This window comes from Neobacillus niacini, from assembly GCF_019749295.1.
Taxonomy (GTDB): Bacteria; Bacillota; Bacilli; order Bacillales; family Cytobacillaceae; genus Neobacillus; species Neobacillus niacini_D.
Genome location: NZ_JACWFG010000011.1, coordinates 576,047 through 633,372, shown reverse-complemented (window position 1 = coordinate 633,372; position 57,326 = coordinate 576,047). Strand labels below are relative to the sequence as shown.

48 protein-coding genes, 1 pseudogene and 1 riboswitch (1 of these 50 cut by a window edge) are annotated in these 57,326 nt (G+C 37.9%); of the genes and pseudogenes, 5 read left to right on the top strand and 44 right to left on the bottom strand.

The window, feature by feature from the left end; all coding sequences use genetic code 11:
• Positions 1–167: 167 nt before the first annotated feature.
• From H0184_RS16925 to H0184_RS16800, 26 genes are all read right to left on the bottom strand, one after another.
• Complete coding sequence (locus H0184_RS16925; protein ID WP_221827161.1) at positions 168–686, bottom strand: RNA polymerase subunit sigma; 519 nt, start codon at positions 684–686, stop codon at positions 168–170.
• Between the two features lie 68 nt (positions 687–754).
• Complete coding sequence (locus H0184_RS16920; protein ID WP_221827160.1) at positions 755–976, bottom strand: hypothetical protein; 222 nt, start codon at positions 974–976, stop codon at positions 755–757.
• A gap of 21 nt (positions 977–997) precedes the next feature.
• On the bottom strand, positions 998–1,159 hold the full coding sequence (locus H0184_RS16915) for a hypothetical protein (protein WP_221827159.1): 162 nt from the start codon (positions 1,157–1,159) through the stop codon (positions 998–1,000).
• A gap of 210 nt (positions 1,160–1,369) precedes the next feature.
• Positions 1,370–5,527, bottom strand: coding sequence for a 5'-nucleotidase C-terminal domain-containing protein (locus H0184_RS16910; RefSeq protein ID WP_260631613.1), 4,158 nt, complete (start codon positions 5,525–5,527; stop codon positions 1,370–1,372).
• A gap of 428 nt (positions 5,528–5,955) precedes the next feature.
• Positions 5,956–7,398 (bottom strand): DHA2 family efflux MFS transporter permease subunit, encoded by a 1,443-nt coding sequence (locus H0184_RS16905; RefSeq protein WP_221827158.1) that lies wholly within the window; start codon positions 7,396–7,398, stop codon positions 5,956–5,958.
• A 402-nt stretch (positions 7,399–7,800) separates the two neighbouring features.
• Complete coding sequence (locus tag H0184_RS16900; protein ID WP_221827157.1) at positions 7,801–10,380, bottom strand: lipocalin-like domain-containing protein; 2,580 nt, start codon at positions 10,378–10,380, stop codon at positions 7,801–7,803.
• A gap of 511 nt (positions 10,381–10,891) precedes the next feature.
• Positions 10,892–11,833 carry a sugar ABC transporter substrate-binding protein gene (locus H0184_RS16895; RefSeq protein ID WP_221827156.1) on the bottom strand — a complete coding sequence of 314 codons (942 nt, stop codon included), beginning with the start codon at positions 11,831–11,833 and terminating at the stop codon, positions 10,892–10,894.
• 36 nt (positions 11,834–11,869) lie between these two features.
• The gene (locus H0184_RS16890; protein WP_221827155.1) at positions 11,870–13,909 is read right to left on the bottom strand and encodes a PAS domain S-box protein; all 2,040 of its coding nucleotides are present in this window, start codon (positions 13,907–13,909) and stop codon (positions 11,870–11,872) included.
• Positions 13,875–14,702 carry a CheR family methyltransferase gene (locus tag H0184_RS16885; RefSeq protein ID WP_221827154.1) on the bottom strand — a complete coding sequence of 276 codons (828 nt, stop codon included), beginning with the start codon at positions 14,700–14,702 and terminating at the stop codon, positions 13,875–13,877. The genes H0184_RS16890 and H0184_RS16885 overlap by 35 nt, the downstream gene beginning before the upstream one ends.
• Before the next feature lie 36 nt (positions 14,703–14,738).
• The gene (locus tag H0184_RS16880; RefSeq protein ID WP_221827153.1) at positions 14,739–17,495 is read right to left on the bottom strand and encodes a response regulator; all 2,757 of its coding nucleotides are present in this window, start codon (positions 17,493–17,495) and stop codon (positions 14,739–14,741) included.
• A gap of 255 nt (positions 17,496–17,750) precedes the next feature.
• The gene (locus H0184_RS16875) at positions 17,751–19,013 is read right to left on the bottom strand and encodes a cation:dicarboxylate symporter family transporter (protein ID WP_221827152.1); all 1,263 of its coding nucleotides are present in this window, start codon (positions 19,011–19,013) and stop codon (positions 17,751–17,753) included.
• A 121-nt stretch (positions 19,014–19,134) separates the two neighbouring features.
• Positions 19,135–19,288: riboswitch (cyclic di-AMP (ydaO/yuaA leader) on the bottom strand.
• Positions 19,289–19,470: 182 nt separating this feature from the next.
• Positions 19,471–20,061 carry a hypothetical protein gene (locus tag H0184_RS16870; protein WP_221827151.1) on the bottom strand — a complete coding sequence of 197 codons (591 nt, stop codon included), beginning with the start codon at positions 20,059–20,061 and terminating at the stop codon, positions 19,471–19,473.
• 225 nt (positions 20,062–20,286) lie between these two features.
• Positions 20,287–21,132 carry an alpha/beta fold hydrolase gene (locus tag H0184_RS16865; RefSeq protein WP_260631612.1) on the bottom strand — a complete coding sequence of 282 codons (846 nt, stop codon included), beginning with the start codon at positions 21,130–21,132 and terminating at the stop codon, positions 20,287–20,289.
• Positions 21,133–21,187: 55 nt separating this feature from the next.
• Positions 21,188–21,907 carry an ABC transporter ATP-binding protein gene (locus tag H0184_RS16860; RefSeq protein ID WP_221827150.1) on the bottom strand — a complete coding sequence of 240 codons (720 nt, stop codon included), beginning with the start codon at positions 21,905–21,907 and terminating at the stop codon, positions 21,188–21,190.
• On the bottom strand, positions 21,900–23,690 hold the full coding sequence (locus H0184_RS16855; protein WP_221827149.1) for a branched-chain amino acid ABC transporter ATP-binding protein/permease: 1,791 nt from the start codon (positions 23,688–23,690) through the stop codon (positions 21,900–21,902). Before H0184_RS16855 ends, H0184_RS16860 begins: the two co-directional genes overlap by 8 nt.
• Positions 23,687–24,562 carry a branched-chain amino acid ABC transporter permease gene (locus tag H0184_RS16850; RefSeq protein WP_313771784.1) on the bottom strand — a complete coding sequence of 292 codons (876 nt, stop codon included), beginning with the start codon at positions 24,560–24,562 and terminating at the stop codon, positions 23,687–23,689. Before H0184_RS16850 ends, H0184_RS16855 begins: the two co-directional genes overlap by 4 nt.
• Before the next feature lie 11 nt (positions 24,563–24,573).
• A complete protein-coding gene (locus H0184_RS16845) occupies positions 24,574–25,731 on the bottom strand; it encodes an ABC transporter substrate-binding protein (protein ID WP_221827147.1) in 1,158 nt (385 codons plus the stop codon).
• A 114-nt stretch (positions 25,732–25,845) separates the two neighbouring features.
• Positions 25,846–27,057, bottom strand: coding sequence for an FAD-dependent monooxygenase (locus H0184_RS16840; RefSeq protein WP_313771783.1), 1,212 nt, complete (start codon positions 27,055–27,057; stop codon positions 25,846–25,848).
• A 94-nt stretch (positions 27,058–27,151) separates the two neighbouring features.
• Positions 27,152–27,913 (bottom strand): maleate cis-trans isomerase family protein, encoded by a 762-nt coding sequence (locus H0184_RS16835; protein WP_313771782.1) that lies wholly within the window; start codon positions 27,911–27,913, stop codon positions 27,152–27,154.
• Between the two features lie 50 nt (positions 27,914–27,963).
• Positions 27,964–29,004, bottom strand: coding sequence for a M29 family metallopeptidase (locus H0184_RS16830; protein ID WP_221827145.1), 1,041 nt, complete (start codon positions 29,002–29,004; stop codon positions 27,964–27,966).
• Between the two features lie 84 nt (positions 29,005–29,088).
• On the bottom strand, positions 29,089–29,748 hold the full coding sequence (locus H0184_RS16825) for an isochorismatase family protein (RefSeq protein WP_313771781.1): 660 nt from the start codon (positions 29,746–29,748) through the stop codon (positions 29,089–29,091).
• A gap of 275 nt (positions 29,749–30,023) precedes the next feature.
• Complete coding sequence (locus tag H0184_RS16820; RefSeq protein ID WP_221827144.1) at positions 30,024–30,791, bottom strand: isochorismatase family protein; 768 nt, start codon at positions 30,789–30,791, stop codon at positions 30,024–30,026.
• 306 nt (positions 30,792–31,097) lie between these two features.
• Complete coding sequence (locus H0184_RS16815; protein WP_221827143.1) at positions 31,098–31,892, bottom strand: XdhC family protein; 795 nt, start codon at positions 31,890–31,892, stop codon at positions 31,098–31,100.
• A 24-nt stretch (positions 31,893–31,916) separates the two neighbouring features.
• Complete coding sequence (locus H0184_RS16810) at positions 31,917–32,852, bottom strand: FAD binding domain-containing protein (RefSeq protein ID WP_221827142.1); 936 nt, start codon at positions 32,850–32,852, stop codon at positions 31,917–31,919.
• Positions 32,774–33,250, bottom strand: a complete 477-nt coding sequence (locus H0184_RS16805; RefSeq protein WP_221827141.1) for a (2Fe-2S)-binding protein — start codon at positions 33,248–33,250, stop codon at positions 32,774–32,776. The genes H0184_RS16810 and H0184_RS16805 overlap by 79 nt, the downstream gene beginning before the upstream one ends.
• Positions 33,247–35,409 (bottom strand): xanthine dehydrogenase family protein molybdopterin-binding subunit, encoded by a 2,163-nt coding sequence (locus H0184_RS16800; RefSeq protein ID WP_221827140.1) that lies wholly within the window; start codon positions 35,407–35,409, stop codon positions 33,247–33,249. The genes H0184_RS16805 and H0184_RS16800 overlap by 4 nt, the downstream gene beginning before the upstream one ends.
• A 242-nt stretch (positions 35,410–35,651) precedes the next feature.
• On the opposite strand from H0184_RS16800, the gene H0184_RS16795 reads away from it, so the two are divergent.
• Positions 35,652–36,158: a DUF1648 domain-containing protein gene (locus H0184_RS16795; protein WP_221827139.1), complete on the top strand. Its 507-nt coding sequence runs from the start codon at positions 35,652–35,654 to the stop codon at positions 36,156–36,158.
• 22 nt (positions 36,159–36,180) lie between these two features.
• On the opposite strand, the gene H0184_RS16790 is transcribed toward H0184_RS16795, so the two are convergent.
• Both H0184_RS16790 and H0184_RS16785 read right to left on the bottom strand, forming a co-directional pair.
• Positions 36,181–36,783 (bottom strand): nucleotidyltransferase family protein, encoded by a 603-nt coding sequence (locus H0184_RS16790; protein WP_221827138.1) that lies wholly within the window; start codon positions 36,781–36,783, stop codon positions 36,181–36,183.
• Between the two features lie 178 nt (positions 36,784–36,961).
• Positions 36,962–37,903: a hypothetical protein gene (locus H0184_RS16785; RefSeq protein ID WP_221827137.1), complete on the bottom strand. Its 942-nt coding sequence runs from the start codon at positions 37,901–37,903 to the stop codon at positions 36,962–36,964.
• A 282-nt stretch (positions 37,904–38,185) separates the two neighbouring features.
• On the opposite strand from H0184_RS16785, the gene H0184_RS16780 reads away from it, so the two are divergent.
• Positions 38,186–38,962: an arylamine N-acetyltransferase family protein gene (locus H0184_RS16780; RefSeq protein ID WP_221827136.1), complete on the top strand. Its 777-nt coding sequence runs from the start codon at positions 38,186–38,188 to the stop codon at positions 38,960–38,962.
• A gap of 101 nt (positions 38,963–39,063) precedes the next feature.
• Here the strand turns inward: H0184_RS16780 and H0184_RS16775 are convergent, their stop codons facing one another.
• From H0184_RS16775 to H0184_RS16720, 12 genes are all read right to left on the bottom strand, one after another.
• Entirely contained in the window at positions 39,064–40,191 is a 1,128-nt protein-coding gene (locus H0184_RS16775) for a sensor histidine kinase (protein WP_221827135.1), read from the bottom strand.
• Entirely contained in the window at positions 40,181–40,867 is a 687-nt protein-coding gene (locus H0184_RS16770) for a response regulator transcription factor (protein ID WP_221827134.1), read from the bottom strand. The genes H0184_RS16775 and H0184_RS16770 overlap by 11 nt, the downstream gene beginning before the upstream one ends.
• Positions 40,868–40,923: 56 nt before the next feature.
• Entirely contained in the window at positions 40,924–41,490 is a 567-nt protein-coding gene (locus tag H0184_RS16765) for a VanZ family protein (protein WP_221827133.1), read from the bottom strand.
• A gap of 327 nt (positions 41,491–41,817) precedes the next feature.
• A complete protein-coding gene (locus H0184_RS16760) occupies positions 41,818–43,005 on the bottom strand; it encodes an MFS transporter (protein WP_221827132.1) in 1,188 nt (395 codons plus the stop codon).
• Positions 43,006–43,108: 103 nt separating this feature from the next.
• Positions 43,109–43,687 carry a TetR/AcrR family transcriptional regulator gene (locus tag H0184_RS16755; RefSeq protein ID WP_221827131.1) on the bottom strand — a complete coding sequence of 193 codons (579 nt, stop codon included), beginning with the start codon at positions 43,685–43,687 and terminating at the stop codon, positions 43,109–43,111.
• A gap of 119 nt (positions 43,688–43,806) precedes the next feature.
• Positions 43,807–44,925, bottom strand: coding sequence for a GerAB/ArcD/ProY family transporter (locus H0184_RS16750; RefSeq protein WP_221827130.1), 1,119 nt, complete (start codon positions 44,923–44,925; stop codon positions 43,807–43,809).
• A gap of 17 nt (positions 44,926–44,942) precedes the next feature.
• On the bottom strand, positions 44,943–46,019 hold the full coding sequence (locus H0184_RS16745; RefSeq protein ID WP_221827129.1) for a Ger(x)C family spore germination protein: 1,077 nt from the start codon (positions 46,017–46,019) through the stop codon (positions 44,943–44,945).
• Positions 46,006–47,517, bottom strand: a complete 1,512-nt coding sequence (locus tag H0184_RS16740; RefSeq protein WP_221827128.1) for a spore germination protein — start codon at positions 47,515–47,517, stop codon at positions 46,006–46,008. Before H0184_RS16740 ends, H0184_RS16745 begins: the two co-directional genes overlap by 14 nt.
• Positions 47,518–47,736: 219 nt before the next feature.
• The gene (locus H0184_RS16735) at positions 47,737–47,967 is read right to left on the bottom strand and encodes a hypothetical protein (protein WP_396953599.1); all 231 of its coding nucleotides are present in this window, start codon (positions 47,965–47,967) and stop codon (positions 47,737–47,739) included.
• A gap of 340 nt (positions 47,968–48,307) precedes the next feature.
• The gene (gene fabF / locus H0184_RS16730; protein ID WP_221827206.1) at positions 48,308–49,546 is read right to left on the bottom strand and encodes a beta-ketoacyl-ACP synthase II; all 1,239 of its coding nucleotides are present in this window, start codon (positions 49,544–49,546) and stop codon (positions 48,308–48,310) included.
• 273 nt (positions 49,547–49,819) lie between these two features.
• Entirely contained in the window at positions 49,820–50,287 is a 468-nt protein-coding gene (locus tag H0184_RS16725; protein ID WP_221827127.1) for a DinB family protein, read from the bottom strand.
• A 59-nt stretch (positions 50,288–50,346) separates the two neighbouring features.
• The gene (locus tag H0184_RS16720) at positions 50,347–50,784 is read right to left on the bottom strand and encodes a carboxymuconolactone decarboxylase family protein (protein ID WP_221827126.1); all 438 of its coding nucleotides are present in this window, start codon (positions 50,782–50,784) and stop codon (positions 50,347–50,349) included.
• Positions 50,785–51,016: 232 nt separating this feature from the next.
• Here H0184_RS16720 and H0184_RS16715 point away from each other — a divergent pair, with 232 nt between their 5' ends.
• The 3 genes from H0184_RS16715 to H0184_RS16705 all read left to right on the top strand — a co-directional run bounded on the left by H0184_RS16715 (position 51,017) and on the right by H0184_RS16705 (position 53,597).
• Complete coding sequence (locus H0184_RS16715; protein WP_221827125.1) at positions 51,017–51,508, top strand: Rrf2 family transcriptional regulator; 492 nt, start codon at positions 51,017–51,019, stop codon at positions 51,506–51,508.
• A 141-nt stretch (positions 51,509–51,649) separates the two neighbouring features.
• Positions 51,650–51,835 carry a hypothetical protein gene (locus H0184_RS16710; protein WP_221827124.1) on the top strand — a complete coding sequence of 62 codons (186 nt, stop codon included), beginning with the start codon at positions 51,650–51,652 and terminating at the stop codon, positions 51,833–51,835.
• 739 nt (positions 51,836–52,574) lie between these two features.
• Positions 52,575–53,597 (top strand): phosphotransferase, encoded by a 1,023-nt coding sequence (locus H0184_RS16705; RefSeq protein ID WP_221827123.1) that lies wholly within the window; start codon positions 52,575–52,577, stop codon positions 53,595–53,597.
• Positions 53,598–53,671: 74 nt separating this feature from the next.
• On the opposite strand, the gene H0184_RS16700 is transcribed toward H0184_RS16705, so the two are convergent.
• From H0184_RS16700 to H0184_RS16685, 4 genes and pseudogenes are all read right to left on the bottom strand, one after another.
• Positions 53,672–53,830 (bottom strand): hypothetical protein, encoded by a 159-nt coding sequence (locus tag H0184_RS16700; RefSeq protein WP_221827122.1) that lies wholly within the window; start codon positions 53,828–53,830, stop codon positions 53,672–53,674.
• Positions 53,831–54,032: 202 nt separating this feature from the next.
• Positions 54,033–54,989: an SGNH/GDSL hydrolase family protein gene (locus H0184_RS16695; RefSeq protein ID WP_260631611.1), complete on the bottom strand. Its 957-nt coding sequence runs from the start codon at positions 54,987–54,989 to the stop codon at positions 54,033–54,035.
• Positions 54,990–55,162: 173 nt separating this feature from the next.
• Positions 55,163–56,464 (bottom strand): alpha-glucosidase/alpha-galactosidase, encoded by a 1,302-nt coding sequence (gene melA, locus H0184_RS16690; protein WP_221827121.1) that lies wholly within the window; start codon positions 56,462–56,464, stop codon positions 55,163–55,165.
• 101 nt (positions 56,465–56,565) lie between these two features.
• Positions 56,566–57,326, bottom strand: a pseudogene (locus tag H0184_RS16685) (MBL fold metallo-hydrolase); it runs 62 nt beyond the window's last position.

Below are 57,326 nucleotides of genomic sequence, written 5' to 3'. Positions count from 1 at the left end.
GAAAAATATTGACAAACTATTAGCTGGTTTAGCTCAATAAAAAAAGGGTCGCCGCAGCGATCCCTTTACTTTAGGTACAAATATTCACAAACTCTGCATATAACGTTTATTAAACACTTAATAGATATAAACAATTGCAACCTCTATTGAATAGGTAAAAATGACACTTACCAAACCCCTTCTTCGTTTTTAATCATCTGAAAACCATTTGTTCCTTCACCTGAATCATATTCAATAAATCCTTCATAATCACTAGTTTGTACAATTGCTCCTTTGTCGATATTTTTAAATCGTTTTATGTTCTGTTCATCAGAGCCTCTATCAGCTTCAGGGATATTTTTATCTTCTTCATTTGACCATTGAACATATCCTTCTCTGTCTGTATATAGAGCATATTGAACTTCATATTTTTTATCAAACCCTGCTTTAAGATATAACTTCGCAATACTTATTGATTCTAATCCGACTAGATGTTTTAAATTTACATCATTTTGAAAATTTCTATAACCTACTTCTTCTTTAGCAGACAGTTCAAAAAGGTTTAATTCGGTAGTAGAACTATCGACAATTACCTTATCCTCAACAGTGTTATTTTCTTTAACTTTTTGTTCAGTTTTTTCTACGCTACAAGCTGATATTAGGATTGTTCCAAGTACAACTACTATACCAAAATATTTATGAATCACCTCCCATTTTCCCTCCCGAATCATTTACTACACAAACCATTAAACCCCCCCAATTGTTTTTATTAATTTTAACATTTAACAAATACAGAACACGCTATTAAAAAGGAAAATGCTTGATCAACCTCGTCTTTTAATTCTGCCAAGCGAGCTTCTTCTTTGACCTTTTGATTTCTGTTAAACTCTTCTTTTACAATTGCTATTCTATCTAGGAGCTTTCGTCTTTCTGTTCTTTCAGGCAATAAATAGACTGCTAATTCAGCTGCCTCTATATTCTCTAGAATCGGATTCATCTCCGCACTAATTACCTTCGTTTACGCAATGTCAGTCCCCTCTTGGGAAGCTTGTTTTTCTGCCTTTTGTTGCGTTTTGATCCCAGCTTCAAGTTTTTCTTTTTGGTAACCTATCATTCCTCCACCAGCTAACACTAAACCTGAATGAACAATGATGGCAAACTTTTGCTTATGTATACCCATGATGCCCGCCTCGTTATCCATTGAAATAATAATTCCCAAATACTAAATAATCTCTTCTACTCAACTGCTTCTCACATATATGATACCATTTTGCACACTCTTTACTTGCTTATTAACCTTTTCTTTATCGCCTCCCTTGGACCCTTCACTCACTGGTAAAGCTGCTCATTAAAAAAGGCAGATTGCCGTAATAGCAACCTGCCGTCTTTCTTACTTCCCGTTTTTCTTTAATACGTCAACAATTGAAGTCTTACTAACATTTCCAGCAGCATCTGTTGCCGTAACGGTTAATAGATTCTTATGTTTTTGCTTTGGCACAGATACATTAAACTTTCCGTTGGCATCTGCTACAGCTGAGCCTAGCTCTACCTTACCCAACATGACCTTAACACTTGCACCTGCTTCTGATGTTCCCGAAACAACCGTATCATTGTGAATGACAGGATTGACTTGTGGTTGAGCTGGTGGTGTTACGTCCACTACCGTCACTACCGTCACTTCACTGACATTGCCAGCAGCATCTGTTGCCGTAATGGCAAGCTGTGTTCCAGCTGCTTGCTTAGCGATTTCGACTACAAAACTACCATCTTCTAATGCCGTACTTAATCCAATAACGGTGCCATTATTCGATACTTCAACGATTGCACCTGGTTCTGCTGTTCCAGTCACTTGTGTCGATTGGTCAGTTACCTGGTTTACAGCAGGAGCCTCTGGAGCTGCGCTGTCTGCAACTTCTTGGACAATTCTACCTTCAACTACTGGTGAAACAGGATTGACCTTTTCTAAATAGGAAGTAAACACTTCAAAGTCTACAATGTATAACTCTGCGATACGACCTTCGTCCTTCGCTGTCTTAAACATGCCGTACCCATCGCCGCCATCGGCAGTGAAGGCATTTGTCGCTACACGATAAATTTTATCCTGTTGTAGTTCTTCATATCCTTCAGCTGTTAATGCCTCAACATGCCAGACGCGTTCACCTACTGGTTTCGCTTGATCGTACTTGAACTTCAACCCTGATACCTGCATGAATGAACCTGCACCTGGTGCACTCACACTGTGCTCTAAGGCTGCAAGAATTTCTTCACCTGTTAGGTCAAGAGTCACTAAGTTGTTACCGAAAGGAAGTACTGTTAATACTTCTCCTAACGTGATATCCCCTTGGTCGATGGAGGCACGAATTCCACCGCCATTTTGCATCGCAATATATGTTGGGACAAATTCATTTGCTTTTGCTGCCATACCGTCTGCAATTAAGTTTCCTAGATTGGTTTCCTTGCTGCGAACATCAGCACGTTCACCATTTAATGCAACAGAAGTGCTGCCTACAACTTGTTTTTGTAGTTCTGTTAATGGAGCTTTATACTCCGCAACCTTTGCTTTTGCTGCTTCATCTTCAGTATAAGCACTTAAATCCTTAAGTTCGCCAGAGTAATCTGTTATTACACCATTTTCGTCAAATGTTACATCTAGAACACCAAGGTATTTTAAATACTCATTGGCTTGGACGATTAATGTCGGCTCCTCTTTTTCTACCACCACTGGGGCATCTAATTTTGTATGGGAGTGACCGCCCACAATCACGTCAATGCCGTCTACCGCTTCTGCTAAATACAAATCCGGCTGATAGCCTAAGTGAGATAAAGCAATAATTTTATCTACACCTTGTGCTTCAAGTCTATCAATTGTTTCATTGGCTTTTTCAATTGCATTTTCAAACACAATGTTATCGCCAGGATTCGCAAGGAATGCTGTATCTTCGGTTGTTAATCCAAAGATTCCTACCTCTTCTCCATCCACTTCTTTAATAATGGCTGGGAAAATTTCTCCTTGTTCATTGCTTCCACCGATTGAGCTATTAAATAGCGGCCCTAAGTCAGCGTCGTTTGTCATGTTTACGTTCGAAGATACAATCGGGAATTTAGCTTGCTTGATGAAGTTTGCCAGTGTTGCCGAATCCTTATCAAACTCATGATTTCCAAGTGTCATTGCATCAAAGCCCAATTGATTCATAAAATACAAGTCTGCTAGACCTGAATATTGTCTGAAATATAGTGTTCCTGAGAACACATCTCCTGCATTTAACAACAGGCTATTTTCCTTCTGGGAACGTAAATCGTTCACAGCTGTAATTAATTTAGGAAATTGCTCAACATATGCATGTGTATCATTTGTATGAAGAAGTGACAGCGTAAATGGTCCTTCTTCCACTGCTAAATCTAACTGAGCCACAAGTGCATCGTGGTCACTAGAGCGTCCATGCTCTTCCATATATGGAGAGTTAAAGTTCACGATATCAAGTTTTGCTGCCTCAGCTAAGTTATTAGATACTAAAATATGATCTAATACTTGCGCATTTCCTTGATAGTTATAGGTGTATCGTTCAGAAGCAGGCAGTGTTTCAACTAAGTTTGTTAGGTCATCACCTTTTAATGCTGCTAGTGGTGCAGAAAACTCAAAATCGTTTAAGTCTCCTAAAACAACTACATTTGCATCTTCGTTCTCTTCTTTGATATCAGAAACAAAGTTATTGACGATGTTAGCAATTTCTAAACGCTGTGCTTCACTTTCAAGATAAGGCGGTTGATTTTTCCCAAATAAAGGCTCATCTCCGCCTTTTGAGTTGAAGTGATTGTTAATCACAATGACTTCTTCACCTTGGAAGGTAAATTCAGCTGCAAGTGGCTTTCGGCTGCTGTTGAATGCAGCGTTTGTTGGGTCAATGCGCCCAGGGTTTAGGGTTAAAGAACCATTTTCATAAGCAACTGCACTTGTGGCATCACCCTTTGGTGCCTCGTTTAGTGTTACACGCTCAGGATTGTAAAGGTACCCAACGCGGATATTCCCACCAGGTACTCCACCGTCTTTTCCGTCAACGGGAGCGATTTCTGTCCAGGCATAAGTGGGTCCGCCAAAGCCTTGAATCGCATCACTTAGTGCCTTATAGTTCGCATCCGCTTTTACTACACCATTATTCGTTTCGCCACTATCATCCAGTACCTCAACTAGACCAATGATATCAGGAGTTCCTAAGTTATCAACCATTGATTTAGCCAGCTTGTCGCGCTTAACGGTATCTGAAGCTGTGAAGTTTTCAATATTGTAGCCTGCGATGGTTAATTTATCTTCTTCCTTTTGAATCGTCGTTACTTCATTTGTTCTCTCACGTTCTACTAGATCTGGTAAATCTGCTGCTTTGGTGAGAATCTTAAAGTTACTAAACGTGTAGCTGACTACTCCTGTGACAGTTCCATTAAAAGAGTCACCGGCTTTCGTTACATAGTTTCGATCATCAAGCTGAAGAAGCATTTTCTCAGGATTTTGATTTTCTTTTGTTAAAAGAGGCATTCCTTCTTTTGTATATGCTTTTCCATCTACTTGACCCGTGATGACAGGTACTTCCCCATATTTCTGCGGTCCTGTAACGGTAGGATTTTCAATGGAAACACGCATGCCTTCCAAGCTTTCATAAAAATCAATGCCATCTTCTGCAGGGTCAAATGTTCCGAAGTTATCATTATCGATGACAGAGGTTGGAGGAACCACGTCACTACCAATGACAAGTGGTGCCGGAAGCTGATTTCCACTAGAAACCTTTGTGATTTTTCCAGATTGGGCATTAATTTCTGTCATGGCTAAATCGGTTTGAAGCTTCTCAGCATAACCGTCGAGTACCCACTCTTTTACAAGTCCTGAAACAGTTACACTATCACCGACAGCAACATTGTGAGTTGGCTTGTAAACGAGAATGGCTTCTGATGTAGCAGCATCGTCATCTGACGTAGTGTCTTGTATATAGAAATTGCTGCTGTCTGCTACATAGGTTACTACCCCAGGTACATCTAGTACATTTTTATCCTTATATGGTGATGTATGAGATGCACCTTGTATGTCACCAATTTTTAGTCCTGTTACGCCATCTACAGGGTCTTCACCTGGAGGTGGTGTTGTGCCATCAAATGAAATGGCCGATGGAGATTTTAGGCCAGGAACTGTAAAATAAGTTTCAAGTGATCCTGTAATATAAACCTTTTTACCTACTATCGATGGATTCGTTTGTAATCCAAAGGTTGGGCGAAAACTAGAGGTTATTTGAACAGGTAATATTTTCGTTGCATCTCTTTCTGTAGGGCTGTCTGCGATGGCAAAGTTTGTATCTGCAGCAAACGGAGCCTCAAAATCATATTTATTCGTCCCAGTTGTATAGGCGACTATGTAACCCTCAACTGTTGCTGTTCCTGTATTGTTGGCAATCGCCTGTGCTACCGTAATCGTTTCAGCCGCTTGGGCCCGATATGGCAGGACCATACCTAGCAACATGACCACCATTGTGGTGATAGCAAAAAACTGTTTTTGTAGTTTCTTCAAGAGTATGCCTCCTCTAAATCTATTATTGTTTCATTCTATAAAAGCAGTACATCCCAAGAATCTACCAATTCTATAAAAATCCAATCCTCCTTTCTTATGCAGGGAAGTACTGCGGATATACACCTAACCTACCATTTTTCTTTGTTATTTCGTTCTGTTTAACGAAAACTTTACCCACAAAATACAAATCATTAATAATTTTTACAATGTAAACAAGAAATTCCAATTCTACACTACTATAATACTACTTATTAACTATTCTTAAACGAGAACAAATTCCCACAACCTTCTTCCTATGTTTAAGATATTACTAGAAACGAAACGCCTTCTCCTACTGTACAAATTGACCGATAAAAAAAAAACGCTCCCTACAAAGTGTAAGGAACGTTTCGTTCTATTAAAAGTTTTTTCATTGGAATACTCAGCGATTACTCCTGAAGGTTCACTTGTACATTTCTTTGTCTTTTTCCATCCGCTTCTCCCTGAGAATGTCGGTTGTGTTTGATAAAAAAGGTCAGTATTAGTCCTAGTAAGGAAAGAATGGAAACGACCATAAAGGCGATGTTCGCTCCGTGTATATCCGGATAGGCAATGTCCGGGCTCTTTTTTGCTGTTTCCGCTGTTGTAGTCATAACTGTAACAAGGATGGCGGTTCCTACGGAAGCAGCAATCATCTTCATCGTATTATCCATGGCCGCCCCATGGGAAATTAAGCGTTTTGGCAACTGATTCAATGCAGCAGTTGCGACCGGCATCATCACCATCGAAAGACCAAACATTCGAATCCCATATAGGACCGTAATATAGGTCATCGTGGTCGACGGACTTAAAGTCGTAAACGCAAATGAAGAAGCCATCATAATGGTTAATCCTATCATCACAAGCCATCTAGCCCCGACTTTATCGAATATTCTTCCAACAATCGGTGACATTATCCCGCTAATCAGTGCTCCTGGTAATAAAGCGAGCCCCGCCTCAAAGGCAGAAAACTCCCTCATGTTCTGCATAAAGAGCGGGATGATGGTTTCTGCACCAATTAAGCCCATAAAGCTGATCATCCCAATGGCTATGGCAAAAGGGAACATCGAAAACGTGAATACACGAAATTCAAGCATTGGATGTTTCAATCTTAATTGGCGGAAAATAAATACAATCAGTGATAAACCGCCAATTATGAGTGATAGTAGTGTTACAGCATGAGACCACCCGTAATTCCCCGCACTTGTAAATCCATATAGTAAGCCGCCAAAACCGAATGACGACAATAGAATCGAAATGATATCTACTTTTGGCTTCGAAATCTCTGTGACATTTTTCAAGAAAAGGAATGCGACAACAATATCGATAAGAGCTATAGGCAAAATAATAAAAAATAACACTCTCCATGAAAAATTCGATGTCACCCATCCAGATAAAGCAGGTCCGATGGCTGGTGCAAAGGATATTACAAGGCCGACAAGACCCATAGCTGAACCGCGCTTATTGACCGGGAAGATGAGTAAAAATACGGTGGTCATTAATGGCAGCATGACTCCCGCACCTACAGACTGAATGACTCTTCCTAAAAGAAGAATCTCAAAATTAGGAGCAATCCCACAGACAATAGTTCCTAGTGTAAAAACACTCATGGCTGAAATAAATAACTGCCTTGTAGTAAATTTTTCTAATAAAAAGGCACTGATGGGAATCATGATTCCATTTACCAACATAAAGACTGTGGTCAGCCACTGTGCACTATTTGCGGTAACGTTCATTTCTTCCATAATTGGAGGAATTGCTGTTATCATCAACGTTTGATTTAAAATCGCGATAAAAGCCCCTGCTAACAAAAGGCCGACAATCAACGATGGTTTATTTTCTGTATTCCCCATTCATCCAACTCCCTTTTAAAAAAGATACTGTTACAGATTACCTTTTTTCCCTTCTTAATTCCACTGAAATGTTTTGGGAAGACACATGCTAGATTATTTGTATAAGCTGTATGCTTTTTTGTATAAACTGTTTAGTTTTTTGTAGAAGCTGTATGCTTTTTCGTATAAACTGTTTAGTTTTTTGTAGAAGCTGTATGCTTTTTCGTATAAACTGTTTAGTTTTTTGTAGAAGCTGTATGCTTTTTCGTATAACCTGTACACTTTTTTGTATAACCTGTACACTTTTTTGTAGAAACTGTACGCTTTATGGTAAAAATGGAACAAACTTTTCCATAATCAATCAAAATCATACAACCCAAAAAGGTGATACAGAAAGAGTATCACCTTTAATGGGTTATAATTCTATTGAACTGGTTGAGCAGGATTTTCGTAAAGAGATTGTACTTGTTCTGCCGGAAGGGCTAATCCGTCATACACACGTACTTCATCCATTAATCCTTTAAAAGGAATATCCCAGTAGTTCACCCCTAACCCAAATTCGGCATCAATGGAGGTAAATACATTCGGGAAGTTGGTCCCTGTATACTTAGCTGCACCATTGACATAAAACACTACTTCGCCTTCTTTTACCGTTAAAGTAAGATGCGACCACTCACCTGCAGGTATAGTCCTATCTGTTACGGCGTCATACCATTGGTCGCCGTTATGGGACCATACCATCGTATTTCCCCATCCAGTTTTTGGTACAACACTAATCCAATTATTCGCTGTTTCTGCCCCAAAGAAAGAGGTTGTAAATTCAGTAATCTGCTCTGGCTTTAGCCACAATGACACCGTGTAAGTATCACCCGTAATTAAGCCGTTATCTAAACGCAATCCAGAATTCCCATCAAATTTAGCAGCTTGCCCCACTTTACCTTCAGCAAATGTAATTTGTCCGCCTGTATTATTTAATCGGTCTCCTGTCATGGTTGCGTCCGCTTTTTTACCAGAAGCGTCTTTAAGACCCGCGTTAAAGTCGTAGAAAGCTGCTAAGCCGCCTTGTTCCTTTTTGAGCACGGTTACGCTAACTGTTAATGTTTCTGTTGCTTCCCCGAATGTAATCGTCGCGGTTAAGTCAACCACTGCATCTTCAGTTTCTGCATTTGGACGTGTTACCTCTCCATCAACAGACACTGCCTCAGGATTTGAAGATTCCCAAGTAATTTCTGCTCCTCTTGTCGCTACAGTTGGCAACGTTACATCACTAATAACAGTAGTTGGGAAAGTAGTACTTAATTCCTGTTTGATCGCTTCTACTAATTCTTCATCTGAAGAAGCATCCACATGACTTCCCCAAATCACGATTCCTTCATCGGACATCGCACTAAACGTCATCACCCATTGCTCCGAAGTAGGGTCGTATTGGCGGATAAACACACCATCATACGTACCTTCACCATCAATGGTTAGCGCTGCTCTGTAATTTCCGTAAAGCTTCCATGTTCCTGTAACCGCACCAGAAATCGTGTAATCACTGTTTAATTTCACCCAAGTAGACTCAGTTAAGCTGCCAGTGATTTCTTTTCCATGGTTAATGAATTTATAGTCACCCGTCACAACACCTTCATAAACCTTTTTAATGGTTTCACCAGCATAACGGTATGGTGTCGGAACCGGCCATTGTTTACTGTTCTTAAAGGTTTGGTGTACTCGGACTTCGTGCATTTCCCCTTGCTGCGGGAAACGAGCATGAGTAACAATAAATTCCTTACCTAGTTCTTCATCAATTAGATAGGAGTTATGACCTGGAGAAAGGTAGCCTGTACCAATTCCTGTGCCCGCTTCGCCAAGGTCTCTTTTAAATAGGAAGTTTCCAATCATTTTATTCCCTATATCTTTATGATCCTTATTACTCGGGAAGTTACCTACACCGAGATCAAATGATTCTGGGAACACAGCAGGGTTTCCTTTTGCGTCGACGTATGGACCGTCAGGATTCTTAGATCTAAATTGTCTCATCTGATAACCGCCATCAGATGCAAGGCCGCCATAAGTAATGTAAAGGTAATAATAGCCGGCTTCCTTATCATATACAGCGTACGTTCCTTCAGCAGAACGTCCGTAGCCAGAAGCAATTTTAGTACCGAAATATCTGTCAATCATTCGGCCATCTTCTGTTTTTCCATCTTTACCTGGATATTTCGGAAGCCCTGTTTTCTTATCTAATTCTAAAATAAACGTACCACCGGACCAAGAGCCGTATGTCATATATAACTTATTATTTTTAGCTTGAAGAATGTTGGCGTCAATCGCGTTGGTGTAAAGTTTATTATTGTATTCTCCATTTGCTGTAAACCAATCTGGATTTACCTCATCGATCACACCATCTTCAATAAGATCTGCGAGATTGGTATTTTCCCAGTGCTTGTTTACAGTGCTGTTTCGGTCAGAAACATTTTTGTTGGTAAATCCTGAATACATAATCGTGTCAACATATTTGAACGGTCCTTCAATATTTTTTGACACTGCTATCCCGATAGCAGAACGGATATAAGTGGAAGACACACAATAGTAAATCATATAGGCACCCTTTGTACCATCTTCATTTACGTAATGTTTATTCCAAAAAACATCCGGAGCCCAAACGGCATATCCGCCTCTTGAGTCTGAATCATTTTCTCCAGCCCATTTAAAGGACTCAGCCAAGTTTGCTGACAAATCGCCATACACTTTATTATTCGGGGTGGTATAGCCATTGGTAAATCGATCCCAATTTATTAAGTCTGTTGATTTTGCACCGTCAATGTGCGAACCATATACATAATAGGTTCCCGTTTTGGGATCTTTAATGATGGAAGGGTCATGAACCGAAGCATTTCGAAACTCAAGTGGTTCAGCATTACTTGTATTACTTGGTTTCTCGTTGCCCAAAACACCGCTTGGAATTAACAACAGCAATACTAGAGAAATAAATAGCAATCTTTTAAAATGAATTTTCATTTTTTTCTTTCCTCCTATGTTAGCGCAATCATTTTTGACCTCGCTGACTACCAAACTATTACAAGAGAGAATAGACATTAGCCTATAGTTAAATTTACCCAAAATTCAGAATACACAAGGTAATCCTATCCTTGTTTTTAAGGATAATAGAGTAGAAAAAACATCTTTTATGTAGTTTCACAGATGCAAATATACGGACCAGTTATCCACCAAACAAATAACTTATACTTATATTCCCCCAATCTCAATAAAGTTGTACATACAATCAGTAAACCGCTTACATACATTATTATGTAAGCTATTCACTTATTAAACAATACTATAAATTCATAAATTTCACAATAGCAGAAATAAACTTGTCGAACAACTTCTAGGAGTTCACCAACAAACATGAACGTACAAGTTAAACAAGACCAGAGGCACAAAACCAGAGGGACGGTTCTCTTGGTCCACTTTAGGCAATAAGTGGGCCAAGAGAACCGTCCCTCTGGGCTTCCTCTAGGTTTTAGACTTACTTCACTAGTTTTTCATAAAAATTTAGTCTATTTTGTGCGTTCTCTTTTATGATTATATCTACACCGCTGTCGACGAATTTTTCTACGTTTTCACCATTTATCACTTTCATGGCTGTTTCAACGCTTAAGTATCCCATATCATATGGGTTTTGGGCCATGGTTCCAGGAATGGTTTCATCTGCAATAAATTCTAGCATTTCGGTAAGACCATCCGGTCCAATGACAGGGATTGAGAGTCCCTCTTTCACTAATTCCTTAATAACCGGCAGCGCAATCGTGTCATTTGTGGTCACCACACCCTTAATATCAGGCTGGTCACGCAAAAGGTTTGCTATCACCCCTTGAATTTTCTTAGAATCATCCGGTACCCCTGATTTTTCATATGAAATGGTGATTCCAGCATTCTGTAAAGAAATTTTAGCTCCCTTAATCCGCTCCTCAAAAACAGAGAAAGATAGATTACCTCCAATGATGGCAATCTTATCCCCTGGCTGCAGCTGTGAGGCTAAAAAGGCTCCTGCCTTTTTACCTAAATCCAGATTATCTGTTCCTATATACGCTGTTTTGTTCTTTAAAGGAATGTCGGTATCCACCAGCAAAACTGGTACATCCGTAAACGTTTCTAAAGCTGGGCTTACAGATGTACTAATCGGTGCGGTGACAATCACATCAGGTTTTTCCTGATAGATCATCTTTAATAAATCTGCCTGTTCTTGATCTGTTGCTTGACTAGGAACCAACACACGTCCATCAATGTCAAAGTCTTTAAACCCTTTTTCTATACCGGCTTTCATAATTCTCCAGTATTCTGAGTTTCCTTCTTTTAACACCACAACCACTGTCGGCTTTTTATCAGCATAGGTTAGTGATATAAAACCTAGAACAAAGACAGTAATGATAGCAGCCATAACCACCATCATTTTCCCTTTTTTAAACAAGGCATCCTTCCCCCTTTCTCACTATTAAGAATGAACTTACGTGTTGATTAAGCTGGGAATGAGCTGAAATTGGATAGAGAATGTGGAACCTGCATCACTCGTATCAATTTCAATTTGGGCATCATGCCTTTTGGCTACACTGTAACAAATGGCTAACCCCAAACCTGTTCCTGTTTCCTTTGTTGTAAAGAAAGGTGTCCCTACTTTTGATAATACTTCTGGGCTGATTCCCTGACCTTGGTCTTTTATTTGAAGAAGTACGGTTTCATTCTCTTTATAGGTTTTAATCGTCAAAACCCCATTAGAATTCATGGCATCCAACCCATTTAAGGCAATATTCAAGATGAGCTGGCGAATTTCTTTTTCATCCAGTGAGATATCAGGGCATTCTTCCAATTCAAGCTTAAGCTGTTTATTTGAACGTAATGCTTCTGCTTGAATCAGAGGAAAAAGAGCTTCAATAATCGCGTTCAAACTTTGCTTCTTTTTGACACTGATTTTATTTTTTGCTAGATTCAGAAATTCTGTAATGATAGAGTTTGCTCTGTTCAATTCCTCTAGCATTAAATCAATGATATCCGTCGATAACTTATCGACTTTATTCCTGGTTAATTGTAAAAACCCTTGAACCGTTGTCATCGGATTTCTGATTTCATGGGCAATACCGGCTGCCATCTCACCGATTAAATTTAAGCGGTCTAAACGGTACATTTCATTTTCCAGGTGTACCCTGTCCGTAATATCTGTCAATACAATCAACAAACATGGTTCGGAATCGATATCAATCAATTCAGTCGATAATAAACCTGATCGAACTTCTCCGTTTTTCGTCTCATACCTAATTTTCTTGTTTCTACTCTTCTTAGTAAAATCAATAACCATCTCCGTTGCATCATCCATAAAATTCATACGATTTATTTTTTGATTGATTAATTCTTCAGCACTATAACCGATATAGGTTGTCCAACTGGTATTGACTTCAATAAAGGTTAGATCTTTTTGTGATAAAATCGCCAATAAACAAGGGCTGGATTCAAAGATCTTTCGAGACCTTTCTTGGGAACGGACCAGATGGTCGGCAATTTTTTTTCGTTCTTCTATTTCTTTTTGCAATTCCTTATTTGACTTGGTCAGTTCACGTGTCCGCTCATTCACAAGATGTTCTAAATTATGAAATCTTTGTTTTTTCGCTTCTTCTATTTGCTTTCGTTCTGTTACATCACGTATGGTACAAACAAATATCTGTTCATCCTCAATGATGGTTGAGGCAATTAACAGATCCGCATTGAAGCAGCTTTTATCCTTTTTACAAGCAATTACTTCAATAATTTTTCCTGCCGATTGTTTCATCGATGAAAGGAACGTGGATGAATCAGCTAACACTTCAGTCTCCCATTGCGGAAAAAGCTTCAGAACGTGTCTATCCACCAATTCCTTTACCTGATAGCCAAACATGCTGTGGACAGCCGGATTTACGGAAAGAATACACCCTTGATTATCAAACGTGACGATCGTATCGGTGATTGTTTCACTTATGGCTTTTGATAATGCCTCTGTGCGACGTAAATTCAGGGTGGTTCTGTCCAGCCTTTTGTTAACCTTATTTAGCTCAAGCAAATGTCCTAAATCTGTTTGAATGATATTTTCTTGATGATTCTGATGGATTTTGACAAACTGTTCAATTTTCTTTTTCAAGGTTTCCGGCTGAAAGGGTTTAAAAATATAATCGATCGCCCCAACTGAGTATCCTTGATGAACATGTTCCATTTCTTGACTAATGGCTGTAATAAAGATAATAGGGATATTTTTTGTTCTTTCTCTCGCCTTTATCAGCTTGGCCGTTTCGAAGCCATTCAGCCCCGGCATTTGAACGTCTAGTAAAATCACCGCAAAATCATGTTTAAGCATACATTTTAAGGCTTCTTTTCCTGAATGAGCACTAATTAGATTGTAGCTTGGTGAAGTGAGTACTGCTTCTAATGCAAGAAGGTTTTCTGGATGATCATCCACCATTAGAATATTCACTTTTTGAGCAGATGTATTATTTAACTTTTCTGTAGATTCTTTCGGGTCCATCAAATTCTCCATAACAGTCTTCATAACGTGTAAATTTTACCCCCTCTCTTTTTCCTAGGCCAAGAAAACCTGTGGTGCTTAGGCTCTCGTATAGTAATTGATGAACATCATTTTGCAGGTTCTTATTAAAATAAATGAGTACATTTCGGCAAATGATCATATCAAACTCGTTAAAAGAATGATCGGTAACAACATTATGCTGGGCAAAGACCATATTTTTCTGCAGAAAGGGATGGAAACAAACCTTGTCGTCAATAGCTTTGTAATATTCAGAAAAGGCACGTTTCCCTCCGGCTTCAATATAGTTTTTGGTATAGAGCTTCATTCCTTCTAACGGAAAGGTACCCTGTTTAGCTCTTTCAAGGATATTCTTATTAATATCGGTGGCATAGATCCTCGTTTTATCAAAGATCCCTTCTTCATGCAGAAGTATAGCCATGGAATATACTTCCTCACCGGAAGAACAACCCACATGCCAAATTTTAATCAACGGATATTTCTTTAATAAAGGGACCACATTCGTTCGGATACTCTTAAAAAAGGATGGATCCCGAAACATCTCCGTCACATTGATTGAGAAATCGGAAAGTAACCTTGCCATCACACTAGGTTCACGAAGGATTTTTTCCTGGAGTGCAGATATACTTGATAGTCTCTCAATCTGAACGCGATGGTTAATCCTCCGTTGAATGAATGGGAGGGCATAATTTCTAAAATCATACCCATAATATCGAAACATAGCCTCTAGTAATAAATCGATTTCGATTCTCTCAATTTCTTCATCCTGTACCAACTTACCAGATTCATGTGATTTTACCTGTGCGATTTTTTACCCCTCCTTCGTGAACAGCCAAACTTGCATTAATGAAAACAACTGATCCAAGTTAATCGGCTTACTAATATAATCAGTTGCACCTGCCTCCAGGCATTCTTCCTTACTGTGTTTCATTGCCTTTGCTGTAAGGGCGATGATTGGTATGGTCTCAAAAATGCTTATCTTTCGAATATGTTGAATGGCCTCAAACCCATCCATTTCCGGCATCATAATATCCATTAAAATCAGGTCGGTATCAGAATGCTCTTTTAGCACCTCCAACGCTTCTCTGCCGTTTTCGGCCACCAAAATCTCCATATCATGATTTTCGAGTGCAATGGTTAAGGCATATACGTTACGGATATCATCATCGACAATAAGGACCTTCTTATGTTTCAGGATTGACTTCCCATGTGTAAGCATGTGGTCTTCCATGACAACCTGATGTGAATTCGTATGCACTAAATAGTTCTCTTCCAAACTGACCGCTGCTTCCGTCCGAGCACCTGCTATTTTGACCATTTTGTTATTGATTTGACGATTTGGCAAATAGAGCGTAAATGTACTTCCCTTCCCAATTTCACTTGAGACTTCTATAAACCCGCCTAGTAACTGAGCAATCTCCCGGCTGATGGATAAGCCTAATCCCGTTCCGCCATATTGGCGGCTTGTCGTTCCATCTGCTTGTTTAAAAGCATCAAAAATCGTTTCATGTTTTGCTTCTTCGATGCCAATGCCTGTATCAATCACGGAAAAAGCGAGCATCATTTCCATTCGTGGTTCTTCGCCCCTATTCAGGGGACTATTTTTCATAGCTTCAGAGATTTGTAATGAGACATGGCCGCTTTCCGTAAATTTAAATGCATTGGATAGTAGATTTTTAAGGATTTGCTGCAGTCGCTGCTCATCCGTATAGAACATCATCGGTAACTCACTATCCATGTCAATCGAGAAATCTACTTTCTTCTGACTTGCCACTGGCGAAAATTGACGATAGATAAAATCTCTTAACTGATTTAACTCTACTTCCTTAGAAATTACATCTAGTTTACCAGACTCTACTTTGGCCAAATCTAATATATCATTGATTAAATTCAATAAATCATTGCCGGACGAGTGAATGGTTTTAATGTATTCCTGCTGTTTGGCAGTCAGATTCCCTTCTCCATTTTCAGAGAGAATCTGTGCTAGAATGAGCAAACTGTTTAATGGAGTTCTTAGTTCATGAGACATATTAGCTAGAAACTCGGATTTATATTTAGAACTTAGCTCCAGCTGCTGAGCTTTTTCTTCCAGTGCCGCACTGACCTCCTGAATTTCAAAGTTCTTTTGTTTAGATGCTTCATACTGTTCCTCTAGTTTTTCATTTGTCGTCCTTAGCTCCTCTTGCTGCATCTGAAGCTCCTCTGATTGTGCTTGCAGTTCTTCTGTCAAGGCTTGTGATTCTTGTAATAATTGTTCTACCTTCATGTGGTTGATAATACTATTGATTTTTATCCCTAAATTATTATTTACTTCTTCAAGCAGCTTTATATGTAAGGGAGTCAACGTCGCAAAAGAGGCAATTTCAATCACTGCTAGTACTTGTTCTTCAAATAATACGGGTAAAATCATAATCGTTTTCGGAGGAGCTTCTCCTAAACCTGAACCAATTTTTAGATAATCGGCGGGAACTTGGTTTAAATGAATGGGACGCTTTAACTGTGCACATTGCCCAATTAATCCCTCACCTAAAAGGAATTGCTTACGTTCTTGTTCACCAGGCATAGATGCAAAGGAAGACATTCTAGTTAAATACTGTTCACTTTTTTTCACTTCCTTTAAATAGAAAACACCATAGCTCGCCCCTACCATTGGTACTAGCTTTGTGATTAACATATCTGCTAGTGTCTGCACACTTTCCACTTCGGGATAAAGTGTTGCTATTTCAGCAATATTTGTATTCAGCCAGCTTTGCTCCTCTGCTTCTTCTTTTAATTGCTTCTCGTTTTTGCTATGTTTCTCCAGGGCACGTGCCATTTTATTATAGACCTGAGCGATTTCACTCAGTTCACCTTTTGAAATGATTTCAATCCGTGGCAGGGTGTCAAAATCACTGGCCGTTGCCTGTTTCATCACTTCTGTTACCTTGTTAAGGTTGTTGCTCGTGCTTTTTATGATCCAGATCGCAAAACCTATACCGATGAATAAACCAATCACAAGGTAGATATAGATATTTTCAACTGCCCAATTATAGGTATCTCTTGAACGTAACAGTTCATTTTTCATTCCTTGTTCTTGTAAACCATGCAGCAGTTCTGCCATTTGAGCCATTCTTTGACTGAATAGATCAAAGTCAGCCATTAAATCAACCGTAAGTTCAGCGTTAGGATTAAGGTTTCTTTCCATTAACGCCTGCTGCCCCATATTTTGATAAGATCCATGTAAGATTCTAAGTTTACCAATGAGTTCCTGAGATTTCTCTTGGTGATCCTTTTTCTCCAGTGCATCTATCGCAACTTGTAAATTTGAATTTGAATTTTCCCATACATTCAACAAATCTGGATTAACCTGTTCGCCCCGATCTTTTAGTATGGTCATTAATACGTTTGACATGGTTGAAGTTTCTTCTTTAATCCTGGAAGCAATTTCGATTCTCTCATTGATGTCATTAATTACCACGTTCATTTTTACTGTTGATTGTTCAAGCATGTTCATCAATACTATAACGATAATTGTAATGAATAAAAGCAATGATCCTATGCTCGCATAGAGCTTTGTTCTAAATCTCATAAAACCTCCTAATTTGTCGTTACTTTCAATTATATTGATATATTCTGATATACTAGTTATAATTTTCTCAATTTTAATCATACTTTATATTCATTACTAACGTCCATATGATATTTTAGTAAGTTCAACGTTATCCTTGGTAAACCTAACACCACTTATGATTTAACATAAAAAAGACCTTCAACATTTAACGTTGAAAGTCTTGATTATTATGAAGCATTTTTCCATAAATAGGATTATATCAAATAGAATAGATTATGAAGCTTTTTTAATATTTTCTACTTCAGCTGGAGGGTTAAATTGGCCTTCCCATTTAGCGACAACAATCGCCGCCAATGAATTTCCTACCACGTTAACCGCAGTACGGCCCATATCTAAAATACGGTCAATACCAGCAATAAAGGCTAAACCTTCAGCAGGTAAACCAATGGTACTAAATGTAGCTAGAAGCACCACAAAAGATACACCAGGTACTCCTGCCATGCCTTTAGATGTTACCATTAAGACTAGCATTAATGTAATTTGCTGTACAATACTTAATTCAATACCATACATTTGGGCGATAAATAAGGATGCAATTGCTTGATATAAAACAGATCCATCCAAATTAAAGGAGTAACCTGTTGGAATGACGAAAGATGCAATGTGTTTTGGACTTCCTGCTTGCTCCATTTTGTCCATAATTTTCGGAAGTACGGTTTCCGAACTTGCAGTTGAAAAAGCTAAGATTAACTCTTCTTTGATCATCTTTAATAATTTAAAGATATTTAAACCAACAATTTTACCCATCAAACCTAAAACAACAATAACAAAGAAAATCATGGTTCCATAAACCGTAAGAGCTAACTTACCTAATGGAAGAAGTGATGCAAAACCATATTTAGAAATCGTTACACCGATTAATGCAAAAACACCGATTGGAGCATATTTCATAAATAAGTTGGTCACATAAAACATGGCACTAGCCACACCTTCAAAGACACGCAAAACCGGTTTTCCTTTTTCTCCAATGGCTGCAATTCCAAGTCCGAATACAACGGCAAAGAAAATAATTGCCAGCATATCGCCTTCTACCATGGCTTGAACCGGATTGGTTGGAACAATATGAAGTAGTGTATCAGTAATTGATTTACCTTCTTGTTCTTCTGATGTGTGTACGTAGCCTGAAATATCTGTTTGCTCTAGCTTTTCCATATTTAGTCCCGCACCAGGCTGGAATATATTAGCGGAAACAAGTCCGACTGCAATTGCAATTAATGTCATTCCAATAAAATAAGTCAGTGATTTTGCACCTAACTTACCAACAGATTTTAGATCACCAACACCTGCTATGGCCACGATAATACTAGAAAGGACAATTGGCACTACAATCATTTTAATTAAGCGGATAAACAGATCTCCAAATGGCTGTAAGACACTTTGTGCACTTTCACTTCCATAGAAAATCCCACCGACAACTATCCCTAATACAAGACCGATAAAAATTTGAAGTGCTAAACTGGATTTGATTTTTTTCATCACATACCCTACCTTCTTGTTGATTTTTTTAAAAATAAACGACTTTCTGAGGTAAGGGAAACAAATAGATACGATATATAACACAAATAACCGGCTAAAGCCGAAATACTATTCTATCATACTGTTTCCACTCCATTGCTTACGAGGTTAGCTTTCAGGTTAGGACTATAGGAAACATTAAGCCCCTTCATTTTAGGAATTCACCAATAGCGGAAATATCCGCAATCATACAGTGGGTCCCCCGCTCTTAAAATAAGATTCAGCAAAATAAATTCTAGCATAAAACTACTATACTAGTAAATTTTTTAATATTTTCAGACTATGGTCTAGGAGCCATGGGGACGGTTCTTGTGGTATTTTTTACAAGTTGGTTTTATCATAATCTGACCATCAGAACCGTCCCTCTGGATGCACCTCTGGATGCACATAAAAAAACTCACAAACATTTTTGTGAGTTTTATACTTTTTTTAGTTGGGAGTTATTTTGAATGGCCGCTGCATTTTCACTTAGAAGCTTGGTCAACTTCTTTTTGGTTCCTTCTGAGGTAACGATACAACTGATTGGAAAGACTTTTGTCTTAACTTTCAATTCATATCCGTTGTTGACCTCTTTGGAGTAGCCATAAAATTTATGGTTTGGATTAATGGGGATAAACTCAAAGGATTTTATACTTTTCCACTTAACAAACTGACTTCCGCTCAGCAGGCCTCCATCCACGCTGGCAAATACATTTAATAGGTTATGTGAATAGATCAAGGGAAGGAATAACAACAAGTAAAATGACCATTCAATATTTTTATTCACTGTTCCGATTATAAGCATTGCCATTAAGTAAATTAACATTAAAAAGTATACGATTATACCAACTTTATGTTTAGAAAGGGTCGGTTCAACAACTGCTTTCTGAGGGTATTTCCGAATGGTCAACATTTCCTCTTTCGTTGATGGCAGAACTATCTTTTGGTTCATTTTTATTAAGAGCTGAACAAACTTAGAGCAATGGTACACAATTACTATTAATAAGGTAACACTAAGCAATAATTTCATCTAATCCCCCCGAGCGATAGAAGAGCTATTATTACTATCTACGAATCAAAGCGGATTAGGTTTCATTTTTTATCTTTATAATAGTATTAATTACAGAAACATAAAAAACTCACTACGCAATGCAGTGAGTTATATCCTTTATTCAAACGATTTTCGATTTAACGATTTGATGTGTCTATGTTATAGTGTTCAGCTAACACCCCGCCCTGCCCTCACTAAACCATATTAAGAAGTTATGGGAGCTATATGCTTATTGATAAAAGCAATCGTGGCACTTACAACGGACGCAGGATCTTCTTTATAGATCATATGACCAACACCTTTTATCCTTTGGGTTTCGATAACCTGATTCATTCTTTGAATGAGAGATAATTCTTCCTCCCGAATCGTATCCCCAAACTCTGCAGCAAGTAAACAAACAGGATTAGATACGTTCTTCAAATGAGCATGAAAAGGTTCTTTCAATAGTGATTCATACGATTCGATAATAGCTGCTTCCGACACATTGCGATATTCCTCTGCTCGTTGTTGGACCTGCTCCTCAGTGAATTCAGGCGGAAGGTAGGAACGAAAAAGGCCAATTTGTCCTTCTTCAACCGCTTGCTTTTGCTTTAGGAACATTTCCTCTAAGGGGTTAGGATATACCTCTCGCTGGCCAGGTCCATTAATCGGGGGATCAATCAAAACCAATCCGGAAACAAGCTTAGGATACTCACTGGCAAAGGCCGCTGCGATCCTTGCTCCCATTGAATGGCCAACGAGAATCGGGGCAACCGGATTCGATACTAGATAATTAATAACTAACAACAAATCGTCCACATAATTTTTCAGTTTATATCCTTGATCCGGCCAGCTTGATGTTCCACGTCCGCGTACATCCATAGAAATACAGTAGTATTCATCTGGTATTTGTTTCATTAACTGAGCAAATGAATAGCAATAGCTAGTGATCCCCGGAAGTAGAATCAAGGGAATACCTTTTTTATCACCTTTGGCTAATAAGTGGATGTTCACATCCATACCTTTTAAATAAATATCTTCAAATGGACTATCCTTTATAAACGAATTCAAAGCAGTCTCTCCTTTACCTTTTACTAACCTAAGGAAGTATCTACTGTCCTATCCTCTAAACCACTGATTCCTGTTCATGCTGCCCTAAATAAATTGATTGGATTTGCTGATCATTTCTTAAGACTTCGCATTCACCGGATAAGACACATTTTCCTAGTTCTACGACATACGCCCGATCAGAAACATCCAATGCAAGCTCCGCGTTTTGTTCAATGAGCAGTATCGTCATACCAGACTTGCGAAGTGCAATAATAGAATCAAAGATCATATCGATGATTTGCGGCGCTAAGCCTAGGGATGGTTCATCGAGCATTAGAAGTTTCGGTTCTCCAATCATTGCACGGCCAATCGCCAGCATTTGCTGTTCCCCGCCGCTCAAGCTGCCTCCTAGTTGTTTGCGACGCTCTTTCAAACGTGGAAAGATGCTATAGATTTCTTCCAGTCTAGCTTTGCTTATTTTCCCCTTGAGAAAACCTCCAATTTTCAAATTCTCTTCTACTGTTAAGGTTGGAAAAATTCTTCTTCCTTCCGGTACCTGAATAATTCCTTTTGATACAATTTTATGAGCGGGAAGCTGGCTTATATCCTCCCCGTTAAACTGAATTGTTCCTTGCTTCTGTTTAATAATTCCGCTAATCGACATCAAAGTGGTGGACTTCCCTGCCCCATTGTTTCCAATGAGACAGACAATTTCCCCTTCATTCACTGTAAAGCTTATATCTTCAAGTGCCTGCGCATTTCCGTAAAAAGCTTGGAGATGTTCAACATTAAGCATGCTTTTTATCTCTCCTTCCCAAATAGGCTTGAATAACTTCAGGATCATTAACTACAGCTTGAGGCAATCCATCCGCAATTTTCTTTCCGAAGTTAAGGACGGCCATATGGTCGCAAATCTTGGATAATAGATTCAAGTCATGTTCTACAATGAAAATTGTAATACCAAATTCATTACGCAAGCGGATGATCAAGTCTTTTAAATTTTCCCTCTCTTTTAGGTTAAGGCCAGCTGCAGGTTCATCCAAAAACAGAACCTTAGGCTGGGATGCCAGTGCCCTTGCAATTTCAACCAAACGGCGATGTCCATATGAGAGATTGGCACATAAATCGAACGCTTTATCTTCCAACCCCACAAGATTTACTATACTCATGGCAATGCTATATGCTTTCTGCTCTTCAATGTGGTACTCCTTATTTTGCAAAATAGCCATCCCGATATCATTCTTAAGTATCGTCGATGTTCCAACCATAACGTTTTCTACTACCGTCATACTGTTAAAGAGTTTGCTAGTTTGAAAGGTTCGCACCATTCCTTTGGCTCCAACGTAATACATCGGCTTGCCGCTAATGTCTTCGTCCAAGAAAGTAACCTTTCCTATTGTCGGCTTCTCTAAGCCCGTTATGGTATTGATAAAGGTTGTTTTCCCAGCCCCATTCGGGCCAATCAAACCGAAGACCTGACCTTGCTTTACTTCCAAGTCAACATTATCAAGGGCTACAACACCCCCAAATTGTTTTGTAACATGATCCATTTTCAAAATGGTCTGGTTCGTATCCTTGGATTGGGATAAATACTTTTTTAAGCTCAGATTTATTTTGGTGTACTTAATAAGGGTTTCCTTTGTCTGTTTTTGAAATTTCTTAACCAAACCATATAGTCCGTTTGGCCAAAAAATCATCATTACTACGATAAACAATCCATAAAATATTGGTCGATAAAGCGGAATTTCTTTCAACACTTCATTTAAGAAGGTAATCCCAAATCCTCCAAACAAGGCTCCAACAAATGATCCCAGTCCCCCTAACACTACCATTAGGATAACCGTAATGGATTCATGAAAGGAAAACGGTTCTGGACTGACGAAAGCATACATATGTACCATGACACTTCCTGCTAAACCTGCCCAGAAACATCCTAAAATGAACCCTTTTATTTTTGTTAACCCGATATTGATTCCAAGTGAAGAAGCGGCCAACTGGTTATCGCGAATGGCACGAAAATTACGGCCGAGTCTTCCCTCAGTTAACCGGATCATAAATAGATACTGAACGATGAGTACTATGGAAGCTAAAATGAAAAATTCCTTCTTCGAATCAACAACCCAGCCGAAAATATTCGGAAATGGAATACCCGGAAGTCCATTCCATCCCCCCGTGAGGTTTCCACCATTGGCAAAAACAATGGTCAAAATAAGATTGAACGCTAAGGTGGACATTGCAAAATAGATTTCACCCAGCTTGGCCATCGGTGATAGAATGAGCGATACGATTGCTGCCACTACCCCTGCCATCAAAAAAGCGAGGACAAAATTCCAATCATAATGATAGGTCAGTATAGCTGAGGTATATGCACCGATTCCAAAAAAACCAGCATGCGCCATGCTTACCTGGCCGGCATATCCAAAAATCAACTGCAAAGAAACTGCCAGTATCGTATAGATTACTGCTTGAGAAAGTAAAGATAGCATATAATTCGATTGTACAAAGAGTGCGATGACTAATAAAATACCCAGAGCACCGATCAATGTGCCATATTTCTTTAATACGGATTGATTCATCATGCAGTATCCCTCCGTTGTTTAATTCCTAATATACCAGTAGGTCGGAATAACATAACTGCGATTAATATCCCATATAAAATTAAATCCCGAAACTGCGAACTGACCATGGTCCCGCCAAATGCTTCAATCAGGCCTAGCAAAATCCCTCCAATTACTGCACCCGTCACATTGCCAAATCCTCCAACAACAGCGGCAGCAAAAGCTTTGACCCCAATTGTTCCCATATCATATGAAGCATAATAAATGGGACCAAGCAACACACCAGCTATTCCTGTCAATCCTCCAGCGATTAAAAAGATTATTGCGATGTACTTATGGTTATTGACACCTAGCAATTGAGACATAATTCGATCATCTGCAATGGCACGCATCGCTTGACCAAGACGCGTAAATCGGAAAAAGACCTGGAAGACTATCATGATCGCAAAACTTAATAGAATAATCAGAAAACTCATTCCGGAGATTTGTGTTACACCCAAGTTAACTTGACCCTGTGAAATGTTGTTTGGGAAGCTTAAAGGCTCAGCCCCCCATAACAGGGCACCTATTTGGGGCAAACTGATTAGAATTGCAATGCTGGCAATCAGGACGTGAACGTCCTGACCACCTCGCTTTTGGATAGGATGGAAAACTAAAGTATTGGCTAAGTAACCAACAGTACCTGCAATTACCATAGCGATAATAATCGACAAATAATAATTTGTCGTCAAAGTGCTGATAACTGAATAGCCAACTAGGCCACCAACCATAACAAACTCGCCGGTCCCAATATTTAGCACTCCAGAAGAGCGAAAAATCAAACTATAAGACATAGCGATCAAACTATAAATACAGCCAACGGCTAGTCCACTTACTAATATATCTAAGTACACGATATCCCCCCTTAATAGGAACCAGGTTCTAGTGTCTTCTCCAATTTTAAGGATCCATTATCCCACTTGATAATATAAATAGGCTTGGTAGATGATCCATCAGAATTAAAGCTTGTAACACCTGATGCTCCAACATAGTCTTTGATTTTCAACAATTCTTTTTGAACCTTAGCTGTGTCTAAGCTATCTGCTTTTTCAATTGCTGACTTCAGGATATAGACAGCATCGTATCCATGGACCTGATATACGTTTGGTTCCAAATTAAATTTTGACTTCCAAGCTTCAATAAAGTTTTTTGTTTCATCCCCAATGGTTTCACTAGAAATATAGGCAGAAGATACATAGGTATTATTCGATGCATCCCCGGATATCTCAAAATACTGAGGGTTAGAAATTGGATTCGTTGCAAAAATCGGCTTGTCATATCCAATTGCTCTGGCCTGCTTGGCGATTAGACCGCTATCCGCTGCATACCCAGTGGCAAAAATTGCAGCATTTGGATAATCGTTGATACCCTCACTAATATAAGAATTAAAATCCTTTGCATCTATTGGGTATTTATATTCCTTGACAATCTTGCCGCCATTTTTCTCATACTTTTCTTTGAAAGCCTTTAATACACTTGTTCCATAGGTATCATCCCGCACAAAGGCAATCACTTCTTTAACTCCCATTTCTTTAGCCGCATAAAAAGCAGATGACCAGCCAAACTGGTTATTGTTAGCTAAATTCACAAAAAAGCGAGGATCTTTTGAGACAACCTTTGGGTCAGATGCAATAGGCGATACAGCAATCATGTTATTTTGTTTGACCTTAGCTACCTGAGATAATGCTACAGCACTGCTCGATCCACTAATGACATACTGAATTTCTTCATTTGCAAATTTATCAATGGCTTGCTGCCCTTTAAATGGATTTCCTTCATCGTCTTCCTTCACGAGTTTTACTGTCTTTCCGTTAATTCCGCCATTCTCGTTAACCTCTTTGATTGCATACTCTACTGCTTCAAATGTTGGAATTCCAAACGCTGCTGTAGGACCACTAAGTCCGCCTACATAAGCAATTGTCATTGTACTTTCTGCTTCCCCAGAGGTGGAACCATTGCTTGAGCACCCTGTAATAACCAAAAGTATCGCTAAACAGACAATAATGGACTTAAGTTTTAACATCAATACGCCTCCTTTTTCATTTTAAGCAGTATTACCTTTCTATATCAGAGAATAGCCAGTCATTAGAGGTAAACAACAACCAGAGTATTTTTTCATTTTGGCGTTAATCGTTCCTTATACTTGAGCCTTAGATGTCCCAAAACGCTGACGACATGAAGTCGCATCATATTCATATACCCACTCAGCACTAATACCAACAGCATTAGGATTTTGGGTCTGCCTTTCCCGTAATTCTAGATCACGCTTGCGCTGCTCCTCAGGAGAATCCAGATGATAGGTACGACCTCTTTCACGTGCTTGAAGTTGCACATCCCTTGTTCGATTGCGGCGCTCTTTTTCATACGCTTCTAATGCCATGGCTACGTCCCCTTCGAAATGATCTAGTGCTTCAGAAAGGACATAAGCATCTTCTATAGCCATAGCAGCACCTTGAGATAAGTACGGAAGCATAGGATGTGCAGCGTCACCCAGGAGTGTCGCATTCCCTTTGGACCACTTCTCCATAGGATCACGGTCATACAATCCCCACTTAAAAACCTGTGAATTATCTGTACGTTCGAAAAGACTTATCAAATCAGAGTGCCAACCATCATACGCTTCTAATAGTTCCTTAGTTGAACTTGGCTCAGTCCATGATTCTTTCACCCACTCATTTGTTTCTTTGCAAGCAACAATATTTACTGCCTTACCACCCTTGACGTAGTAGGTTACCACGTGTGCTTTTGGACCAAACCAGAATGATGCTGCTGGCTGAACGAAAGGCAAGGGATGCTTGTCGACCGGAACAAGCGCACGCCAACACATGTGACCAGTAAACGTCGGATCATCATTGCCCCACAATGCTCCCCTGACAGCAGAACGTATTCCGTCAGCGCCTACAATCAGGTCAGCCTCGAACTCTTCTCCATTATCAAAAACAGCAACTGCCTTTTCACCTTTTTGTATTACATCTACACATTTGACATTGTAAGTAATGCACTCTTCTGGTAACTCTTCTGCTAAGATACTGTGTAGATCAGCTCGGTGCAAATGATAGTACGCTGCACCAAAAAGTCTATCAAATGTACCCTTTAAGGGAGTACGAAATAATTCCTCACCTGTCTCCCAACCACGACCCACCATCGCTTCTGGCAAGAAACCAACTCTATCAATCTCGTTATCTAGGCCTAGTGAGTTCAATACCTTGACAGCATTAGGAGTCATTTGGATTCCAGCGCCAACCTCCCTGAATTCCGAAGCTTGTTCAAACAATTGAAAAGAAATACCACGCTGCCTCAAAGCTCGAGCCAAAGCTATCCCGCCAATACCACCACCGACAATACCCACAACCAAAGACTTCTTCATTCTTTAAATCACCCCAATATTATTTTTATAAAGGAAAAAGTAACAAATCCCTTTACAACAGTGCTTTTTCACAGTTTTAAACTTTAATATTACCAGATAATAAACCCCCGGCATTTGGTACAATTGGATCCAACTCAAGCGATTTGAGAATCTGGTATACCGTTGCAGTAGCTGCAGAAAGTACAGGCAGCCCTATTTTATTCTGAACCGGCTGGATTGCCGGTAAGGACGGCATTTGAACACAGGCGGATAGGACCACTGCCTCCGCTTGGCTCACATCTAAATTGTCAACAATATCAATAAGCCTCATAGGATCGAGTTTCCCCACTTCCAGATTATCCGGAACCTCTAAACTTATTGAATCCGTCACTTCGATTCCTGCATCGTTCAAATACTCAATGACCATATTCGTTAAAGGCTTCATATAAGGAGTAATGATTGCGACTTTCTTCACTCCCAGCTCCTTGATTCCTGCTACTAGAGCGCCAGCACTGCTAATAACAGGAGAAGCTCCTCCATTTTCTGCTACTACTTCTGACAACCGGCTCTCAGAAGACACATGATAGTTACACCCTTGGGCCATGATGGCCACTAAACAGGCATAAGCCAGAACATCGCAGCGAGCATCAGACAATTCCAAAGCACAACGATCACTGTCACTATCCATTTTCTTCAATTCTTCTTTTGTTACATGCATCATTCTCATCCGGCTGGAGTGAAAGGTAAAGGAACAATCATCTTTAAGTTGTGATCTTTGCTGCAACATGGCTGGAATTTCGGTCTCCATGGTTGTATTTGAACTAGGAACAATTAAACCAACTCGGTAATTCTTTTTCATGTGTAGCCTCCTATTAATCTTTAAAATAATTACTTTACAAATTTATATAATTAAGCGTGCTGTGGTTTTACAGGTTTCATCTCGTCTATAACAATATCACCATCTTTAACGATTAGCTTACCATCAAGGTATAATGTACAATTTTTCATTGGTAAATCAAGATGACATGGGGTATCATTATTTCCGCCTAATTCAGAGTTGGGCCCTAAAGAGAATAAGACATTTCCATAAAAAGCACGCCCATCCATTCCAAATACTTGATCATCAAACGCCAAACTGTGCCATTGAGCTCTTTCGTTCAGCCCCCATCCGATGTGTGATATTGCGTAAGCGCGTGGATCATTAAAGCTTTCTATATACTCCTTCATCAGCATGGCATCAAATCCGCCTTCAATCTTTGTTACAAAACCATCTTTAATGGTTAACTCAATTGGATCTTGTAAATATCTGTTAAAAGGGAAGAAGATATCACCTTTATCCATAACAACAATTCCATCAACTCCACCATCGTTGGACGTTGCTGCAGCAAAACAGCTTGGCAGGTGATCCCATCTTCCTGGCTCATCCGCATATCCATATTCGGTAAGGATTGGGTATTGTCCTAATTGGTATTTCACATCTGTTCCTGCCTTATTGGTTACCCTTAGTTCTTTTGCGTTTCTTAATAGTTCGGTTGCATATAGTACTCTCTCTTTATCGGATTCTTTTGGGAACATTCTTTTGATCACATCAAATGGTTCAACAACCAGCAAGATTCTAACACCTGCATCTTGAAGTTCTAACTGTTCTTTAGAAAATAAAAGGAGAACTAAGTCAATAACAAGATCCGCCTTTTTTAAACATTCCACAGCAACTCGATTATCAGTCAATGGGGTTATTCCAAAAGTATCTTTACTTGCATTTTTGACTGGTGGAAGTTTCAATTCAAAGGCGTTCGCTCCGATTTGTGAAGCTGCCGTTAAAAACGCTTTCGCATAATCGGCCCTAATCTCTCCAGAGGTTAATACAGCCATTGTTTCAGTCGGCTTTAATTTACATAATGCGAGCTCTTTTTTGAACAAGGAAACCATTTCATCTAATTCAACTGTCATTAATAAACACCTCTTTGATTTATTTAATAAGTTTTTCAATAAATGAAACAACAAATCCTTTAAATTAACAAATTATTCACTTAATTATTTTTTTAGAGAATCCAATGTATATTTTGTTGAAACGGCTGTTACTACTTCATCCGTATTTAATACATCTGCATATTTCTGGCGTAAATCAAAAAGACTTTGCTCATGGGATGCTACTGAACGATCACCCACAGCATCTTCAACCACGATTGGTCTATACCCTAATTGCAACGCGTCAACAGCGGTCGCACGAACGCAGCCACAAGTCGTACATCCTACGATAATAACGGTATCAATATGATTTGCATTGAGGCGTGCAATAAGATCAGTCCCAAAAAAAGCAGAGGCATATTTCTTTACAATTAACCCGTCTCCATAACGAAAATCTAATCTTTCATCAACATTTACCGCATCAGTACCGGTTTTTAATGTCTTCAAACCCTCCATCTTTTGGTACCAAATTCCAGAATCAGCAAGGGAATCATCATCGTAAGCAATAGTAGTAAAGAAGACTGGAAGTTCCATTTGGTGTAAAGTTTTTAAAAGCTTATTAACATTTCTAATTTGTTCTGTTAAATCAGAGCCCATTGGCATGCTGGGATCTGTAAATCCTTTAATCATGTCCACAACTATCAAGCCCGGTTTCATACCGAAACCTATTAATTTTCCAAATCCTCTTTCTTCAAAAAAAGTCTCATCACCTATTGGCTGCGTCACTAAAGCTCTACCTCCCTAATCCTCCAAGGTTGGGTAAACCCACCTTTGTAAGTCATTCAATTGTGTAACTTTATAGATGGTAGTAATAAGTAATAAAAGTTGTAACTCCTGCTAAATCTCTTTTTATCTACCAAACCTACCAAAGCTTCCATAACTAAATTCTATCCCATGTTTTGAATAGTGTCAATATTTAATTTATTTAAATTATCAGAATTTTAAAAAACCCATGGATTATCTCTTTGGATAATTCACGGGTTATAATATGACTTATTTTTTTATTGCTTCATACCTTTTAAAACCTTATCTAGACTCATTACATCTGCATATCTTGCGTTTAAGTCTATTAACGTAGAGTTTTGTAAAGTCTGGTTACGATCTCCTACAGCTTCTTTAGGGATTATAACACTGTAGCCCCTTTGAAGAGCATCTACCGCTGCTGCTCTAATAGATCCACTTGTTGTGGCTCCTGCTAATATTACAGTATCAATTTGCTGCTGTTTTAAAAAATTATCGATTTTTTCATCATATAAGCTTGAGATATAAACGGTATGACTAATCAAATCAAAAGGATAATGACTCAGAGCAGGATGAATGTTGACCCAAGAACTTTCACGATCTAAAATTTGAAGCGAGGGAAATTTTTTACACCATATTCTGGAGACCATATTATCTGATTTATAAATAGTAATGCCGAAGATTATTGGTATTTTTTGTAAAATTGCCTCGTCGATAAGTTGTTTTGTTGCCGTAATCTCATTTTCCATTTTAATCGATAATTGAGAATGTGGGTCTGTAAACGCTAAAGTCAAATCACGAATTAAGAGAGCAGGTTTTTTACCAAAGCCAATTTGCCCTGAAAATCCTTGATTAGAATAAAGGTGGTGTATTTCATCCAGGATATATCTTCTTTGTCCTCCAGGTGTATATATAACCTTTAAACCATACTCTTCGATATTTCCATTTTTCTCTAACCGCCGTAATGTACTAGGAGAAATCCCTAATAATTTTGCAACTTCGGATATATTTAAAAGATTTTCAAACACATTGATTCCTCCTTTCACAGAATTCTTCCAGAATAACTTTCTAAAGTTAATTAAATGTTACCAAAATTTTTGTTTTATCGTCCATTATATTTTAAGTTAGTACTGGATTTCCTTAGCAAATTTGTACTATAGATAGTTAAATTCTCAGTTATGATAGAAAAATCCTTCTCTAATGGAAATTATAGTTTAGTTTTTTCAAAAAAATAAAACACCACAGTATCAATTTGTGGTGTTCTTTGTATTTATATTATAACCAATTCATTTAAAGGTACCTGTGGTATTTTGGTTCAACTTTAATTCTACTTTCTATTTAATTAATTGTTTCACTTTCATAGGCTTCGTTTCCTTGGTTAATTTGATGATTTCACCGATAATACTGATGGCAATTTCTTCCGTTGTTTCTGCACCAATCTCCAGCCCTATTGGAGAATGAACCTGCTCGAGCTGATCTTGTGCAACACCTTCACTTTTTAGTTTTTCAAAAATCGTAAATACCTTTCGCTTGCTGGCAACCATTCCAACATAAGCTATCGGGAATTGCAGTGCTGTTTTTAATACAATATCGTCACGATCTTTTGTCACAATGATTACATAGGAATTTTCATTTAGGTTTGCAGCGAGTAGTGCCTCTTCAATATCCTTGTTTACAAAAAGATTTGTCGCATTAGGAAAACGTTCTCTTGTTGCATAACCAATTCGGTCATCGACAATGCAATATGGGTATTCAAGGGAATCGGCTAACTTTGATAACGCATGTGCTAAATGACCGGCACCGGCCAAAACGAGTTCAGGTCTGCTTGTATAAACCTCAATGAACACCCTCAGTGTTCCGCCGCAGTTCATTTGAATTCCATCTTTCGCGTGTTTATTCAATTTATATTCAACGATTTTTGATTTACCGAGTTGGAGTGCTTTTACACTTTCTTCAATAATATAGTGTTCAGCCAAGCCCCCTCCGACAGTGCCTTCTATTGTACCATCCCGGTAGACAATCATCTTTCCAACGTGCCTGGGAGTCGAGCCCTTTGATTCTATAATCATGGCTAGCGCAAAGGTTTCGTTTTGACGATTCAGCATGGCGACTTTTTCCATCAGTAGCATGAATAAGCTCCCCCCTTTTATTCCTCATTGATTGTGTTGATATTGATTCATACTTAAAAAATAACGCAATAGATTTAGAGCGACTGTTTTTCTGTAAATAGCCGTAGAGCGCTGGTCGTCGATTGGTTTAATGATTTTATCAAAGGCTCCCACAACCTGCGCAATGTCAGTATCTGCTAGTGGAATGGTCTTCCCGAACAACCCCTTCTCAATGTCCACCGAACGAACCATGGTAGGTCCTACAGCTCCAAACGCAAAGCGAGCATCCTCAATGACAGCACCATTTAACCTGATATATCCTGCAAACCCTACTTTGGCAATGGCGTCTGCATTCCGATTGCCTACTTTTTCAAAAACAACATGAGCCCCTTCTTCCATTACAGACGGTAGAATAATTTCCGCCACTATTTCATTGCGTTCCCGTTGAATCCTTCGCACACCTTGGATAAAATCGCTAATTGCTACGATGCGTTCCCCATTTACGGAACGCAGCAGTAGCTTTGCATTGTATACATATAATAATGGCAGTGTGTCACCCGCCGGAGAAGCGTTGCAAACATTTCCTCCCAATGTCCCTCTATTTCGAATCGCGGGAGCTGCAATCGTTTTGATTGCTTTCTTTAATGGACCTGGAATTAGCGGATTTTCAAGTAACTCGCTGTAGGTGGAGCAGGCACCGATGTAGAGATCCTTATGTTTTTGATACACCCGTTTTAGCTCTGAAAGATGATCAATAAATACAATGGGTTTTGGGATTTTAGGAGGTACACCTCTGCGGCTTTTGTACATGACCATGACATCGGTGCCTCCGGCAATGATGGCACAGTTTTCTTTATTCAATTGGCTTAAGGTTTGGTCTAATTGATCGAAACGATAGGCGGTTATTTTTTCTGCCATAAGCCGTCCCCTTTTTTCGCTGCCAGGCTGACCGCATCGACAATCATATTGTAGCCCGTACATCGGCACAGATTTCCGGATATCCCTTCACGAATTTCAGCTTCTGAAGGATGCGGATTTTGAGATAATAGTGCTGCACTTGCCATGACCATCCCAGGAATGCAGTAGCCGCACTGTACACCTCCGGCATGGCTATAGCTCTCATCTAATATCTTAAATTGCTCACTTTCCATGATTCCTTCTATTGTAATAATCTCGGCTCCTTCTATTGAACCAATAGGAATCAAGCAGCTATTTTGCAAGAGGTTATTGACAAAAACGCTGCAGGCGCCGCATTCTCCCTCCCCGCAGCCTTCCTTGGTTCCAATCAACTCATAATCATCTCTTATTACATCTAGTAATCTGGCAGTAGGAGGAGCGTCGGTTTCTACTTTTCTTCCATTAAGAGTAAATGTAATCAACCTTCTTCACCTTCTTTCATCCAAAGACTATCGATAATGACTTCGGGTGTAACCGGAATTTGCTGGAAAGGAGTTTGCAGTGCATCCTCGATCGCCGCCTGGACTGCCGGAGCGCCGCCAATTAAAGTCAATTCACCAGCACCCTTTGCCCCGTATGGACCATCAGCATAGGGATTATCAAAAATTTTGCTTTCTATTGAAACAACGTCCAACGAAGTCGGAGGTCCATAATCTGATATACTTTTTTGTTGGATTTTTCCTTCCTTTGACGTCATTTTTTCTAAATACCCGTATGCTAATCCCTGTGCCAAACCTCCATCAATTTGACCCTTCATAACCCGGTCATCGATGACCTTCCCCACATCATAATTGGCATATACTTTTTCTAGCTTTACATTACCTGTTAGGGTATCCACTTCTACTTCAACAATATTTACGCCCCATGAATAAGCTGGGTAGGCATCTCCTGTGAAGGTTTTTTCATTCCATGGAATCATTTCACGGTGAACATAGTTTTCTACTACTTCTTGTTCCACTCCTGTTTGCCACTGAGACTTTAGTTTTTTCGCCGCTCGTTCAAGCAATTTGCCCACAATCATGGTCGTCCTGGAGGCTACTGTCGGTCCGGAATCAGGCACCTCTTTTGTATCGGGATAAGGGAACAAAATTTCTTCGTACGGGAGATCTAGTTCCTTGGCGACAATCTTCGATAATGTGGTAAAAATGCCTTGTCCCATATCAGAATTTGATATTTTAAGAGACACTTGGTCATCTTTTGATTTAACCAGCTTTACCTTTGCTTTTATATGATCGCGTTCACCGCTACCTGTAAAACCACAGCCATGAAGGAAGAGTGAAGTCCCTATCCCTTTTTTATAGCGCTGATTTTGTTGATTATCTTGCTGAAATTCCGTTTTTTTCTTTTTGTAATTGGAGGTATTTAACAAGTCCTTAATCATTTCTTCCATTAATATAGGATCACGGAAATTCCCTTTGGTAATCGTGGGATCTCCTTGTTTGACGAGATATTTCCGTTTATATTCAAGCGGGTCGATGTTTGCTGTGTTACTAAGATGACACATATGACTTTCGATTCCAGCAAAGCTTTGAGGAGCTCCAAAGCCTCTAAATGCGCCGTTTGGAACGGTATGGGTTTTTAAAACATATCCTTTTGCATGAAAATGCGGAATCTTATATACACCGGCACTGTTAAGTAATGCACGCTGCAGCACAACAGAACTCAATCCCTCATTCGCCCCGGCATCAAGAAACAGGTCAACAGACATGCTCAATATATTACCTTTTCTATCAAGTGCGGTCCGATACCTGAGTTTGGCCGGATGCCTCTTTGTCGTCACCACCATATCCTCCGAACGATCGAACACGAGCATCACCGATTTTTTGACTGCTTTTGCGGCAACGGCTACGTGACAGGCCATCATTGAAGGAAATTCTTCTTTGCCGCCAAAACCTCCGCCCGTAGGACTTTGAACCACTCTAACGTCATCATCACCACATGCTAAAGCGTTAATTAATGCATTCTTTATATAATAAAGACACTGCATCGATCCCTGAACGACAATTTCATCATCCTTATAAATAGCAAGCATCCCTTGTGGCTCAAGATAGACATGCTCCTGATATCCGGTATCATATTCTTCTTCGATAATTTGATGGGCTTTTAGTTCAATAGATGTAATCGTGTCCAGAATTTCTCCAAATTCGTAGCTTGCCATCGTAACCCCGGGTGCTGATTTTTGCTTTATGGCTTCCTCCAATGTATAAATAGCTTGATGTTCTTCTATATCAATCTTCACTTTTTCTAATAAATCATAAAGGATATTTAAATCTGCTCCAACAAGCATGAGAATAGGTTCTCCGATATAATTGACCCACTCATTGGCAAAGATAGGCTGGTCTTCTTTAATAATTTTCACATAATTTGGTCCGGGGATTTCTTCGGCTCCCACCGCCTCATAGCCTTCTGGAAGATCTGGTAATTGAATGGATTTGATTCTCCCGTACGCAATCGTCGATCGATACAAAACACCATAAACCATATTTTCCACTTTCACGTCACTAATATAAGGCAGCTGTCCAGATACCTTGCCTTTATGATCCTTCCTGGGCACTGAGGTGCTTATGTCCTTAAGATTCACATTCCAACAACACCCTTCGACTCATTTTTAAAATAAACCCTCTTCCTACGATTTTATAAATGGAAACTAGGATTTATGATTAAAATTTTTGCCGGGGGGGCCGGGGGGACGGTTCTCTTGGTCCACTTTTCGTTAGAGTTGAACCAAGAGAACTCTCTTTAGGGGGTATTTTTCAAAAATGGGAACCTTTCCAAATTTTATTCGTATTGAAGATAGATTAAGAATTAGGAACGAGGTGGCATATGGATAGTTCGTGGAAACGACCAAAAATTAATATTCCAAAAACGACGAGTGAAAAATTATGGGATTTGATTGGATTTTCTTTTTATATCGGGAGTATTATCTTCTTATTTTCTGTTTGGTGCATACTACCAGATCAAGTCCCTGGACATTACAATGGTTTGGGCGAGGTCGAAAGGTGGGGTTCAAAATGGGAGCTGATTATCCTGCCTGTTATCAGTTTTTTCTTATTTCTAATGATGCAGCTATTTGAAAAAAATCCAGAATGGCATAATTATCCATCCCAGTTTAATGAATCTAACGCAAAAGCCTTTTACCTATTGAGCAGAAAAATGTTGAACATCGAAAAAAACATTTGCTTACTGGTGTTACAATCTATCCACATTGAATCAATCATGGTAGCTTTAGGCTGGCTGAAGGGTTTAGGAGTTTGGTTCTTACCATTAGCATTTTTATCTGTATTTCTTCCAATTATCGTTCAAATTATAAAGCAAAGAAAAATCACCTAAGACCGGGGGAGGTTTTTATTGGTCAACCAATGGAACCGCCCCTGAGAAATTCGGCTTTTATGGCATTTTGATAATCCTCCGGTGTGTCAACATCCATTAAAACACCGTGATCCTTTACATTGATGTATGTCTTATCGTAACCGCTAAGAACTACGCGCAAATTACTTTCCGGGTTGGTTTCGAGTATTTTTTGTTTTACAACACCAGTTAATTTGATGGGGTGACCACCTTTATAGTTAAAGCTGGGAATCACAACATTCCCGTTGTGCTCTGCTATTAACTGCACAGTCTCTCGCTTTACAAGCGGACAGTCTCCTGGGGTTATGAAGAATGTTTCGCCTTTTACTTCACTGCAGCCCTTTTGAATGGAACTAAACATTCCCTGGCTAAAATCTTCATTATATATAAACTTTATCTGAAATGAGTAGGCCCTTTTATTGATGAATCTACTAATTTCCTCTTGGATGATTTCCGCTTGAAACCCTGCTACGACGATGACTCTGGTGCATATTCCTTCAAATTTAGAAATTGTTTGCTCCAGAACGGACATTTTCCCCAGTGACAACGTCATTTTAAATGCATTCGCGCGGCTCGAATAGCCGGCAGCTAACACAATTGCTTCCATATTATCACCCTCAAAATATCGTTTTATCTAATTCTATTAATCCAATGAATGTTTATTCAGACAATTATGATTTCAATTAACGATTATAAAATGTAAGTTATTTGTTTCCCTCTTTCCCCCATGAAAAAGGAACTAGTAACGTAAAAGTCACTAGTTCCTTTTTTCACCTCATCTATTGCTATTTATTCGATTTACCATCCTTTTTTTTCTTTTTTGGTGGCTTTGGATAAATTTGAGGTCTTTCCGGACCCATATTTTCAATCCAATAATCTAATTTTTCATTGAGTATTTTGACGATTCTTGGTTTGTTGTGATGGTGATGAGGGTTATTGCAGCCGCATTGATTCCCTGAATTGAAAATCTCATTTGATTCATTATCCTCCATGGAATTGAACGGGTTTTGCGTTGCAAATCCGCTGCCGGTACCTGTTAATGCAGCACTTTGTGCAGCAGTACCTTGTGCAGCAACTCCTGTAAATTGTGCGTTTTCCAAAATGATTCTGTTTTGACGGGCTACTGTACATTGGGCACTATTGATGTAGGGATTCATTGCAGGGACAAAGGGGAACATGATATTTTGAGGATCATTGTTATGATCATCACCAGGGTTTGAAGGGTCATTAATTGTCGAGACGACCGGGTTTAAGCTCAGAATACGATAAAATAATATATGACCTACCTCATGTGCTAACAAATACGTTTCAAAAGCGCCATCACTTAATGAACAACGTCCATAAATACTATAAAGATTTGCGTTCGTAACGGTTTCAACCACTGGACCTGCATTACCCACATGACCGCCGTTAAATGTTTCACCACTTAAATAAACGACATAAATCGCCGTAGCAAAATTTGTAGCGGCCCTTGCCTCATTGATCACCTGGATAATTCTTGGGTCAGTTGAACTTGTAACTGTAGCTGCATCAATTGTCACTTCCGGACGATAAATAAGACTGTGAGAGACAAACGTAATGCCACAAGCCACACCGGGTGGGTTCCCAGTCCCCCAAACTTCATTTGCTCTTTGAATATCTCCTTGCACTCTAGAACTCCGCAGTTCGGGAGTTTCACTTGACCTGGCACCCCTAGTAAAAATACTAACAATAGAAACTACTGGCATTTTTTTTCACCTTCTTTCAAAAAAATTTCACTTACAAAATAGTAGATGCGAGACTATCAAAATTGGCTTGTACAATTGAATCAGGTTATTTTCATCATTTTTAATAGAAATACTGTAGCTACCTAAAATTTGTCGAACTAGACTTGATATAGCACTTTATATATATTGCTAAACTACAATCTTAGGTAGAGAGGCAGGGTAAAAGGCATCTTTTACTTATTTGGGTTGCCTTGAAATTTTTGATATCATTTAGTGATGGAATGCATTATGGAGGTGTGTTGAATGAGTGACTTAAACTTACTATTTCGTAATAGAATAGGTATCCCACACAATGAAAAGATTACATTTCAAGATTTAGATATGGTTCTTGAAAAGACTGCAAAGACTATTCCGTTTGAGAATTTATGTATTATTGAAAATAGAACGAAGGAAATTACAAAAGAGAATTTAACGAGTAAAATACTTGAACAAAATGAAGGCGGCCTTTGCTATGAATTAAATACAATACTTTACCTTTTCTTATACGAAAACGGCTTTAATCCAACCTTAGTACGTGGAGTAACGTATAATCCAATGAAAAAACAATGGAGTGAGACGGGGAATACTCATGTGGTGAACCTTATTACCCATAATGGGCAGGTCTATCTCGTAGATACTGGGTTTGGAGGAAACTTACCATTAAAGCCTGTTCCCTTAAGCGGAGAAACTGTTACCTCTAGTAATGGACAATTTAGAGTAGAATCTGTAGAGAGTAATCATGGTGATTATTTATTGTACATGAAATTAAATCGAAAAGATGAAGATTGGAAGATCGGATACGCATTTAATACTAAAGTAGACATTAAAACAATTAATGATTTAAATGAAGTCCAAAGAATTATCATAGAACATCCTGAATCAGCGTTTAATAAGAAGCCGTTAATCACTAGATTAACTGATAAAGGGAACATAATATTAACTGACACTTCGTTTACCGAAAGGGTTGGCAGTAAATTGAATAAAGAATCTATCGATGAAAAACGATTCAATGAGATAAGAAAAAACTATTTTAAACTTTAATGAAACACTAATAAAGGTTCCTTTCACTAGTCGTACTCGACAGGTGATTAGGAACCAGAAAGTTAACTAACGATAGGTTTCCATCACCTATACGCATATTATTATAGTCTATTGTCTTCCTTCATTTTTAGTAAGGTAACAATAAAAGTGGTCTTCCCAGCGGAACTTTCTACCTTTATCGTGCCGTCATGCATTTCAATGATACTTTTGGCAATGGCAAGCCCTAACCCGGCACCCCCAGTATATTCTGAGCGTGATTTTTCCACACGGTAAAACCGATCAAAAATATGTGGAAGGTCCACACTTGGGATTGGCTGACCATAGTTACTAATGGCGATCTCTATCGTATCCTCTTGTTCCATTACTCTTATATCTAAATATTTCCCTTCTTTTCCATAGCGGATGGCATTTTGTATTAAGTTTTCGAATACTCTTGCCAGTTTATTGCCATCACCCATTGTAATTGGATCTTCGGCGGTTGAAACTTGTCTTATTTCCATTCCAGCTTCTTGCAGCTGAATCCTATATTGAACAGCTAATTGATTGACCATTTCTTCAATATTAATAGGGTAATTTGCCATTCGGATTTCTTTGTTTTGTACATAAGTGTATTCAAATAAGTCATTGATTAAATGATGTAATCTCTCAGCCTTTGATTGAACAATTTGGGTGAAATACCGCAATTCAATCTCATCACGATATTGATCTTGATTGATAAGGTTTAGGTATCCAAGTATAGAGGTAAGCGGTGATCTTAGGTCATGGGCAACATTCGTCACTAAGTCATTTTTAATTTGCTTTGCCCTTCTTTCTTCCTCGATTGCTCTTTGGGCTTGAATGATCATAGCGTTAATACTATCTGCCAGTTTTCCTAATTCATTTTCATCTTTTTCTATTACCTTTTTATCAAAATTAGCTTCCGCAATTTGCTGAACTTCCTCTGATAATCTAATAATTCTATATGCTATGTATCGTTGTTTCTCATATTGATAAAACAAAAAAAGGTAAGTACAGAAAATAAAACAATAGAAAAAAATAATGATAAATGGTCCAAAATAGGATAAAACACTAAAAATCTGTGAAATAAATCTTGAGTGTTCATCGTAATACTGTAAAGAAGGAATAACTAAAATAGCTGTAATGGTTGTCATTATGGCGGACAGAAAGAGATAAAAATAAATTTTCCTTTTAGAAATAAACGTTACGACATTAAGAAAATTATTTTTCAACTTTGTAGCCCACTCCCCATACTGTCTGAATGATTGTTTCTCCTGGCAAAGCACCTTCGATTTTATCTCGTAAATTACTTATATGCACCATAACCGTTTTATTAGATCCTGCTCCAGACTCATTCCATACCCTTTCAAAAATCTCTTCAGAACCAAAAACTCTTCCGCGATTCTTCGCTAGCAGGTATAAGATTTCAAATTCTATGGCTGTTAATTTGATTTCTCTTCCATTTGCCGTCACTCTATGACTATGTTTGTCAATTTTTAATGAATTAATTTCAATGAGCTCATTCTCCGACGGAGGCTGCTGGTAGCTGACTCTTCTGAGTAATGCTTTCACTCTTGCCGTTAATTCCAGCGGGTTGAAAGGCTTACTCATATAATCATCTGCCCCAGACATTAATCCAATAATTTTATCCATATCTTGTACTTTTGCGCTCACCATGAGAATGGGCACGTGGTTTCCTTTGCGAACTAGCTTACAAAACTCTAAACCATCCATATTTGGCATCATAACATCTAAAACAATGAGTTCCACTTGATTCTTTTCCAAAAAACGAAGTGCTTGAACTCCATCTAGAGCTTTATGAACGGTAAAGCCTTCGTTACGGAGGTAAACTTCAATTAATTCCGCAATTTCTTTATCATCATCGACAACTAGTATTGTCCTACTCAACATAACCACTCCTCAAACAGTACGGATTCAAGCAGAAATCCCCTGAATAAGGGGATTTAAGCTGATTTTGCTAATGATAACTTAGAAACCATAACTTTGAATAGTTTTATTTTCACCAATTTCTTTATTATTAAAAATCCAAGTGCAGCCCCTAGCGTATTCGCAATAAGATCATTAACATCTGAAGTTCTGCCGCTTCCCACTATGACTTCAATTGTTAACTGTAGAAGTTCAATTGTTAAGCTTAAGAAAAAACCGTATTTTGCAGCCTTTCTTACTGTATCTACCTTATCATTTAATAATGGTAAATACACTCCAAAAGGGATCAACATGATTATGTTTAAGACAAACGTTGGTATATCAATGGTTAAAACAGGAATAAATTCAATTTCTTTTAAAATTGCCAGCCATAATGGCCCTGTTGATTCATAACCGCCCGGATAAACCTCTATCGGGAAAAATACTAAATGAATCACCGCTAAGAGGTATATCACTAATGTTATTACTGTAAAATATTGCATCGAGTGATAGTTCTTTTTTCTAGTTCCAATGAAAAGCGCTAGTAAAAAGAGAATGAATGCTGGAAGCAAGATATACCATGAATCTATTGTCAAAATATCCATCTTTGTTTCTCCTCCTATATTCCAACTAATTCGTAACGCCGTTCTTTCACTTAAGCGTTGACTTTAGTATAGATTTAATTTTTAAAGATTTTCTAAAGAAAGATTAAAGGTTATCTAAATTCTATAAATATAAAAGAATGGAGGATAAAATTGAATACCATTATCGAGGCACGGAATATAACGAAGGTTATGGGAAAAATTCTGTACTGCTAGTAATCCGGCATATCTATAAAAAGATGGTCCTTCCATGAAGACAGCGGTTAGGAAACCCTAAACCCTGTTTGTACAAAAAAGGAGCTTGATATTCCAAGCTCCTTTTTTATAGGATTAGACGGTAAGTGTTTTATTTATCCTTGAATAGGAACGGTTAAATTTCACAGAATAACTCAACACATAAATAACCGCTAGGGTGGCGAGCAAATTTAGCACCATTAACGAAAAGTTCAAATTAAAAAATTGAGACAGTACTCCTACCCCCACAACTGGAACAATAAACCCGGTGTAGCCGCATAAATAAAAAGCCGTAATAACTCGTGGACGTTCCTCTGGCTCCGATAACTCACCTGCTAACCTTAAAGTAATTTGAAACATCCAGCCACCTCCGACAGCTTGGAAGAAAATACCGGTCCACAGTAACATTAAACTTGTAGTCTGACCAGAAAGCACAATAACCCAAGATCCAATAATAATCAAAAGTAATCCTAAACGGATTCGTGTAACGGGATTATCCAGCCAAGGAATGAACTGAGCCAAGGCCCCTCCACCTAGAAGTAACAAAATTAGTAAGCCAGGGACAGATAGGTTGGAAGTATGAATGACATTTTTAGCAAATGAAGGTACAAGAGATAAAACAATTCCTTGCAGCGTGAAACCTATAAAAATCGGCAGCCCAATAAACGACCAAAAATGGGAACGAAAAGTACTAGGTACACCAATTGAAATCTTAGTCTTTTCAGGTTTTTGTCCAAGCAAGTTATCCTGTTTCGGCAGGGTTTCCAAAATCAAAAGTGCACTAACTAACATGATTAGGAGAATCCAATATGGTAAACGAAGCGGCTGCCACTCTAGATATTGCAACACTAAACCTGCAATAGCGGGTCCCAGGCCAAAACCAATCAGTACCGTTACTCCCGAAAACTTAACCGCAGTGCTCATTTTAGCTGGAGAAGTTACTTTTAATAAAAAGGCAACAGCTGTACCCGTAAATGCACCATATGCGATACCTTCTAATATCCTTGCAAGATAGAGCATCCAGACATTAAAACTTGCCAGAAAAATCAAGGTCGAAGCGATTGAAATCCATATACTTAACCGAAGAACTCTTTTCAAACCCCATGTACTGCCTTTGGCTCCTACAATAAGCAATGTTGGCACTAGGATAGCGGCATAGATGGCAAACAAGATAGTTATTTGTAGACTATTCAACTGATAGTATTCACTGTATATAGGAAATAAAGATGAAATAAACGTTGCCCCACACGACATCATAAGAATAACCCATAGCATTCTTTTCATTCTGTTCCCTACTCTCATTTATTTTTTCAATTCTCAAAAAATACTCCGTAAAATCTTTAAAAAAGACCAATCGGTCTCTTTTGGTCAAAAAAAAATTACTATGTTAAAAAAGCATAGCGTTTATCTGCATTATAACCATGTCTAAGTAGCGCTTATCCTTATACAATCGGCTTAGAGCCAATGCACCTTCAAAAGAAGAAAGAATGAACACCGCCATGTGTTCAGAATCAACATGTTTGCCAATTTCATTTTGACTCTTTCCAAAATCAATAATGTCTTTAATGATATTTATTAAGCCCGCAAAGCCTTCTTTTATAGCATCCTCGATCAAGATATTGGAGTCATCCGCTTCAATCGCTGCATTCATTAAAGGACATCCACCCACTATAATATCATCGTTTAATAACGTCTTAAAAATAGTGGTAAAAGCCTCAAATTGCACGCATGCCCTGTCTTTGGATTTAATTGCTTGTAAATAATTTTCTTTTAATGTCATCAACGAGTAGGAAAATGAAGCCTTCGCTAAATCATCCTTACTTTCAAAATGGTAAAAAATCCCTCCTTTTTTCAATCCTGTTGCCTCCATGATTTCAGCAATAGAGGTTGATTTATAGCCATTTTTGTTAAACAAAGATGATGATTGCTCTATGATTAATTTTTTTGTTCGTTCGCCTTTATTCATTTTAAACACTCCTTTTCAAAAAGAGACCGGTTGTTCTTTTTTATTAAATACCTTTGGTTCCTTTCTGTCAAGAGATAGTCTCTTCATAATTTTAGTTATTGTTAAATGGCAATCAAATCTTATTGATTACCACGCACTTTAACCATATTTTTTTTCTTATTAAAATTTATGATGAGTATCAATAAAAATAGGAAAGGAATGTAGCCGTATAGAAGGATACCTCCTGTCATTGTTAACAGGAAGTCAAGCTTCTCTATAATTTTTTGGCCCTTTAACGGAATTAAACATAAAAACACCAGCGTACTAGTAATCCATAATGACGGTCTAGCTTTAAGACCAAAGGTTTTCTTTAGAATTCGTGTCCCCGCCCACAAAGGTACACAACATCGGGCCACAATGATCAAAAACCAATTATACACATAAAGATAATCAAATCTCTCCAGAAACGGAAATTGAATGATTTTGGATAGAATTAGTGTAGGCCATATCGTATGTTCTAACTGTTGAATGTTAAAGTATGAAAAAGATACAAATATCATAAATAAATATAGAAGAGTGGTATGTACCACACCAATATGGGCCCACTTTTGTGATTTTTCGTTGTTTTTTATAAAAGGGTAAAGTACAAGCAAAAATTCGACTCCAGTGAATAAAGTCAACGAATGGTAGGCAGATTGGGCATAATCTTTGAATTGATGGTTAAAAATCGGAAGAAAATTAGTCCAATGCGCACTTTTCAAGGGAAAATAGAGCGTTAATAATAATAGGGATGGTATAAAGATACAAAAGAAGCAAACGCCGGCTACCACTCTCAGTCCACCAGAAACTAGATAAATACAGATAATTAAAATCATTAGCGAAAATACCCAAAGCCGTATATTTGGAAAAACCCAAACATGTAAAACTTCTACATATAAACGAATTTCAGTAGTAACAAATAAGAGAATATATCCATAAAAACCAAGAGTCAGACATTTCCCCACCCATTTTCCAAACAACTGTTGGTGCAATGAGATAATATCCCCTGAATCCGCATTTTTCAGCACAAAAAACATAATCCAAATAATAAAATGCAAACTTATTCCTACCAGCAATAGAGAAGCCCACGAATCTTGTTCTGCACCAGTAATGATATATCTTTGAAAACTTAACATTGCAATCCCCACTTGTGCACCATGCAATAAAAACCATAGAAGGTATGGAGATAATGTTAAACTATCTTTCACACGTATTCCCATTCGTTACTCACCGCCATTTATTCACCTATGCCTGATTTTGTTAGTTGAATGTTAAGATCAACGTCAAATTTGATATTTGAATATTTTTCTTTGTAAAATTGTTTCTCATTCCAATCCCTGGTGTGTGCTCTTACTAAATCTCCTGTACCTAACGGGTCAACCTTCTCATCTTTAAATTTATTTAAAAGCTTTAAAAGGTCAGTTTGAAGCTGCTTTTTTAAATGGACAAGTGATTCATTTATTTCTACTTGTGTACCCTGTGGAAATTCCTTTACCATTCCATTTAATGTTAGATGGTAGGTTACTTTTGTTTCCTGCTTACGTTTTGAGACACTCTGGTGGCCCTTTCCATATTGAATAGAGAATAGAGCGTTTCTTTTACCCTGTTCATCACGAATGGTATAGGGTATATCCCCCTGAATAAATTTACCTTGCAGTAATTTGAACAAAATCATTTCTTCGCTATTAATGAATAATTTCAACCGATCATCTTTAAATATTCCGTAGCCAACTATTTCAGTTTCCCCGTTCTTATTAAAATGAATATACGGAACCGAGAAATCTCTTCCTTCCCCGTAATAGTCAAACAGGACCGTCGAAAGATTCGATTGGGGGATGTTACCAGTTTTCATATTTTGTTCAATCATATAATATGGAAAACTACTGCGATCCTTATCTTTTAAACCTTTTGAGACAGAAGCAATGGATTCATCCGTAACCGCAATAAATAAATAGTTACTTATGAGAGGATCTTTGCAAATAGTAAGTAAAAAGTGGGATATCCCCTCTTGTGCTACTTCTTTGCTAAACATAATCATCTTTAATTTTCCGATATCGATAAGTTTGGTAGATTGATTATTCATTTGATTTAAAATGAGCTTAATTTGATTTGATTTTCCCTGGACGAGGCTAATTTTTCCACCCTTTTGAGTAAGGTCTGCGTACAGTGCTGTTCCTGTATAACCAGACTTATTTTTATCAAATCCCAAAGTCGTCAAGATATGTAATTGATCTACTACCCTTTCATTGCTGCAACTAGTATGAATGAGCACCAATAAACAGAGAGGAAGCAGCATACGTTTAACTCTCCTCATGATTAATATCCTCCATGTCTTCACTTGGTTCATATCGTATAAGTGACAATGGCTTTAAAGATTTGTTCCTCATATTAATTTTTTTATAGGATGATCGGATAATACTGTCCGCAAAACTCCCTGTTCGAAAAGGAAATAATGGTACCAAATAAGGTGTTCCTAAGGATTTCAGCCTCAATAAATGACCCATAAGGAACAAAATTCCTGCAACAATTCCCAATCCGCCCCAAATGGCTGCAAGAATAATAAAGGGAAAACGTAAGACCCGGATGGTGTTAGCCATTTTAAAAATAGGAGTTGTAAATGAGGCAAGTGCTGATAAGGCTACAATGATAAGCAATATACTACTCGTAAGCGCCGCTTCTACTGTAGCTTGCCCAATTACAATCCCTCCAACTATTCCTAATGTTTGACCAATTTTGGCGGGTAACCTAGCTCCTGCCTCGCGTAACAATTCTATGGTAATTTCCAAAAAAATGACTTCCATTACAGGTGGAAATGGAACATTTGCCCTCGAAATGACAAGTGGTTCTAGTAATTTTTCAGGTATCACTTCAAAATGGTAGGTTAGTACTGCAACATATAACGAAGTTGCAAATATCGAGAAAAAAACACTACAAATGCGGGCAATACGAAAAAACGACCCGAGGATCCAGGGTAAAAAGTAATCCTCAGGCGATATAAAATAGTCCAAAATGGTAGTCGGACCTGATATGACATAAGGGGAGCCGTCCGAAATAATGGCTACTTGTCCCAATGAAATGGCATACGTAATCCGATCGATTCTCTCCGATGATAAAAAAAGCGGAAAAATCGTATTGGAGTTATCTGAAATAATTTGATCTAGTAGTGACGAATCATAAACAACATCTAAATTTATATCATTGAGTCGCTGTTTCACAGTTTCAATTTGTCTAGGATTCGTAACCCCATCTAAATAGGCTATAGCTACCTTCGTTTTTGACACATTTCCAATCGTTATTTCTTCAATAACTAAATTGGATACAGCAACTTGCTGCCTTAAAAGATGAATGTTTATATCAATATTTTCCACAAATCCAACTTTCGGTCCAACTACGCTAAATTCATTTTCTGTATCATTGTTCTTTCGATGACCCATTTGAACATTGCTGACATTTACAAGAATAAAGTCATTTCCATTATTTTTTAGCTGTACGACCACGAAACCCTTTATAAGTTTGTCTTCAACAATCTGGGTATCATTTGTTATTTTAACTTCATCAAATGGAAGGATATTTTTGATATCTTGCAAATTGTTTATCATGTCGATATGCTTTTGAATTTCCTTTATTAGAAACTGATTTATTTTCTCTTCATTTATAAGTGATTTATAATAACTAATTACTATTTTTTCCACAGGAGAAAATTGATGAAAATCGCTCGATTTTAAAGCTTGCTCCATAATATCTTTCAATGAATTTTGTTGCTTTTTATCATCGTCTGAAGATTTTTTAGCGTGTGGTTTAAACCCTTCCATATAGTTAATCCCTTCACTAAAGATAAGACATTACCATTATTTTATCGGTGTTCCAAAATTCTATACTTTAAGTAAGGTCAATTATTCCACTTATCAAGTGTATAAAAAGGAGGCAATGTTAATTTGGAAGAGATGTACCTGGCGAATAGTTACAAAAAAAACAGGTTATAAGGGTGATAAACAACCTTTATAACCTGCCTCTTTTTAAATATAAAATATTTAAAGTAACCCATTTAAATCTTTTCCTATTGATGAAACTTTATCTTTTGGTGCATAACGTTTCACTACTTTACCATTACGGTCTACAAGGAATTTTGTAAAATTCCATTTAATTTGTTCAGATCCAAGTAAACCTTTTGCTTCTTTCTTTAAATAGTCAAAAATAGGTGCAGTATTTGGACCATAAACTTCTACTTTATCAAATAATTGGAATGTTACTCCATAATTGATTTGGCAGAAGCCTTCAATGTCTTCATTTGTTCCTTTCTCTCCGCTACCAATCTCGTGAAATTACACGTAATTGATTACAAGGGAAACCTAAAATCTCTAATCCGTTACACTGTTATTGAAAAGGAGACTACAACATGACTAATAGAGAAGTCACGACATTAGAAGACATGCTATGTTTTAATATATACGCTGCATTGTATTTAGTTTACCTTATTTTAAGTTTGACTATAACTAATAGTGCACTATTTTATAGGAAAGTATTGTTTAATCTAAAAAAACATGACCAAAAAAGCCATCTTAATTTTGTATATCATTTATTCTAGATCATTATATACTCAGATCAATCTCCATTAAATTTCTTAAATACTAAAACCGCATTATGACCTCCAAAACCAAATCCATTGGAAATTGCGTAATTTACCTCCGCATTAATTGGATTGTTTGGTACATAATCAAGGTCACAGTCCTCATCAGGATTTTCATAATTAATGGTTGCAGGAATAAAATTTTCTGAAATGCTTTTAAGAGTAATTATAGATTCAACTCCGCCTGCAGCACCGAATAAATGTCCTGTCATTGATTTTGTTGAACTAACTTTTAGTTTGTAAGCATGTTCACCAAAAACTTTTTTAATTGCTTTTGTCTCTGATTTGTCGCCTTCTGGTGTACTCGTACCATGGGCATTTATATAATCAATGGCGGTTGTTTCTATGTTCGCCATATCAATCGCCAGCTTCATTGCTCGGACGGCACCATTATAATCTGGTGAAGTAATATGATAGGAATCTGTGGTAGAACCATAACCAATAATTTCTCCCAGTATGGTTGCCCCTCGATTTTTCGCATGTTCATATTCCTCAAGTAACAATATTCCAGATCCTTCAGACATAACAAAACCGTCTCGTGTCTTATCGAAAGGACGACTCGCTGTACTTGGTGAATCATTATTGGTTGACATGGCTTTCATTCTAGAGAAACCTGCGAAAGATAATGGATTAATCGACGCTTCTGTTCCACCAGCTAAAATGGCATCCGAATACCCATGCCGGATATTTAAAAATGCTTCACCAATCGCATGATTACCTGTTGCACAAGCGGATACCGGTGAAAAACTAGTACCTCTAAATCCCGTTTTAATTGATACAATACCAACAGCCATATTTATGATCATCATCGGTGCCATAAATGGAGAAACTTTTCTTGCGCCTTTTTCTAATAGAGTTTGATGATTCTCTAGAACGGTATCTAATCCGCCAATTCCTGAACCGATAAATACTCCTAAACGATTTTCATCTTCATTTTCAATGTTTAATCCAGATTGATCTAGAGCCTGTTTGGCAGCTGCATATGCATATTGGACAAATTTATCAAACTTACTTAATTCTTTTTTATCTAGATAATCTTCTGGTGAAAAATCATCAATTCTTCCGCCGATTTTTGTATTTATGTCTTCAAACCCTTCAAATTCAACCTTTTTGATACCTGATTTTCCTAACTTAATATTTTTCCATAAAGTGTCCACATTATTTCCTAATGGGGATATGGCACCATAGCCTGTTATTACAACTCTGCGTTTTATAGCAAACCCCTCCCATGAATAGAATTAAGACTCCTAGACTATACCCGAATGTCTCCTGTTTCAAAAAAAGAACAATCGGTCTTTTTTAGTAAATACCATTGGTACCGTCATGTCAAGTATTGAACACGACAAATAAATTCAAACATTAGAATCTAAATTCTAAAAATAATCGAGCAAACTATAAAAAACTCTCGTTATATCCCCTTAATTTTATTGCCGAAACCAAAAAGAAAAGACCGATTGGTCTTTTCTTTTCCAAAAAAATATTTTTCTTTACTTAAGAGCATTTTTTAGGCTTTTTACTATCCCAGTATGTTCACTTTCATGGAATGAAGCGTAAGAAAGAAGTTCACCAATGGTTTCAAGTTTTAATGATCCCATTGTAAATGGGTTTGCAATTTTTTCATCAAGTCTTCCGGCAAACGTCTCTTTTACACGATTTACTTGTTCAGATAGCAATGGAATAAGTTCTTCTATTGAAGGCGGAGTGATATTCCAGCCCGTTGTTTTTGTCCCCGTTTTAAATAAATCCAGATATCCATCAGGCAAGTTGGGAGTTTCGTTTGAAAAATGAAAGACAATTCCCTCAACGGCAACATATATATGACCTAACTGCCAGCGTAGTGAATTGGGAAAGCCATTTGGGATGATGTCGGCATTTTCCTCCGTTATTCCTTGTGCCACCTTTAATGTAGCGTTACGAGCAAATTCAAATAGATCAAAAATCATTTTTTCGTTCATGATGTTAGTCCCCTTTTCCGACAAGAATTTTAAATTCGCTCTAGAAATTTTTGTTACTTTTACTTTGCTATATTTCCCATTGCAATAGAGATTCTATTCCAACTGTTGATTTGGTTAATTATTAGAACAAGGTCAATATACTGTTTCTCGTCATAGTGTTCACGCACTCGCTGATAAAGCTCATCAGGAACACGTTTTGACCCGATTAATGTCACGTGCTCTGTCAACTCTAAAGCTACTTTTTCTGCTTTTGAATAGAACCCACACTCTTCCCAAGCACTTATACAATATATTCTTTGCTCTGTTTCACCCATTTTTCGAGCATCAGCTGTGTGCATATTCAAACAAAATGCACAGCCGTTAATTTGTGAAGCACGAATTTTTATAAGCTCACGAAGTTTACGGTCTATACCTGTAGTTTTCGTATACTTTTCCATTTCCATCATGATTTTAAGTGCTTCTGGTGCGGCATTATAATAATCTATTCGTTGTTCCAATTCAATTACCTCCTTAAGATAATTCACTTCATTAGTATTTGAAGATACAAACCTAAATATTAATTATAGATAGGGTTAATCGTCGATTAACTATGTCTATAATAGTCTGATTATCATATTATGTCAACCCTCTATTAAGTTTAGTTGAAACAACACTTTGTTTGACAAAGAAATAAATCATTTCTAAGATAAATGGAAGGAATTATTTTTTATTTATGAAGAAGGTGTTGGTATGCAGTATAGTATTGGCGTTGAATATGCGCTTCATTGCCTCGTATATTTAATTGAGATTCCAGAGGATTCTTCCACCGGAATAAAAGAACTTTCCACTTTTCAAGGGATATCAGATACATATCTTTCAAAGATTTTTACTAAATTATCGAAGGCTAGTATCGTAAGTTCCGTCCCAGGAGTTAAAGGTGGTTATAGACTTGCTAAATCTCCAGAAGAAATTTCCTTTTGGGATGTGATTAAAGCAGTTGAAGGTCCTAAACCGATTTTTCAATGTAAAAACATTAAAGATAATGGTTATTTGTATCGAGAAAATTGCTGTTCGGCTTCCTCCTCTTGTACGATTAATTTAGTTATGCTCTCTGCAGAGGAAAAAATGCGTGATTTCTTGCGCAGTAAAACACTTGCCTGGTTAAATAAAGAGCTTGATACTGTCTTACCTAATCAAATACGTGAAGATACCCGGAAATTTTTTTCAAAGAGCAACAATTAAAAAACCTCTCGTGAGATTCCAACATTAAGAGAATCCCGCGAGAGATTTTTGTATATAACAATAATAAACATGTGAAAGTGCATACAATTATAAGTTAGTAAAATAATAAGGGTTGACAACAAAAAGGGAGCACATTTGTTTATGTTAATGAGTAAAAATGATCCGAACCCAGCTGAAAATCAAACCCTTCTTGAAATAGTGAAAAGAGCAAAGAAATCTTCTGATTTTAAAGGAAAAAAGAAACAAGTTTCAGGAGTAAATATAAATATTCTATACTTCACTACTCTTATCGAACACCAGACGATGGAACGTGTATTTCTGCCATAAATAAATGAATGTGAGAAATAGAAAGACCACTCTTTCGACATTAATCAATTCAAAAATAATCTTCCTCTTGAAGATGTAATTAGAACGAAGGACCCAAAAGAAATAGAAGATAAAATACATCAAGGATATGTACTTTTTACATTTGAAGATAATTCTGAAGAATGTCTTTTGGTAAACTTAGGCAATTTCTCAAAGAATAAGATTACAAGTGGTTAGCCCATTTTATGTTTTATTAGTATAGTAAAAAATCCCTGAAATTGTTCAGGGATTCTCTTTTGAAAATTCAAATTAAACAATTTGATATAATATACAAGAATGATATATTTACACGGAGGAATATGGTGAAATTTTTACCCTATGCTGTTAGATATTTGTTAATATTGGCCCTAGGATTTTCACTCTTTTTAATGGGAGTAGGCTTCCTATTTAATGATACAGGAGCCAGTACATTTGCTATATTAAAAGTATTTTGGTGGATGATACCCATTATTTTATTCTTTGGAATAAATGAGTATTTAATGAAAAGAGGTTCGTTGCGTTCATTAAAAAGTTTAAGTATTTACTGTATATGTGTAGTAGGAATTGGGATGTTTTTTATTACACGATTTATATGACGTCCGTGGGGACGGTTCGGTTCTAGTGGTCATTTTTTATATAACTTGAGCCAAGAGATCGTTCCTATTAAGTTCCGCATGTTATACTTACGTTAGATACATACAAATAAGTAAGGATTACTATTATGACGCTACAAAAGAATACATACATAGATGAAGTACTTGCTCAATATTTTCCCGCGGGCAGCTGGGTTACATGGGTTGGACAAAGTGGTGCAAACAATACTACTCGATTTGTCTCTGTTGGGGACGATCAATATGTACTCCGCATTTATGAAACCCATCAGGATGAAGTAAAGGTAGAGTATGAGCATGGTATTCTCGTTGCTTTAGCGGAAATGCCTCTAACTTTTTCTATACCACTGCCTGTCCGATCACGGGAAGGAAGAACGATTGTAAGAACCAGGGATGAAAAGCTTGCGGGTTTATTTCGCTACTTGGATGGTGCAAATCCTACACTGGATGAGCTGCCAGAAATTCATTCTTTCGGGAGAACGGTTGGTCAACTGTCTGCATCGCTAGTACAGGTACAGATCAATCAGCGTCCTGCATACAGACCATATTATGAAATTGAAAATACTCATCCTCGGTGTTCTTTACAGGATGTTTTAAGCTTTTGTCAATTCCCTCCTAGAGAATTTTCGGAACAGACTGCTGATTTACTAGTTATTTTTAATCAGCTCACTTCTTTTCTCGAGCAGGTAGCTTCATTAAGGCAATTGCCACATCAACTTGTTCATGGCGACCTAAACGCATCCAATGTTTTGGTCAATGAAGAAGGAATTGTGTCAGCTGTCCTTGATTTTGAGTTTGTTACGAAAGATTTACGGGTAATGGAAATGGCAGTTTGCTTATCAGACTTCATACAGCCTAGCGAAGAAGCAGCACTTATTTTGGCGAAGATTGATGCATTTCTATCTGGTTATGGTCAAACTATTAAATTAACAGAAGCCGAAATCGAGGCGATACCTGTCCTCATCCAACTTAGAAGTCTCGATGTTTTCATTCATTTTCTAGGTCGTTATTTGGATCAAGTCAGCACCATTGATATCGTTCAAAAATATATAGAAAAATCTGCAGAACGTTGCAATTGGATTACAGATAACAAAAACCATCTCATTACTCTTTCAATTAATAACTTGTTATAGAGTGGCCGTGGGGACGGTTCTATTGGTCACTTTTTATATAACTTGAGCCAAGATTCTCGCCCCCACGGCATCCCCTAAAATACTCCTGGTCCACTTGAATTATCCTTTAGAACTTCTCCCATTTTCTCTCTTTGTATATCCTCATTTGGGATAGACATTCCTGTTTTCTTTTCGAAGTAAACGGCAATACCACCAATAAGAACGACCGGTATCAACATATATAACCAAATCATCTTAACACCTCCAAAGTGTGTGGCTTATTATTAGTGTATGATTATTTACGCATTTTGTTAAAATATTCCGAACCTTCACACTGAGTAAATAAAAGAAGGCAATTATCTACATATAGCAGGTAATTGCCTTCTTGTTATAAACTGAACCTTTTTCAGTGATCTCGGAGCTTCTAACGTGACCATGAGAACCGTCCACATGGTACTAAGATGCTACGTCAATTTTGTTGATGTCGTGTTCTTCATTGGATTCTTTAAGATATTCTAATACCCGCTGGGCCATTTGTTTGTATCCGTTTGTGTTGGGGTGGAATTCGTCTTCTGCCAATAGGTCTTCTGTTGATTGACTGAATATGTCTTTTGTTGGTATATATTTTACATTTTCATATTCTTCTGCAAGTGATTTTCCGGCATCGTTCCAATTATCGATTATCATTCCAAGTTCTTTGATTTCACCAAAATGCCGTTCAAACGGATTATAAAAACCGATTAAATAAATTTGGGTATCCGGATTGATTTCATTAATTTTATTAAAAATGGCTTTTAAGCGCTCGATATATTTCACCCTTTCCTCTTGGAAAGGTTCCATTGTCACGTTCATAAAATTAGATTTTAATACTTTCATAATATCATTTGCACCAATTGTAATTAGGACAACATCAGCCTCTTTAATGGCAGAAGCAACATCTTCTTTTTCCAGCCTTTTCAATAATTGATCTGACCGGTTTCCCTTTTTACCAAAGTTTTCGACGGTGACATTTAGTTTATGGTCTTCGAACGTGTGATTAAGAATGCCAACGTACCCGCCATTCTTTGTTTCATCTCCAACCCCTTCAGTCAGCGAGTCGCCGATAGCCACAATCTTTTGATCCTTTTTAAGAAAATCCAACGCCATTTCTACTACTTCCCGAACCTTCGCCTTAATATCTTCAGTAATTGGTTTTTCTTCCTCTTCTACCGGTACTGCTTCTGCCTCTTCTACTTCCGGTTCATTTTCAACTGGCGTTTCTTCTGTTTGTTTTGGAGGAGCAGAAGCGATCGCCATTGCCGTTTCCACCTTTTCCTGTTCACGATCTGGAAGAAATAAATATATAAATACACCTGCACTTACCAAAATTCCTATAATCATGCTCATCATAGCTGTTCTCTTTTTTCTCTGCAAATTTCACCACACCTATTATAATTGTATAATTATTATCTAATAATATAGTTTATTCATTTTATCATGACAGGCTACATTCCGAAAGACAACAAATATTAGAAATCAAAAGGGACGTTTGCCACGCTCCCTTCGTTAATGAAACGAAGCATGAAAACCTCCCCATTATGGTTACTTTATGAAAAAGATGGCAGCCAATTTCCGTGTGCTTCAAAGAGGTCATCACACATGGAAATGATATCATCCATGGAAAGCTCAGCACTTGTATGTGGATCCAACAATGCTGCTTGATAAACTTTCTCTTTTTTTCCGGTGATAGCAGCTTCAATCGTTAATAGTTGTGTATTGATATTGGTTCTATTCAAGGCAGCAAGCTGTTCCGGCAAATCTCCTACATAGCAAGGCATGATCCCGCTTCTATCCACTACACAAGGCACTTCAACACAGGCATTCTCTGGAAGATTACTGATCAGACCCCCAGTATTTAGCACATTGCCGCCAAACTTAAATGGTACATTTGTTTCCATCGCTTCTATGATTCTCGAGCCATATTCACGAGACCGCTTGTGTGTGAGCTTACTATTATTCACGATCTCCTGCCTCATCGTTTTCCAGCTCTCAATTTGTTTCACGCAGCGGCGGGGATATTCATCAAGCGGGATATTAAATTTTTCTATTAAATCTGGATACCTGCTCTTGATAAAGTATGGATGATACTCTGCATTATGCTCCGAGGATTCCGTTACATAGAATCCAAACTTGTCCATTAATTCATAACGAACCATATCATGGTGCTTGGATTTTTGCTTTTCCTTTGCACGTCTCTTAATTTCAGGATACAAATCCCCGCCATCTCGTTTTACCTCTAAGAGCCATGCCATATGGTTAATTCCTGCAATTTTTTCTTCAATGCCTTGGTGGGCGATCCCTAAATCCCTGAATAGATGCTCCGTACAGACTTGAACACTATGACAAAGACCTACACTTTTTACATTTGTATAGCGCTGCATAACACCAGTCAGTACTGCCATTGGGTTGGTATAGTTCAAAAACAGCGCATCTGGACAAACTTCCTCGATGTCCCTGGCAAAATCGAGCATGACTGGAATCGTTCGGAGTGAACGAAAAACCCCGCCAATTCCTACCGTATCTGCAATCGTCTGACGAAGTCCATATTTCTTCGGAATCTCAAAATCAATCACGGTGCTTGGTTCGTACCCGCCCACTTGAATGGCATTGATCACGTATTTTGCCCCTCTTAATGCTTCTTTTCTATTTATATATGATTTGATTGAAATATTTTTAGTGTAGTTATTTTTTAAGTTATTTAACATGTTCGCGGAATCTTTTAAGCGCTGCTCGTCGATATCATACAGTGCAAATTCAAATCCCTCTAAGGCTGGGACGAACATACAGTCACCCAGTACATTTTTCGCAAAAACCGTACTTCCGGCACCCATAAACGTAATTTTTGACACACCCAACATCCTTCCTTTGAAGAAGCCTTCTTTTACTCTACTAGTCTATTCCCTTTTTTCAAAAATCAATTCAGCAGAATAATAAAAAACATTCTTTTTCTCTAGTATACTTTTGGTTTCGCTCTACTATGTTCATTAATTATAGAAGTAATGATATGCAGTGAATCCCATTCTCCGCTCGAAAATTTAATAATGGGATACTTTTTAGGAAACAGCCTATTTCGAATCATATCCGCTGAGTCCCCTTTTTCATGTAGAGCTAACACATCCTGTACCAATGATCTTAAATAATCCCTTTTTCGGGTTAGCGCTGCTCGGCCATCTTCTACAAACCCTGCATGACTGCAGAATACTTCCTGAAAATCGTAGGTTAAAACTCTTTCCAAAGATTGAATAATGGTTAGGATATTTTCTTCTGCTAAAATCACTTTGGTCCGCTCGTTCCCCTGTAAATAACTGACCAGTATTCCGATTCAAAAAGGCCTTATGATCAAAAGCATGTCCAGGAGTGTCGATTACATCCCAAGCCGCATTCCTTGATGTAAATGTTTCTGGCATGGCAAGAGCATGGAACGGCTTTCTTCTTCCCCAAAAAAATTGTCGATAAAAAGGATAATCCGCCTTTTGTGTGCAATACTCAATGGTCTTTTCATTGAGATACATAGGGACCTTTTTTGTTTTTCCAATATAAGCAGCACAGCCAGTATGATCCTCATGATAATGAGTCATCATAACCTGGTCAAAGTCAGCTATATCTATAAAAGGTTCAAAATATTTATGTAAAGACTGCGAACCGGTATCAATTAGCACACCATCCACGACATAACAATAAACATTTAAAGAAAAATTTTGTATCTTCACT

Coding starts and splice junctions, on each gene's coding strand:
- H0184_RS16740 (WP_221827128.1), bottom strand. CDS start 47,517: ATGGAAGGGTTTAAACCACACGCTAAAAAATCTTCAGACGATGATAAA.
- H0184_RS16790 (WP_221827138.1), bottom strand. CDS start 36,783: ATGGAAGCAATTGTGTTAGCTGCCGGCTATTCGAGCCGCGCGAATGCA.
- H0184_RS16700 (WP_221827122.1), bottom strand. CDS start 53,830: ATGATTTGGTTATATATGTTGATACCGGTCGTTCTTATTGGTGGTATT.
- H0184_RS16705 (WP_221827123.1), top strand. CDS start 52,575: ATGACGCTACAAAAGAATACATACATAGATGAAGTACTTGCTCAATAT.
- H0184_RS16750 (WP_221827130.1), bottom strand. CDS start 44,925: ATGGGAATACGTGTGAAAGATAGTTTAACATTATCTCCATACCTTCTA.
- H0184_RS16855 (WP_221827149.1), bottom strand. CDS start 23,690: ATGATGAATCAATCCGTATTAAAGAAATATGGCACATTGATCGGTGCT.
- H0184_RS16710 (WP_221827124.1), top strand. CDS start 51,650: ATGTTAATGAGTAAAAATGATCCGAACCCAGCTGAAAATCAAACCCTT.
- H0184_RS16870 (WP_221827151.1), bottom strand. CDS start 20,061: ATGAAATTATTGCTTAGTGTTACCTTATTAATAGTAATTGTGTACCAT.
- H0184_RS16745 (WP_221827129.1), bottom strand. CDS start 46,019: ATGAGGAGAGTTAAACGTATGCTGCTTCCTCTCTGTTTATTGGTGCTC.
- H0184_RS16890 (WP_221827155.1), bottom strand. CDS start 13,909: ATGGACCCGAAAGAATCTACAGAAAAGTTAAATAATACATCTGCTCAA.
- H0184_RS16920 (WP_221827160.1), bottom strand. CDS start 976: ATGAATCCGATTCTAGAGAATATAGAGGCAGCTGAATTAGCAGTCTAT.
- H0184_RS16815 (WP_221827143.1), bottom strand. CDS start 31,892: ATGCTACTGATGGAAAAAGTCGCCATGCTGAATCGTCAAAACGAAACC.
- H0184_RS16845 (WP_221827147.1), bottom strand. CDS start 25,731: ATGTTAAAACTTAAGTCCATTATTGTCTGTTTAGCGATACTTTTGGTT.
- H0184_RS16905 (WP_221827158.1), bottom strand. CDS start 7,398: ATGGGGAATACAGAAAATAAACCATCGTTGATTGTCGGCCTTTTGTTA.
- H0184_RS16835 (WP_313771782.1), bottom strand. CDS start 27,913: ATGAAAAAGAATTACCGAGTTGGTTTAATTGTTCCTAGTTCAAATACA.
- H0184_RS16795 (WP_221827139.1), top strand. CDS start 35,652: ATGGATAGTTCGTGGAAACGACCAAAAATTAATATTCCAAAAACGACG.
- H0184_RS16715 (WP_221827125.1), top strand. CDS start 51,017: ATGCAGTATAGTATTGGCGTTGAATATGCGCTTCATTGCCTCGTATAT.
- H0184_RS16875 (WP_221827152.1), bottom strand. CDS start 19,013: ATGAAAAAAATCAAATCCAGTTTAGCACTTCAAATTTTTATCGGTCTT.
- H0184_RS16830 (WP_221827145.1), bottom strand. CDS start 29,004: ATGACAGTTGAATTAGATGAAATGGTTTCCTTGTTCAAAAAAGAGCTC.
- H0184_RS16880 (WP_221827153.1), bottom strand. CDS start 17,495: ATGAGATTTAGAACAAAGCTCTATGCGAGCATAGGATCATTGCTTTTA.
- H0184_RS16760 (WP_221827132.1), bottom strand. CDS start 43,005: ATGAAAAGAATGCTATGGGTTATTCTTATGATGTCGTGTGGGGCAACG.
- H0184_RS16755 (WP_221827131.1), bottom strand. CDS start 43,687: ATGAATAAAGGCGAACGAACAAAAAAATTAATCATAGAGCAATCATCA.
- H0184_RS16725 (WP_221827127.1), bottom strand. CDS start 50,287: ATGAACGAAAAAATGATTTTTGATCTATTTGAATTTGCTCGTAACGCT.
- H0184_RS16915 (WP_221827159.1), bottom strand. CDS start 1,159: ATGGGTATACATAAGCAAAAGTTTGCCATCATTGTTCATTCAGGTTTA.
- H0184_RS16765 (WP_221827133.1), bottom strand. CDS start 41,490: ATGGATATTTTGACAATAGATTCATGGTATATCTTGCTTCCAGCATTC.
- H0184_RS16860 (WP_221827150.1), bottom strand. CDS start 21,907: ATGCTTAATGTTGAACATCTCCAAGCTTTTTACGGAAATGCGCAGGCA.
- H0184_RS16780 (WP_221827136.1), top strand. CDS start 38,186: ATGAGTGACTTAAACTTACTATTTCGTAATAGAATAGGTATCCCACAC.
- H0184_RS16900 (WP_221827157.1), bottom strand. CDS start 10,380: ATGAAAATTCATTTTAAAAGATTGCTATTTATTTCTCTAGTATTGCTG.
- H0184_RS16785 (WP_221827137.1), bottom strand. CDS start 37,903: ATGCCAGTAGTTTCTATTGTTAGTATTTTTACTAGGGGTGCCAGGTCA.
- H0184_RS16810 (WP_221827142.1), bottom strand. CDS start 32,852: ATGTACGGGCTACAATATGATTGTCGATGCGGTCAGCCTGGCAGCGAA.